A 55,253-nucleotide genomic window follows, 5' to 3' on the forward strand; every position below is an offset into this window, starting at 1 on the left:
CCCCGGGTTGACCGCCCGCCGCTCGCGGATGCCGCAGCGGCTGACGACCCAGTGCTCGTCCACGCCGAAGCGCTCGGCGAGTTCGGCACTGGTGACGATGCGTTCGGGTACGGACATGCCCCACCCGGTGATGTCGAAGCCGGTCACGTCACCCCTCGCTACGCCTGAGCCGGGACGAGATCGACGATCTTCGCGTACACGTCACGCAGCGTGGTCGTGTCGTCGAGGTCGGCGAAGAGCGACTCGTCGGCCGGGATGTGCGGGTACTGGTTCTGGAAGCCGTACAGCCACTCCATCAGGTCCAGCGAGTCGACGTCCGCGATGTGCTGGAGCGGGGCGTCGGGGCTGACCTCCGCGGCACCCGAGACGGCCTCGAGCTGGCTCGCCAGTTCTTCGATGGTGGGCAGCGACATGGGGTCGGTCCTCTCTCGGCAATGCAACTCGGCAGTGCGTGTCTTGTTTTCGAGAGCGATGAAAGCCCCGCCCCCGCAAGGAACGCGCAACACGGCGCCGGATCGCGAATCCGGGCCGTCTTGCGCACGCCTTGCGGGGCATCCGCTTTTCTCGACGCGAATTCGGAAAACACGGCCCGCCGGACACGCAGGAAAGAGGATCAGGATGACAACGGTCGCCCCCAAGTCGGTGGACCCCGAGGTCGATGCGATCAGGCACCACTATGAGGTCAGCAACGATTTCTACCGGCTCCTGCTGGGCCCCACGATGATGTACTCCGGCGGCTACTGGGAAGACGGCGAGGACCTGGTCGCCACCCTCGACGAGGCGCAGGAGCGCAAGCTCGACAAGTTCGCCGAGCTCGCGGGCGTCAAGGCCGGCTCCACCAAGCGCGTCCTGGACATCGGCTGCGGCTGGGGCACCATGCTCAACCGCCTCACCACCGTGCACGGCGCGGAGCAGGCCGTCGGCCTGACCCTGTCCCGCACCCAGGAAGCGTTCATCGACGGGCTCAACAACCCGAAGATCACCACGCTGGTGCAGAGCTGGGCGGACTACAAGGTCGCCGACGACAGCGAGAAGTACGACGCGGCGTTCTGCATCAACGCGCTGGAGCACTTCGTCTCCTCCAACCTGCCGCCGAAGGAGCGCACCAAGCGCTACCGGTACTTCTTCCAGCAGGTCGCGAACGCCCTGAACCCCGGCGCGAAGTTCGTGCTGCACACCATGACCGCCGAGGCGCTGCCGATGAACCGCGCGCTCCTCGACGACCTGAAGTTCCTGCAGCGCTCCGAGTTCGAGGGGTGCCACATCCCGCACCTGCACGAGCTGAGCTCCGCCGCCGAGGGCCTCTTCGAGATCGACGAGATCGTCAACGAACGCGAGTCCTTCGCGATGGCCTGCCGCGCCTGGCTGGTCCTGCTGGCCGAGCGCCGGGACGAGGCCGTGGCCATGGAGGGTGAAGAGGTCGTCTCCCGCTTCGAGCGCTACCTCGACATCTTCGCGTACACGCTCGAGGACAAGTTCTTCAACAACTTCCGCGTCACCATCACGCGCCGTTAAGGAGGCCGACGTGACGAGCATTCTCGAACCGGCCAAGGACGGCGGCGCCCGCACGGGCACCGAGACGCGTCCCGGTGGCCACGGCCCGACCCGCCACCTGCGGGTCGCGGTCATCGGCACCGGCTTCTCGGGCCTGGGCACCGCCATCCGACTGCTGCAGTCGGGCATCGACGACTTCCTGGTGTTCGAGCGGGCCGACGAGGTCGGCGGCACCTGGCGCGACAACAGCTATCCGGGTTGTGCGTGCGACGTCATGTCCCACCTCTACTCGTTCTCCTTCGCCCAGAACCCGAACTGGAAGTCCACCTTCGGCAAGCGCGACGAGCTGTACGCGTACCTGCGCGACACGGCCGACCGCTTCGGGGTGCGCCCGCACATCCGGTTCGGGCACGAGCTGGTCGCCGCCCGCTGGGACGACGGCGAGCGGCACTGGAAGATCGAGACCTCGCAGGGCGACTACACCGCTCAGGTCCTGGTCACCGGCACCGGCTACCTCAGCGAGGCGGCCGTGCCGGACATCAAGGGCCTGGGCGATTTCGAGGGGAAGGTCTTCCACTCCTCGAACTGGGACCACGACCACGACCTGGCCGGCCGTCGCGTCGCCGTCATCGGTACGGGCGCCTCGGCCATCCAGTTCGTCCCGCAGATCCAGCCCGAGGTCGGGCACATGGACCTCTACCAGCGCACGCCCCCGTGGGTCGGCCCGAAGAACGACAAGCCGACCAGCCCGCTCCAGGCCAAGCTGCTGCGCTCGCTGCCCGGATACCAGAACTTCCGGCGGAACTTCAACATGTGGGGCCGGGAGATCCTGGCCTTCGTGATGGCCCGCCCGAAGGTCGCCGGGAAGATGCAGAAGATGGCCAGCGACCACCTGAAGAAGTCGGTCCCGGACGAGGCGCTGCGCGCCAAGCTCACGCCCGACTACGTGATGGCCTGCAAGCGGCTGCTCTTCTCCAACACCTGGTACCCGGCGATCCAGCAGCCCAACGTGGACCTGGTCACCGACGGGATCGCCGAGGTCCGCGCCAAGTCGATCGTCGGCAAGGACGGGGTCGAGCGCGAGGTCGACACCATCATCCTGGGCACCGGCTTCCAGGCCACCGACCGCCCGGTCGCGAAGCGGATCTGGGGCCGGGGCGGCGTGCAGCTGCGCGAGGCGTGGAAGGACGGCATGTCCGCCCACCGCGGCACCACCATCGCCGGCTTCCCCAACCTCTTCATGCTCCTGGGCCCGAACACGACGCTGGGGCACTCCTCCCAGGTCGTGATGATCGAGGCGCAGATCGCCTACGTCCTCGACGCGCTGAAGCAGATCGAGAAGCGGGGCCTGGCCAGCGTCGAGGTCCGCCAGGAGGCGCAGGACGCCTACAACAACGCGCTCGACGCCAAGCTCGACGGCACCGTGTGGAACGCGGGCAACTGCCAGAGCTGGTACCTGGACGCCAGCGGCCGCAACCCGTCGATCTGGCCCACCTACACCTGGCGCTTCCGCGGCGCCACCAAGCGCTTCGACCTGAGCGAGTACCAGCTCGCCTCGCAGGTGCGCACCGGCAAGCCGGCAACTCACCAGTAGTACGCCACGCCATGGGAATCGGGAGACGTACCCAGATGAGCACTACCCCAAGAACCACCGCCGGCGCCTCCACGGGCGAAGTCGCGCAGCCGTCGCGGCGCCGGATCCTCGGCGGCATCGCCGCCACCGCCGTCGCGGTCGTCGGCTGGAACACGGTCGACCAGAGCTGGGCGACGGCCGCCGAGGCCGCGGGCAACGCCAACGTCGTCCCGGTTCCGGGACTGGCCGGCACCCTGACGACGGACCCGGCCACGCTCGACTCCTTCAGCCACGACTTCGGCCACATGTGGGACGGCGCGAAGCCGTGGGCGGTCCTGCGGCCGGGCAACATCGACGACATCGTCAAGATCGTCAACTACGCCCGGGCCAACAACATCAAGGTCGCCGTCAACGGCCAGGGCGGCACCGGCGCCGACATCGAGTCGCACTCGGTCTACGGCCAGGCCCGGGTCCCGGGCGGCATCTCCATCGACGCCAAGGGCATGTCGAAGATCCTCTCCATCGGCGAGAACTACGCCGTGGTCGAGGCCGGTGTGACGTGGGGCCAGCTGACCGACGCCACCCTGGCCCTGGGCAAGACCCCGCCGGCGCTGCCGGACTACCTGTACATCTCGGTCGGCGGCACCATCAGCATCGGCGGTATCGGCGGCACCGTGCAGAAGTACGGCCTGCTGTGCGACACCGTGCAGGCCATCGACATCATCACGGGCGACGGCAAGCTGGTCACGGCCACCCCGTGGCTGCGCCCGGACCTGTTCAACGCGGCCCTGTCGGGCGGCGGCCAGGTCGGCATCATCGTCCGGGTCAACGTCAAGCTGATCCCGGCGCCGAAGCGCTCGGTCATCTTCAGCCTCTTCTACAACGACCTGTCGACGTACCTCGCCGACTCGGAGAAGGTGATGGCCGAGGGCCGGTTCCAGGTCCACGCGGGCGAGATGCTGCAGAAGCCCGACGGCTCGGGCTGGCGCTACAAGATGGAGGTCGGCGCCACCTACGACACGACCCCGCCGAACCGCGACACGCTGATCGGCGACCTGAAGGACGTGCGGGCCGACGCGGTCATCGAGGACGTGTCGTACCGGGAGTACATGTTCCGGCTCGACGCGTACGAGGCGTACCTGAAGGAGTCCGGCCACTGGTACCAGCCCAAGCCGTGGCTGAGCATGTTCCTGCCCGCGTCGAAGACGAAGGCCTTCATGCAGCAGGTCGAGCAGGAGCTGACCGCCGAGTCCCTGGGCGGCGGATTCCTGCTCTTCTACCCGTACTTCACCTCGAAGATCAAGCGGCCGCTGGCGGTCCAGCCGAACGAGTCGGTCGGCTACCTCTTCGACCTGCTGCGCTTCCCCAACCCGGGCGCGGACACCCAGGCCATGCTCGCCCAGAACCGCCGCCTGTACGAGATCGCGCGCGCCATGGGCGCCAAGCGCTACCTGGTCGGTTCGATCCCGAACATGACCCGGGACGACTGGAAGGCCCACTTCGGCAACCGCTGGTCGGGCTTCCTGAACGCCAAGGCGAAGTACGACCCCAAGAACCTCTTCACGCCCGGCCAGGGCTTCTTCGCCTGACGGCAGGAGCCCTACCGAGCGTGACGAGTCCCGGCGGGGGCGGGGAGAGGGACCCCGTCCCCGCCGCTCTTTTTTCCTGGACGTTTCCCCGTATCCCACTGGAGGCTTCGGCATGACGACGTACGACCTGATCGACGAGGCGGTGATCGACGCCCCGGCGGACGCCGTCTGGGACGCGCTCGTCGCGGAGTTCCGCGGCGGCGAGAAGTGGTGGGTCCCGGCCAACACGTTCAAGACGGTCTCCGGCGCCCCCGACGAGGTCGGCGGCCTGGTGGGCGTGACGGTCCACACCAAGGGCTCCGACAAGGGCGGGCTGAAGCTGCGCTTCACCTCGCGCACGGTGGCGGTGGAGCCGGGCCGCCGCCTCGACATCGAGTACGTGGACGGCGTCTTCCGCGGCCCCAGCACCTTCCGCCTCGAACCCCTGGCGGACGGCCGCACCCGGATCTCCATGCACTTCGTCGGCACCCCCCACGGCTGGCTGAAGCTCCTGTCCAAGGTCGCCGACCTCGGCGCGGAGCACTCCAAGGGCACCCTGGCGGCCTTCGAGTCCCTGGACCGCCAGCTCTCGGCGGTGCGGCGGTGACGACGGCCCCCGACCTCACGCACGAGCTGACGGTCCGTACGGACGACGGCGCCGACCTCGCGGTCACCGTCCTCGCCCCGCTGGCGGGCACGCCCGCGGCCGCCGACGTGGTCCTGGTGCACGGCTGGGCGCACACCCGCCGTGTCTGGGGCACCGTCGCGGACCGGCTGATCCGGGCCGGCCACCGGGTGGTCCTGTACGACCAGCGCGGTCACGGCGCGTCCACGCTGGGCCGTACTCCGGTCTCGGTGGAACGGCTGAGCGGGGACCTGGCGGCCGTCCTCGGCGAGACGGACGCGCGCGAGGCGGTGATCGTCGGCCACTCGGGCGGCGGTTTCGCGGCCTTGTCCTACGCGGCCACCTCGCCGTCGGCGTCCCGGCTGCGCGGGCTGGTGCTGCTGGGCACCGCCGCGCACGGCCAGGACACCCCGGACAGCGAGGTGAAGATGATGGGCAGCGCCGTCTTCTCCAAGGCCCTGCGCCGTCCGTGGCTCGGCCGCAAGCTGCTCGGCTCCACCATGGGCAAAGGGGTGGATCCCGTCGTACGGGACGTCAACCGGCAGCTGTTCGCCGCGGCGGTCCCCCACGTCCGGGCGGAGTTCTTCCGCTGCACCCGCGGCTGGGACGTCCGCGAGGCGCTGAAGTCCGTCAAGGTCCCGGCGGTGGTCCTGCACGGCGAGCTCGACAAGGTGATCGACATCGCGCTGGCCCAGACCCTCGCGGAGGTCGTCCCCGGCGCCCGTTTCGAACGGATCCCGGACGCGGGCCACATGCTCCCGCTGGAACGCCCGCTCCTCGCGGTCTCGGCGGTGTCGGAGCTCGCCTCGCGATGATCGAGGAACTCCTCCCCCCGGGCGTCACGTCATCGGAGGCTTTCGACGACGCGGCGCCCGCTCCTCTCTTCCCCGCCGAGGCGGCCCTGATGGAGGGCCGCCGGGAGCGGCGGCGCCGTCAGTTCGCGACCGCCCGCGCCTGCGCCCGCCGCTGCCTCGCCGACCTCGGCCGCCACCCCGTCGCCCTGCTCCCGGGCCCGGGCGGCGCGCCCCAGTGGCCGGCGGGCGTGGTCGGCAGCATCACCCACTGCGAGGGCTACCGCGCGGCGGTCGCTGCCCCGGCCTCGTCGATGTCGGCCGTAGGCATCGACGCGGAACCGGCGGGCCCCCTCCCGCCGGGCGTCCTGGCCCTAATCACCTCAGAGGCGGAACGCACCCACCTGACGGCCCTCACCACAGCCGACCCGGCCCTCCCCTGGGACCGCATCTTCTTCTCCGCGAAGGAGGCGGCGTACAAGGCCTGGTACCCGGCCACCGGCATCTGGCTCGGCTTCCGCGACGCCACCCTCACCCTCTCCCCCGAGGGCACCTTCACCACCACCCTGCACCCGCCGGTCCCCCCGCCCGTCCACCCGGTGTACGAGGGCCGCTGGCTGGCCGGCCGCGACCTGATCCTGACGGCGGTGACCCGCCCGGCCCGCGCCGTCCCCGGCACCCGCGATGATCTACGCCCGCGCCCCCTCGTAAAGTCCGCCCCATGAGCACCACATCTCCATCACCGCGCCTCATCCCCATCACCGCCGACACCATCGACGCGGCCTGCGCCATATCCGTCCGCCCCGACCAGCAGCACCTGGTCTCACCGGTGGTCAAGTCCCTGGCCGAGGCGTACGTCCACCCCGGCGTCGCCTGGCCCCGGCTCATCGTCGACGGCGACGAGCCGGTCGGCTTCGTGATGGCCTTCCTCGACATCGCCTGGAACCCCTCGAAGGACCCGACCGACATCCGCTCGGGCATCTGGCGCCTGAACATCTCCGCCGACCACCAGGGCAAGGGCTACGGCCGCTTCGCCGTCCAGGCCGTCATCGACGAACTCCGCCGCCGCGGCGCCACCCGCGCCTACGTCACGTACGACACGGGCCCCGGCACCCCGGCCCCCTTCTACGCCGGCCTCGGCTTCCACCCGACGGGCGAACTGAGCGGCGACCAGCCCGTCGCGGAACTCACGCTGTAGGCCCTGCACAACCGCAGCTCCTTCACCTCATCGGGCTCGATCCACGAAACCGAGCCCGATGCCACGTCAGGAGCAGCCCCCTGGGCGGTGAACTGAAGCGTGCGAACGCGCGACGCCGCTCAGACTCCCGGCGCCGGCCACACCACCGCCGTCTCCGCGGGCCGCTCGTAGTCGACCCCCTCAACACCCCACCCGTACAGCTCGCGGATCTGTCCCATGAACCAGTCCGCTCCGCCCCGCGCGCGCTCCAGTCCAGCCTCCGGGTCCGCCCACAGCTCGCGGACCCGGTCCTGGACCTCGTCGTCCAGCTCCCAGCCGTCCAGCCGGATCCGGCCCTGCTCGTCGAGGACCAGCGGTGTCGCCCCCGTCAGCTGCTCCCACAGCTCCCCGGCCTGCTCGGCCGTCGTCCGGAACCCGTCTCCGAGGACGGTCCGGAGGAACGCCGTGTACAGGGCGATCGACGGGATCGCGCTCGACGCCTGAGTGACGGCCGCACCCGCGACCGCGGTGAACGCCCGGCCTGCGTCTCCCAACTCGGCGTCCAGGTGACCGGCGGTCCGCTCCAGGTCCTCCTTCGCCGCGCCGATGGTGCCCTGCCGGTAGATCGGCGCCGTCAGCTCCGAGCCGATGTAGGTGAGCGCCACGGTTGTGAACCCGTCGGCCAGCAGGCCGCGCCCGGACAGGGCCTCCACCCACAGCCGCCAGTCCGCACCGCCCATCACCTGCTCCGTCGCGTACCGCTCCTCCTCGCCGGCCGCCTCCAGGGTCACCTGTCCGACCTTCGGGGTGTCACCGGAGAAGTCCAGCGCCGGGGCCTCGTACGGCCCGCCGAGCGGCTTGATCACCGAGTGGTAGACCATGCCGGTCGCCGGATCCGTACGGCGCGGAGCCGCCAGGCTGTAGATCAGGTAGTCGACCTTCCCGTACCGCTCCTCCACCAGGGCCAGCACCTGCTCCTTGCCCGCCTCGGAGAACGCGTCGGTGTTGACGAACACGAAGTCGCGTCCGGCGGCCCGGGCCAGGGCGTCGACGGCCGCGGTCCGGTACCAGCCCGCCGTGGCCGTGCGCCGTTCGGTCTCCGCTCCCTCGAAGGCGACACCCACGCCCCGGATTCCGTGCTGCCGTAGCCCCGTCAGCAGCGTGGCCAGCCCATACCCGGCGCTGTGCCCGAGGAGCAGCACCACCGGACTGCTGCCGTCGGTGCGGGGCGGGATCTGCTCCCACATCCGGTGCACGGTCTCAGCGGCCCCGTCCGGGTGGGAGTTGACGATGAGGAAACCGCGCTGCTTCGGGTCGATGTGGCGAAGGCTCACAGTGCGTCCATTCCGTTCGGTACGAGCCGGCCGAGGAGGGCACGTACGTCCGTCACCGTCCTGAGGCGGCCGGTTTCCTCGTCCGGGATGACGACGGTCAGGCGCTGTTCGAGATCGGTCACGAGCTCGGCCAGGGCCAGGCTGTCGATACCGAGGTCCTGCTCCAAATGTCCGTCTTCGGGGAGCGTATCGACGCCCTTGCCCGCGACCCGTGCCAGCGCGGCACGGAGAACGTGCTCGGTCGTTGTCACCTTCGGCATTGACGAGGTTCCTTCCTCAGTGGGCGTAGGCCGGACATCAGCGCGTCCTGCCCGATGATCGGCAGCGGCCGGGCCGCAGGCAGGCCGTTGGTCTCGCGGTATTTGTCGCTCAGCAGGGAGCACGAGGCGCAGAACCCACCGCACGTCGTCGCGGTGATGAACTCCTCCGGGACCGCGCCGTGCAGGCCCTTGAGGCCGCCGCCTTCCGCGATCCTCCGTAGGTAAGCGTCGTCGTTCGCACGCTCGACGATCGCGCGCAGCCCGTCGGTGAAGATGTTCCCGAAGCCGAGCGACTCGGGGACGTCGAAGGAGGCACACGCGTAGACGCGGCCGTCCTGCTTCACCAGGCCGGACGGCAGGATGTAAGTGCCCACCGTCGGCGCGAAGCAGTCGAAGCAGCGGTCCATCCACCGCTTCACCGTCGTCTCGCCGGGCCGGTGCGCCTTCTGCTGCTCGGGTAGTCGTTCGTTGTCCAGGTAGACGCGCATCGTGGAGTGCACCCGGTCGTGCGGAAACTCCCCGTACTCCTTCTCGTACGTCTTCATCAGCTCGTACACCTTGTGCTCGCGGCTGTCCGGGCTTGCCAGCGAGGAAACAGCGACGTTCAGTTCACGGTCGCCGTAGTGGGTGACGGCATGGTGCAGAATCCGGGCGACCCACTCCAGGGGCATGGTCTGCTCGCCGACGGACAGCATGATCAGAGGCACAAACAGCCGGTTGTCGAACAGTCCGGCCTTCTCCAGCTTGTCGAAGGTCCGTTCACAGCGGGGCCGGGCACCCTACACGCCATTGGTGGTCAGCTTCGAGATGTCGATGCCACGCCCGGTCAATGCCTTGATCAGAGGCATCAGCGCGTGGACGGCCACGAACGGCTCCCCACCGGTCACAGCGGCCGACGGCAGGCCGACGGCATCGAACTCATCGACCAGACGGGCCCGCTGCTGCGGGCTCATGGTGATCCCGGAGGCGAGCGACAGCGCTCCCATCCCGCACGACGGGCAGCTGTCATTGCACTTCGTAGTGATCTCCAGCTCCAGGCGCAGCGGCCGGTACCGCATCCCACCGAGCCCGGCCGCCATGAACCGGCGCTCGATCACTTCAAAGACGTCCGCGTGTTTCGCCGCGTATTTCCCCAGAAACGGTCGTACCTCGTCCCGGCCGGAGATGAACGTGTACTGGCCCTCTTTGATCACCGTCCGCTCCCCTCGTACCGGACGGGCGTCACCTGGCGCTCGACAACGTCCAGGCCCTCCCGGTACCAGGTGCCGCAGATGCCGTCCTCGGCGGTGCCGTAGAAGTTGTGCAGGCTCGTGTAGAAGCCGAGACGGGCGAGGTGCTCGCGGCTGACCGGGGTCTTGTGGGTCGGGTCCATGGCCAGGACGTCGACCACGGCCGGATTCGGGGTGGTGATCACCACGCCCAGGTCGGCGCTGTCCAGCAGCACGGACAGCAGCCGGTCCGGGTCCTGAAGGTGCTCGATGACCTCCAGGCAGGCCAGCCAGTCGAATCGCATCGGCGGCTTCCACCACTCCAGGTCCACATCGCCGGTCCACCTGTCCACGGCCACATAGCGGCCGCGCCAACCGTGTTGGGTCCGCAGGCACACGTCCAGCTCGGTGTGTCCGGCGCCGATGTCGGCGACGCTGTGGCGGTCGTTCAGACCGCCGGTCGCCATCCGGTCCGAGGCGACTTGGTAACGGGCGGCCCGCTCCCGGTAGGGCCGTCGAACGAACCTTTCGACGGGTGCCCGTTCCGGCCCGGGACGGTCGGCGGCAATGTCGTGATCCGGCACCTGGTCTGGGTCGTCTTGCCACCCGGCCATGAAGCGGGCGAAGCCGTCCGCCGCGCGGTCTGCGAGGTCGGCACTCGGCGCACCGGGCGAGGCGGGGAACGGGTGCTTGGGGGTTTCGTGGGCGCGGCTCATCGGCTGGTTTCTTCCGGGTCGGAGTGGTTGGGGGTGCCGTCCGGGAGGCGGAGAGGCCGGTAGGCTCCGGCTGCCCTGCGTCGCTGGCGGCTGACAGACAGTCAACGCGTCGGGCTCCGGGTGGGACCATGCTCCATGCGCAGGCTGCATACGGATATGCGGGAAGCGGGTACGGGCGCCCGGTGTTGCGTAGCCAAACCCGTAGCGTGGGGGGGGGGGGGAGTAGGCCGGTGTACTGGAAGGCTCCGGAGGTGCGGGCGGCAGCGCGCGGTGGGGACTACGGCCGGGTAATCGAGCTCGTCAGGAAGACTGGGCGGCTCACTCAGAAGCAGCTCGGGGAGGCCTGCGGCCTGTCACAGTCGGCGGTGTCGCGCCTTGAGAAGTGCGGGGCGGGCACATACCGCATCGATGTCCTCGCACGGGTGGCGGCGTATCTTCAGATCCCGCCTTCCCTTGTCGGTCTCGCCGACCACCAGCAATACGCGCTACGGGATGGGTCTGAGCACGTGGAACGCCGCGAATTCTTCGGTGCTGCCGCTGCGGTGGCGGTGACACCCCTCGTTGCCGCTACGGCTGCCGCCGACACTGACGGCGGGCAGACCGCCGCCCTCCGCCTGACCACGACCGCGCTCCGCCGACTGGACGGCTCCACCCCGTCGCGGGAGCTCTCCAGCAGCGTCCAATCCCACATCCAGCTCATCCAGTCGGTGACCCGCGAGGCCCGGTCGGATGCTCGGCGGACACGGCTGGCCGCGGTCGGCAGCGAGACGGCGAGCCTGGCCGGTTGGCTTGCGTGGGACATGGGAGACCACGGGTCCGCACGCACCTGGTACGGATCGGCGATCCGGGCGGCCCGGTCGGCGGGCGATCCGCTGCTCACTGCGTACCAGGCGGGGAGCCTCGCTCAGTTCGAGGCGCACGCCGGGAACGGGGCCCAGGCGTTGAGCCTCGCGAGCCGGGCTCGGAAGGTGCTCGGGCCGGAGCGCCCGGCCGTCGCAGACGCGTGGCTGTCGTCGGTCGAGGCCCTCGCGCACGCCGCTGGCGGAGACGAGCGAGGCGCGGACCGGGCGCTGACCCGCAGCAGGGCGGCCGCCGAAGCACTGCCGGACACCCCTCCCCCGTGGCCGTGGGTGTTCGCGTTCGGGCCGGCGAAAGTAGCCGCTGTACGGGTCGCCTGTGGTGCCAAGCTGGGGTTGGCGGACTGGGTTCTGTCCGCCGACACCGAGGCACTCGGCGGCGGGCATGAGAAGCAACGCGCCTTGATCGTGCTGGACCTCGCGGCGGGGCACCTCGCCGCCGGACGGGTCGAAGCCGCGTTCGCGCTCGCTGGGCGAGCGGTGGAGACGGGGCTCACGTACCGGTCGGGGCGGATCGTGGACCGCGCGCGGGCGGTCCGCCGCTCTCTCGTGCTCACCTCTCCGCCGAAGGTGGTGCGGGAGTTCGATGCGCGGTTGCACGACGTATACCTGTGAGGCAGAGAAGGGATTGTGGGACATGCGGGTGGGAATCACCGGACACCGGGGACTGAGCACCGAAGTGGAACAGCGGGTGCGGGCAATACTCACCGCGGCCGTAGCCGAGTACGAAGCGGGCGAGCTGATCGCGGTGTCGTGCATCGCGGACGGCCCTGACGCGTGGTGGGCTGAAACCGTCCTCGCCCATGGCGGCCGCGTCGAAGTCGTCGTGCCCGCGGAAAGGTACCGCGAGAGCCTGCCCGAATCCCATTGGCCGGTCTACGACCGGCTGTACCGAGCGGCTGCCGAGGTCCACCACACCGGCATGGGCACGTCGGACTCGGCTGCGCACATGGCCGGCAGCGAGATCCTGGTGGGGCTGTCGGACGTCCTGCTCGCCGTGTGGGACGGGAAGCCCGCGTGGGGGTTCGGCGGCACCGCCGACGTCGTCGCGTACGCCGAGCGCACCGGCGTCCCCGTGCGCGTGGTGTGGCCCGACGGCGCGTCGCGCTAACTGGGTCAGTCGTCGTCCACTGGCCGGATGGTTCGGCGGCGACGGGCCGCGACATTGCCGGTCTTCCGGGGCGCCCGAGCGCGGTCGTCCGGGACGACCTCCGGGGCGGTGAGCGCGGCCGTGATCATCTCCCGCATCTCCGGGTGCAGCGTGAAGAAGTACCGGGCGTTGATCCGGGCTGCGCCCCCCGGCTCCCTCAGAACGAGGCTGAGGGTTTCGAGGCGGGCCAGCGCCTCGTAGACGGTGGAGATGCTGAGCTCGCAGTCGGCGGCCACCTCTTCGACAGGGGCCGGGACGTGCGCGAACAAGGCGCCGTGGTCTTCCATCCAGGCGAGAACGCTGCGCTGCCCGGCGGAGAGATTGAGGGTGTAGAGCGGCGGGCAGGTGAGATCGCGGTCCGGGTCGAAGGCGGGAGTGCTCATCGGTTCTCTCCGGTGGCGGATCTGGGGCTGCTCGGGGCGGCCTCGTCGGCAGTCTTCGTCTTGGCCATCTTGACGTTGGCCTTCGCGTCAGGCGCGATGCGGGGCGGGTCAATCCTGCGGCAGGCGGCAAGCTGCGCGGAACCGCCCCCTTCCCAGTAACGGATGGGGTTGAGCTGGTAGGCGCCGGCGCGGGGGCTGGCCTTGACCAGCAGGCCGATCCTGACGAGGCGGGTGAGGGACCGCTTGGCGGTGCTCTCGTTGGAGCCGATGTCCTCGCCCAGTTCCCCGGGCTTGACCGCGACCATGCCGGCCGCGCCGCCGTTCTCTTTGAACCAGTCCAGGATCGCCCACTCGGCTGCGGTGAGGCCGAGCCGGTAGAGGGGGACTTCGGCTCCCTTGCTCTGCATGGTGTAGCCCTTCCCCTCGAACTGGTGGGGCGTGCGTGGCGTTGGGATGACGACCTCGCCGGTGGCCTGGTCCACGAGGACGAGGCCCCTGCTCTTGCCTGCGGCCATCGCTGCTCCTGTTCCGTGCGACCAAGGGGCTGTTTCTAGCCCCTCAGCTCCGAAGAACCGCCCCTTACACCCCAAACACTACAGTTTCAATTCCGAAGAACAGCACCTTATGCGAGTCCCCCTCAACTGCTCCGGACGTTAACGGGCGGTTTTCCGCCCACTTACGGGCCATTTTCCGCCCCTTAGCTGCACGCTTCCGCAGGTCAGAGGCACGGTCCCCTTCTTACCCAAACGCGCGCCCTCGCGTCGGCCTCAGCCCCCACCGTCCAGTCGGCCGTCTCCACGGTGCGGCCCATCAGGGGCTCGGCCCGGTCTGGCCGGCGGCGGAAGCGGACCGGTTCGTCGGCCTCGGCCTGGTGGTGGGGTGCGCGGCAGGGTGTGGTCCCGCCGGGCCCGAGGGGCCCGGCGCGCCCCCACTGGGTTCGCGTCCGCCATCGGCGGCTGCGGGCCCGTGGCGGGCTTCAAAACCGGCTACGTGGCTGATCAGGGTGGTGGGCTGAGCGAGCCCCGAACGCCCGGACTGCGGCCTGCGGGCTTCGTGTGGGCGCACCTTCTGTGGCTGAGGTCGACAAGGTGGTGGAGGGGTTGCGGAGTCGTCGAGTGGACGGCTTCGCCGACGTCCGGTGTTCAAGCCGGTACACACGCGCCGCCTGCCGTCACGGGGCAGCCCTCGGGTAGGTGGCACAGGGCCGGCCGCGAAGACCCGAACCGCCTCAGGGAACCGGGGCAAGCACTGCTCGTCTTTTGACGTTCCGGCGCACCGAAGGGCCCCCGGTGACGACCTTGTTCGAAGACTGCGCGAAAAGTACACGGTGCGTGAAGTTTTTGCGCCACCGAGAGCCGGAAGTACACACCTGCTTGATTTCGGTTGTCGCGATGGCGGCACATTCATGTATGCACCATGTGTGCGCGCGGGCCCTTCGACCTCCTCGACCCAACGATCCGACCTGCGGTGTTGCCAAGTGGGTTGCCCAGTGAGGGCGCCCAGCGCCCGAGGGGTGCACCGGCGACCGTCAGGGAGCCGGGGCAGGGCGTGAGGGTGAGCGGGTCCAGGGCGCCTGAGCGCCTGGCGAGGGGGTCTGGGGGGCGAGTAGCCCCCCATGCCACGGCCGGTCCAGCGCGGCCAGGCGCTGGCGGGGTCCAGGCGCTGGCGGGGTCCAGGGGCTGGCCCCTGGGATTCACGGTCCGCCGGTGGCCGGGAACAAGAGCCCCGCTGCCGACACCCCGCTCAGGGAACCGGCAGCACCACCGTGCGCGGCGGTTGGGCGGCCTGCGGGGCCGTCGCAGGGCCCGCGCCCGTGCGGAACTCCTGGGGGCTGATGCCCCGGACCCGCTTGAAGGCCGTCGACAGGGCGAAGGCCGAGCTGTAGCCCACGCGCCGGGCCACCGTGGCGACGGTGGCGTCCGGTTCGCGCAGCAGGTCGGCGGCGAGCGCGAGCCGCCAGCCCGTCAGATAGGCCACCGGGGGCTCCCCCACGACCTCGGCGAACCGGCGGGCCAGGGAGGCCCGCGAGACGCCGACCTTCAGGGCGAGCTCCTCCACGGTCCAGCCGTGCGCCGGGTTCTCGTGGAGCAGCCGCAGCGCGGGGCCGACCACCGGGTCGCTCTGCGCGCGGTACCAGGAGGGGGCGCCGCTGCCGGGCGCCGCCAGCCAGGTGCGCAGGACCCCGATCAGCAGCAGGTCGAGGAGCCGGTCAAGGACGATCTCCTGGCCCGGTTCGTCCCGGGAGATCTCCGAAGTCAGCAGGGTGACCAGGGTGTTGTCGGCGGCCTCGGCCGGGCGGACCAGGATGGTCGGCAGCGCGCTCAGCAGCCGGCGGCCGATCTCGCTCGGCGCCTGGTAGGTGCCGCTCAGCATCACCGCCGAGCCGGCGTCCTGGAAGGAGTCCCCCCAGGTCCGTACGCCGAGCGCCATCGTGTCGGTGACGTCCTCCCCCGCCTCCGTGCTGCACCGCTGCTCCGGGCCGACGGTGATCTGGACGGGGGTGTCGGGGGCGTCCGCGACCGTGTACGGATCGGGGCCCCGTACGACGGCCACGTCTCCCGGCCGGATCAGTACGGGGGCGGCGTGGTCGGGCAGCAGCCAGGCGTCTCCGCGCACCATCGTGACGACGGAGAGCGGGGCCCGGTCCTCGACGCGCAGCGACCAGGGCGGGTTGAAGACGGACTTGAGGAGGAAGGCCCCACGGGCCTTGGGCCCCTCCAGCAGACCGGTCAGCGTGTCCATGCCCTCATCCTCTCCGACACCGGGGACGATCGAAATCCCGCGAAGCGCCCGCTCTCCCGCGGGGGACGGAAAGAGAGCGGGCGCCGTTCGCGGGGGTCTAGGCCGTCTCTTCCGGATCTTGCCTGACCCGCGCCGCCCGGCACCGCACCTCGCCGCGTTGTCGAGGCACCCAAGTACGTCCAGTAATCGGGCGCCTCTCCGCCTTGCGATGCACGGCACCGGACGACGCGGGCTTAACCGGCAAGATCCAAAAGAGACGACCTAGGCGGCCGACCCGCGGCCGTGCAGGGTCAGCGCGCGGCCGAGGGCGGCCAGGGCCGCCGTACAGGCCACCGTGCGGACGATGTTGCCGGAGGTCCAGCGGCCGCCGAAGCGGGAGCGGGCCGCGGCGGCGTCGGCGCCGGCCTTGGCGAGCTGGTTGTTGAGGGGGATGTTCACGACCGCGGTCACGGCCAGCGACAGCCCGTAGAGGGCGAAGGCCAGCCAGCCCCAGCGCGCCGCGTCCGGGCGGCCGCCGCGCTGCTGCTGCGCGGCCGCGACCCCGGTCGCCAGGAAGGCGCCCAGGAAGAGCAGGCCGAACAGGCCGTTGTCGATGGCCTCGTTGATGTTCCGCATGGCGGTCACGTACGTCTGGTCGTCGCCGCGGCCCAGACCCGGCATCACCGATATGTCGAAGGCGAAGTAGAGCCCGGCCATCAGGCCGGTGCCCACCGTCGCGGCCACCAGGGTCACGGATTGCGTCGTCGTGCCGGTCACTTCAGGATTCCCTTCAGCGTGCGTGCGTAGCGCCTCTGCAACAGCGTCGCACCGATCAGCCGGACGGGCGGCGGAATGGTGGCGGAGACGTGCGCGACCGACTGCCGGGACGCGCCGTCGAACATCCACGGCTGGAGGTACGTCATCACGCGCATCGGCGCGCTGGAGACGACCTTGCGCTCCTCGGCCAGGTAGGCCCGCTCGCCGAGGCGGTCGAAGACGGGGAAGACGATCCGCTCCTCGTCGCGGAGGTGGTCGCGCAGCACGCCCTCGAAGGTCTGCGCCGCCCGGACCAGGTCGTCGCCGCCGCGGGCGATCGCCGTGGACACGGCGGCCATCGCGGCGTCCAGTTCCTCGTGGTCGTCGTGCAGTTCACGTGCCTGTGCGTCGAAGTCGGCGTCGTTGTGGCGCAGCCCCGGCCACAGGACGTCGTCCTCGCTGGTGTGGTGCCATTCGATGACCTCGCGCAGTCGCTGCCACCACTCGGCTCCGGCTCCGTTCCATGCCGGGGCCGCGGCGCGCAGGCGGGCCGCGTCGCGTCGCATCGCGATGTGCATCAGGGCGAATCCGTGGAAGTACGGGGGGAGCGAGTCCAGTCCGTGTTCGCTGGAGTACGTCCGGGGCGTGGGCATCGGAACCTCCTGTGCCCCGAGTACCGGGCGGCGGCCGTACCAGAGTCGCCGCCCGGTCAAGGAGCGAAAGGGATGGAGCGGATGGAGCGGGTGGTGGGCAAATCGCGCGGTCAGACGTTCCAGACGCCGGTGGCCGCCGCCTCGCGGGCGTAGTCCGCGAAGTCCCGGGGCTTGCGTCCCAGGGCCTCCTCGACACCGTTCACGAGGTGCGCGTTGCGGCCGTCGAGGATCATGGTGAACAGGTCGGCGAAGTCCTCCGGGAGGCCGTGCTCGCGCAGCACCGCGCGGTACTCCTCGTTGGTGACGGAGACGTACTTGATCTCGCGCCCGGTGGCCTTCGACAGCTCGGTGGCCACGTCGCTGAAGCTCAGCAGGCGCGGGCCGGACAGCTCGTAGGTCTTGCCGATGTGCTTGTCGTCGGTCAGCGCGGCGACCACGACGTCGGCGATGTCCTCGGCGTCGACGAAGGCCTCCACGGCATCCCCGGTCGGCAGGGTGATCTCGCCGGCCAGTACGGGGTCCAGGAAGAAGCTCTCGGAGAAGTTCTGGGCGAAGAAGCTGGAGCGGACGATGGTCCAGTCCGCGCCGGAGGCCTTCAGGTTGTCCTCGGCGACCCCCGCGGCCTCCTCGCCGCGGCCGGACAGCAGCAGCAGGCGACGGGCGCCCTTCGCCACGGCCACCTTGGCGAAGTCGCCGACCTGCTCGGCGGCACCGGGGAAGGCGAGGTCGGGGTAGTAGGTCACGTACACCCGGTCGACGCCCTCCAGCGCCGGCTCCCAGGTGGCGGGCTCGTTCCAGTCGAAGGCGGGCTCGCCGCTGCGGGAGCCGATCCGCACCTGGCGGCCGAGGGCCGTGAGCCGCTCGGCGACGCGCCGGCCGGTCTTGCCGGTGCCGCCGATGACGAGGGTGATCTGCGTGTTCTGCGCGTTCTGAGTCATGAGTACAGTCAAGTCCAGTCTCGCGAGACGGGCCATAGCCACAAAGCTCAGTTCCATATGCGTGCGTCTACGAGTGGTCGCTCGGAGCGCGATGAGGAGTGTGTGGCTTCGGCATGAGCCCGAGAATCGTAGGCATGCCTCCAGAGGGCGGGCCAGGGCGTCCCGAGCGGTCCTCGACGGCTCGTGCACCGACCTTCGAGCGGGTCTTGAGCGGCCCCTGACCGACCCCCGATCCGCCCCCGACTCCGCCCCGACCGGTCCTCTACGGCAGGACTTGAGCGGTTCTCATGTCTCCCCCGGCACCATCGGCCCTGGAGTAACGACCCGCCGCTGGGAGGCCGCATGAACGCCACTCCGGATCATCCGGAGCTCGACCAGTTGTCCGCCGACCTGGCAGGTCTGCTCGGACGGATCGGGCTCGACCCGGCCGGCGAGTGGCCCGCGCGCCGGGACCGCATCGACATCCGTTTCGCGGCCTCGGCCGCCCGCCATGCGGGCCGGGTCGCCGCCCGGGACGCGGAGGGAGAGGCGACCTACCTCGAACTGGAGTGGCTGGCCGACGACATCGCGCGGCGCCTGTCCGGCCGGACCGGCCCCGGCTCGGCCGTCGCCGTCCGCGCGGAGCGCTCCCGCATGGCCGCCGGCGCCGTGGTCGGCGCGCTGCGCGCCGGGGCGGCGGTACTGCCGCTGGAGCCCGGACACAACGCGGGGCTCCAGGAGTTCCTGATGCGCGACGCCGGCGCCGAGATGGTCGTCTCGGACGGCGGACTGCTGCGCGACGAGATCCCGGTGGCCAAGGCCGGCCGGTTCGTCATCGCGGTACGCCCCGAAATGGCGATGCGCCGCGAGATCCCCCCGAAGACGGCCTTCCTGGCGCTCCCTTCGGGCGGCGACCCCGGACGGGCCCTGGCCGTGCGGCCGGTGACCCACATGGACGTGCTGTCGTGGGTGGACGGCTGCCTGCCGATGCTGGAGTCGGGCCCGGACGACGTGTGGACGTACTTCCACTCCATGAGCCTGGACCTGGGCATGCGGGAGATGTGGGGTCCGCTGCTGTCGGGCGGACGCGCCGTCGTCGTGGACCGCGACACCGCCTCCGACGCGCGGGCCTTCGCCCGGCTGCTCGCGGACCAGCAGGTGACGGTGGTGACGCAGCTGCCGTCCGCGTTCGCGCGGCTGAACGCGGCGGCGCGCGGCACCGGGACCGGCCTGCCGGCCCTGCGGCACGTCCTGCTGTCGGACGAGCCCGTGGACGGCGCGGTGCTGGCCGACTGGCGCTCCGCCGGGATCGCCCCGCAGGCCCTCACCTGGGACGTGTCGGGGTCGCCGGCCGTGCTGTGAACGGCATGGCACGAGCGCCCGAGAGGGCCCCGGACGATCGATCGTCCGGGGCCCTCTCGGGCGTCCGTCCCCGCACGGGGCGGCGGACGGAATCAGTAGTTGCCCAGCCCGCCGCAGACGTTGAGCGCCTGGGCGGTGATGGAGGCGGCCAGGTCGGTGGTCAGGTAGCCCACCAGGCCGGCCACCTCCTGGGGCGTGGAGTAGCGGCCCAGCGGGATCTTCGACGCGAGCTGTTCCTGGACGTAGTCCTCGGTGGTGTCCCACACCTGCGCGTACCCGCTGCGCACGCGCGCGGCCATCGGCGTCTCCACGTAGCCGGGGCAGACCGCGTTGACGGTGGTGCCGGTCGGCGCGAGCTCCTTGCCGAGGGCCTTGGTGAAGCCGACGACGGCGTGCTTGGAGGCCGAGTACGGGGCGCCGAGCAGCACGCCCTGCTTGCCCGCGGTCGAGGCGATGTTGATGATGCGGCCCCAGGGCTCGGCGCCGAGGCCGCCGCTGTTGAGCACCTCGCGGGTCAGCAGGAAGACGCTGTTGAGGTTGGTGTCGATGACGTCGTGCCACAGCTCGTCGGTGATGCCGGCGGTGGCACCGCCGCCGCTGCGGCCCGCGTTGTTGACCAGGATGCTGACGGGCGCGCCGTAGGTCGCCACGGCCGCGGCGACCAGGCCCTCCACGGCGGTCCGGTCGCGTACGTCGGCGGCCGCGCCCTCCACGGTCAGCCCCTCGGACTGGAGGTCCGCGACGGTCTCCTTGACCTTGGCCTCGGTGCGGGCGCAGAGGAACACCCGGTGCCCGCGGGCCCCCAGGTCCCGGGCGATGGCCAGTCCGATGCCGCTGGTGGCTCCGGTGACCAGGGCCACGGGCCGCTCGGGGGCCTTGTCCATCGCCTTCACCGTCATCCTCATCCCTCCGTCGCTCGCCTCTGCTTCCGAAGCGTCTCGCAGGGAACTCGTGGCACGGCTGAAGTGGGATGGAGGCGGCCCCCGGGCACCGGCCTAGCGCTGCCGCCAGCTGCCGGCGTGGCGGAACGCGCCGGTCGGGGCGCGGTCCCAGCCGGCGGACACCGTGCGCGGTGGCTCCGGCGCGGAATCGCCGGACCGGTTCAGCAGCAGGGCCGTCAGGACCGCGAGGACGGCGGCCGTCTCGGTCGCGTCGGGGTCCCCGCCGACGATCCGCCAGGTCTGCGGCGCGTCCGGCGCAGCGGGGACCTTCGCCGCGTTCCCGCCCGTCATACCGGCGGGTTGCCGTGCTTGCGCGACGGCAGGTCGGCGTACTTGGTACGCAGCATGGCCAGCGCCCCGACGAGCACCGAGCGGGTCTCGCCCGGATCGATGACGTCGTCGACGAGCCCGCGTTCGGCGGCGTAGTAGGGGTGCATGAGCTCGGTCGTGTACTCCTTGATCTTCTGCGCGCGCATCGCGTCGGGGTCGGCCGCGGCGGCGATCTCCCGGCGGAAGATGACGTTCGCCGCGCCCTCGGCGCCCATGACGGCGATCTCGTTGGTGGGCCAGGCCAGCGCCAGGTCCGCGCCGATGGAGCGGGAGTCCATGACGATGTACGCGCCGCCGTACGCCTTGCGCAGCACGAGCGAGATCCGCGGGACGGTCGCGTTGCAGTAGGCGTAGAGCAGTTTGGCGCCGTGCCGGATGATCCCGCCGTGCTCCTGGTCCACGCCGGGCAGGAAGCCGGGCACGTCGACGAGGGTGACCAGCGGGATGTTGAAGGCGTCGCAGAACTGCACGAAGCGGGCCGCCTTCTCGCTGGCGTGGATGTCGAGCACCCCGGCGAGGCTGGCGGGCTGGTTGGCGACGAAGCCGGTGACGTGCCCGTCCATCCGGGCGAGCGCGCACACCACGTTGGTCGCCCAGGCCGGCTGGACCTCGAAGTACTCGCCGTCGTCGACGACCTCCTCGATGACCTTGCGGATGTCGTACGCCTGCTGCGGGTTGGCCGGGACGAGGGAGGACAGCGCGTCGGTGCGCCGGTCGGCCGGGTCGCCCGTGAACTCGCGCGGCGGTGTCTCGCGGTTGTTGGCGGGCAGCAGCGACAGCAGGTGCCGCACGTCCTCCAGGCAGCTCGGCTCGTCCTCGTAGGCGAAGGCGGCCACTCCGGAGACCGCGGCGTGCACGTCGGCGCCGCCGAGCCCGTTCTGGGTGATCTCCTCGCCGGTCACCGCGCGGACCACGTCCGGGCCGGTGATGAACATCTGCGAGGTGTCCCGCACCATGAACACGAAGTCCGTCAAGGCGGGGCTGTAGGCGGCGCCGCCGGCGCACGGCCCCAGCATCACGCTGATCTGCGGGATCACTCCCGAGGCCTTGGTGTTGCGCTGGAAGATGCCGCCGTATCCGGCCAGCGCCGAGACGCCCTCCTGGATACGGGCACCCGCGCCGTCGTTCAGCGACACCAGCGGGGCGCCGGCCGCGAGGGCCATGTCCATGATCTTGTGGATCTTCTCGGCGTGCGCCTCGCCGAGCGCGCCGCCGAAGATGCGGAAGTCGTGCGCGAACACGAAGACGGTACGGCCGTCCACGGTGCCCCAGCCGGTGACGACGCCGTCGGTGTAGGGCTTCTTGGCCTCCAGTCCGAAACCGCTGGCGCGGTGCCGTCGCAGGGTCTCGATCTCGTGGAACGAGCCCTCGTCGAGCAGCAGGCCGATCCGCTCGCGGGCGGTGAGCTTGCCCTTGGCGTGCTGCCGTTCGGTGGCCCGCTCGTCCGGGCCGGCCACCGCGTGGGCCTTGATGGCGGCCAGTTCCGCGGCCGGGTCGAGGACCGGCAGGGGTGGCGCGTCGCTGATGGTCATCTGGCTCCTCCAGGTCTGAAGATGGCGGGTCTCAGTTCGCCCGGTGCAGCGTGAGGTGGCCGCGCCGCCTGGCCGGTCGTGCGCGGTGCGGGGACGGCGTGCGGTGGGGGGACGGCGCTGCGCAGGCGGTGGCTCCGGCGGCCGCGAGGACCCCTTCGGCGGGGGCGGCGGCGTTCCGCTGCTCCCGCAGGACCTCCGCGAGCGCCTGCCCGAAGCGGTCGATGTCCTCCGCGGTGTTGTCGTGGTGGACGGAGGCGCGCAGGGCGGGGACTCCGTCCTGCCCGGCCGGGTGCAGCGGGTTCTCGTGCGCGACGGTCTTCGACAGGACGACCCCGCGCCGGGCCAGTCCCCGGCGGATGGCCGCGGCCGGGATCTCGGCGTGCCGGAAGGCGAGGATGCCGGCCTGTTCCCGTCCCGAGGCGAGCAGTTCCATCCCGGGCGTCCGCTCGACGACGGCGCGCAGCCGGGGCAGGAGGTCCTCATACGGGAGGGACGTGGCGGCGGTGTGGTGGGCCAGGGCGGTGTACAGCGCGGCGACGGCGGCCGGGGCGGGCGGCCGCGGGGCGCCGTCCCCCGCGCCGGGGGCGACGTACGCGAAGCCGACGCCCTCCGGACCGCGCAGGAACCTCCAGCCGTCCGCGGTGAGCAGGTGGCAGCCGACGCGCGCGGCGTCGACGGGGAGCCGGCCGACGGACTGGGAGGCGTCGACGGCGTAGCGGGCGCGGTGGGCGGCGAGCAGCCGGCCGATCTCCTCGACGGGGTTGACGGTCCCGCAGGCCGAGGAGACGTGGACGACGGAGACGAGGGCGACGTCCTCGTCGAGGTGGGCCCGCATCCAGTCCAGGTCGAGGTCCCCGTCCGCGCGCAGCGGGACCACCTCCAGCCGGCACCGGGTGCGGCCCTGCAGGGCGCGCAGGGCGGCCAGGTGGGCCACGCCCTCGTGCGGGGTGGTCCAGATCCGGTCGTCCGGGCCCAGGGCGAGGCCGGAGAGGAAGGCCTCGAAGGCCTCGGCCGCGCCGGCCGCGAGGACCGTGTCGCCGGCGGGGACGCCGAGCAGGGCGCCGAGGCGTTCGTGGATCCCCGTGTGCAGGACGGCGCCGAGGCGCTCCTCGAGCGCGGCCGCACCGAAGCGGTCGTCGAGGGCCGTGCAGTCGGCGAGTACGGCGCGCACCTCGTCCGGCATGCGGCCCGTACCGGCGGTGTCCAGGTGGGCCGTTCGTTCCCCGTGGTACGTCGGCGCGTTCATTTCAGGGGCCTCCCCCCGCTGTCGGGGCCGCCCGCTTTCACGACCCTCATGTACCAAGCTTTGCCAACAGGCTTGGCAATATATTGCCCAGCACTTGGCAGCTTTGGCAATATCGGGCAACGCCCGCTCCGGCGAGACTCGAGTTCCCGACCCCTTGGCAACCTTTGGCAACGCCCCGCCCGCTCCCTTTCCCGTCATTTTCCTTGCAGGTCAGAGCAGTTCTGGCAGCCTTCTCCAGCTCACCTCAAGCGATTGACGAGCGAATTCCAAGCGGGTGTTGCCAATCTTCTTGGCAGAGGACTTGCCAAGAAGAATCAAACAGTTGCCACGGAGGAGTCACCATGAAGAACATCGCCCGCCTCGTCGCCACCGCCGCTCTCGCCGCCGCCGCCGTCCTGACCGCGGGCGGCGTCGCCCAGGCCGACGGCGGGAACATCGACTGGCCCGTCGCCCCGGCCTCGACCGCCGCCCCGGCCGCCGGCGCCCCGGCCACCGCTCAGATCGACTGGCCGTAACCGAAGGTGGCTTGAACTCCACTAAAGAAAAGGGATGGAAAACGTCTACCCCGGCTAGCGTGCGCGGCACGGGGGCGGTTCCTTTCGCCACCGGTGGCAGAAATGCCTGGTAACTCGACGAGTGCGGAGGGGAGACCGTGAGGATTCAGGTTCTGGGTCCGTTGAGTGCCGAGGTCAACGGGGGTTCCATCGTTCCGACCGCGGGAAAGCCGCGGCAGGTTCTTTCGCTTCTCGCGCTGTATCCCGGACGTGTCATACCCGTTCCCACCCTCATGGAGGAAATCTGGGGAACGCAGCCGCCGCAGAGCGCGCTGACCACCCTCCAGACGTACATCCTCCAATTGCGCCGGCGGCTGGGCACCGCCATGGGCCCCGACGCCCCGGGCAGCGCCAAGGACGTACTGGCCACCCGGCACGGCGGCTATCTGCTGCAGATCCCCGAGGACAGCGTCGACGTACACGACTACGAGCACCTCACCCGCGAGGGCCAGGCCGCCTTCGAGACGGGTGACGACCAGGTCTCCGCCGCCCGCCTGCGGGCCGCGCTGGAACTGTGGCGGGGCCCGGCGCTGGTCGACGTACGGGTCGGGCCGATCCTCGACATCGAGGTGATGCGCCTGGAGGAGAGCCGCCTGGTCACCGTGGAGCGGCGGATCGACGCCGACCTGCGGCTCGGCCGGCACGCCGAACTGATCGCGGAGCTCACCGAGCTGACCGCGCGCCACCCCCAGCACGAGGGGCTCCACTCGCAGGTCATGGTCGCGCTGTACCGGTCGGGACGGCAGGCGACGGCCCTGGACGTGTACCGCAGGCTGCGGGCCCGGCTGATCGAGGACCTCGGCGTGGAGCCGTCACCCCAGCTGCAGCGCCTGCACCAGGCCATGCTGGCCGTGGACCCGCAACTCGACGTGCTCGCCGGACCGCGGCACACCTCGACGTTCGACCTCTTCGCCGCCTAGCGCTCTGGCCGGAAAGGTTTGCCGGCTCGCGGCGTCCGGTGCGGTGCATCGCAAGGCGGAGGGCCGCAGCTCGTACTCGGCGTACTCGCGCGGTCCGACAACGCAGCGAGGTGCCGAGCCGGACGCCGTGAGGCGGTGAACCCTTCCGGTCAGAGCACTAGCGGCGCGCCCGGTGCGCCTCGCTGACCAGGTAGCGGTCCTGGACGAGATGGGTGGCGAAGCTCCACTCCCCGGCCACCGGCTCCGCGGCCCGCGCGTCCGCCGCCTCGGTCAGGGCCACCCGGCCCTCGCCGTCGAGGCCGAAGCCGAAGGTGGAGAAGCGCCGTCGCCCCCCGTGCCCGAGCGCCTTGGTGTAGGCCTCCTTCAGGGTCCACAGCCACAGCAGCCGCGCGCGGCGTTCGTCCTCGGGCAGCGCGTCGAGTACGGCGTTCTCCTCCGCCGTGCACACGTGCCCGCGCAGCAGCCCTACGGAGACCTCCCGGTCGGCGGGCTCCGCGTCCACGCCGATGGGCCCGGTGCGGCTGACGCCGACCACGACCAGCTCGTCGGTGTGCGCCAGGCTCACCTCCACCCCGCTGCCGAGCCCCCGCAGTTCGGGCCGCCCGCCCGGCCCGTAGCCCAGTTCCAGGGTGTGCACGGGCACGTCCAGGGCGGTGGCGGCGGTGTACTTCATGACGAACCGCGATACGGCGAACCGCATCCGCCCGGCCGCGGCCGGCGTCTGCCGGAAGCGCGGCCAGTCCTCCCCGAGCAGCGGGCGCAGCGCCGGGTCGAGCAGCACGGCGGTCAGCCACTGCCCCCAGGTGGTGCAGACGACCGCCCGTCCCACGTCGTCAAGCCGATCGGCCACCTCCTCCCAGGGCCCTTCGGGACCGGGGACGTACAGGGGCGCGTCCTCCCCAGCCCCGCCGGCGTTCGAGGCGCGGGGTCCGGGGCGGAGCCCCGGCAGCGGCGCCGCGCCCTGGACCAGTGCCATCCGCGGACTCCTCCTCGTACTCATCGCAGCCGCCGCACAGCGGTCTGCGCCCGCCACCTGGCCAAGCGCAGCGTCTCGGTACTCGCCCGCCCCAGCCACGTCCGCACGTACCGCCGCGCCTCGACGAGGCCGGTCCCCGGACCCGGCACCAGCCCGGCGGCGTCCTCGCTCAGCATCACCTGCCGGGCGCAGACGACCCGTACGCCGTCCCCGTCCGGTATCAGGGACCATTCCCCGGTGTGCGCGGCGATCGGCCCGGGCGTCACCAGCTCCTTGAAGACGATCCGCGCGGCCGAGGGGAAGCACAGCCGCACCGCCCGGCTGGCGACGGTCCGGCCGTCGGGGGTGGCGCAGGTGTCCACGTCGGCGATCTGCACACCGGGCACGTCCTCGACCACGCGCGCCGCGTCCACGTGCGGGACCCGCTGCGGCCACTCCTCGATGCGGTGGAGGAAGTCGTAGACCAGCTCGGCGGGGCCGTCGACGTGCACGCTGTCCTCGAAGGACAGCAGCAGTTCGTCCAGGCGCTCCCAGCGCTCGGCGACCGCCTTGAGGTGGGCGAGCCATTCGGCCGGCTCCGCCTCCCACTCCTGCCTGCTGCGCGCGGTCCCGGCGGCCGGCAGGCCCTCCAGGGTCCGCTCCTCGCGCAGCGTCACCCGGCATTCCGCCTCGCCGCTCGCCTCGACCGTCCAGGTGCCGGTCGTGGGCACGCCCGGGCGGGCGGTGTCCTCCTGCTCGAACTCGACGGTCCTCGACTCCGGGTGCAGGACCCGGCGTACGTGGAAGGAGCGGACCCGCTCGCCGCCCGCCACGTCCCACAGCCGCAGCCGTTCCCGTACTCCGTCGAAGTCGATGCGCTCGACGTGGACGGGCGAGGGCAGCAGGAGGGGCCAGCGCACCGCGTCGGCCAGCAGTCCGTAGACCACACCGGCCGGGGCGGCGATCCACGCCGTCTGCTCGCTCGCGTGCACGCGCTGCGACGACATGAGAGGCACCTCCCCTGATCGTTTGTGCGGGTGCGCCCAAGCCTGCACCAGGGGACTCGAGCTTTCCTCAACCCCCGACGGCCGAGACCTGCCCCGCCTCCGTCAGCGCGTCGGCCAGCACCCGCCAGATCTCGGCGGCGAGGTCGATGTTGGCGTCCTCCTGCGCCTGCTGGGCCAGGGCGCGCAGCCCCTGGATGCCGGAGGGGTCGCCGCCGAGGATCAGCAGCTGGTGGCGCAGGATCTCCAGCCGCACCTGCCCCCGGTACGTCATCCTCGGCTGGTCGGCGGCCAGTTCGCCGAGCAGGGCCCGCGCGTCGTCGTAGCGGCCGGTGGCGAAGGCCAGATCGGCCTTGAGGGCGGTCAGGTCCTGCCGCAGGGCCGGTGTGCCGACGAAGGCGAGGGCGGCCTCGGCCTCCTCCGCGCGGCGCTGTGCCTGCACGGGGTCGACCGGCATCTTCTGGAGGTGCAGCCGGCCCGTGGCCAGCCGCAGCCGGATCCACAGGATCAGGTCCTCCTGGCTGCTGAACCGGTCGAGGGCGGCGTCCAGGCAGGCCTGCGCGCCGGGGTAGTCGCCCTGGCGCATGCGGACGGCGGCGGCGGTCCACATGGCCTCGGCCCACAGCGCGTCGGAGCGGCCCTCGACGAGCGCGGTCAGCTCGTCCGCGTGCACCCGGGCATCGCCCACCCGGCCCGCCTCGGCCTGTACGGAGACGAGCGCCAGCAGGGCGGTGGCCCGGTCCTCCACGCCCAGCTTCTCGCGCAGCGCGATCCGGTGGGCCTCGACGGCCGCGTCCACGGCCGGGGTGATCTCACCGATGGAGCGCAGACAGCGGGCGAGCCGGGTCAGGCCGCGTACGCGCAGCTCGCTGACGCCCACTTCCTCGCCGAGCGCGACCAGTTGGGCCAGCCGCTCCCGCTCGACCGCGTGGTCGCCCTGGACGCGGGCGGCCTGGGCGAGCAGCCACAGCGCCTGCCAGCGCAGTACCGGGCTCTCGTGCCCCTCGGCGGCCAGGGCCTGGCGCAGCGCCTCGATGGCGTCGGGGGAGCCGGTCGACGCGGCGAGGGTGAGGGCGTGGGCCAGGGAGCCGGTGGCCGGCTCCTCGAAGTCGGCGGCCTCCAGGCCCAGCCGGCCGGCCAGGTAGCCCACGGCCCGGTCGGTGGGCTGCCGTGCCCCGGACTCCAGGCGGGAGAGGTAGCCGGTGGACATGCCCTCGCCGGCCAGCGCCGTCTGCGACAGGCCCTGGGCGAGCCGCAGCTTCTTCAGGCGGTGTCCGAACGCGGGCTGTCGCAGCATGAGCATCCCTCGGGTCGCGGGCAAGGAATCTGTCGGGAACGGGCACCGAGCGTAGGGTCCCCGGCAACAGCCGGGCAAACCTTTGCCACGGATTCCCGGCCCGTCTCGTCCGGACCTCGTCCGCACCTCATGCCGTCGTCGAGCGATCCTCGACCCCGGCCAGGCAAACTCTCCAAAATCCGGCCTTCGTACCGGCCGGCGCCCCGCTCTTCCCGCAATCAGCGCCTTGGAGTCGACGATGAGGCCATCGGTGTGCGCGTCCCGCGCGTCCTGCCCGTCCCGGACGCCCGCAGCACACACCGCGGCCCCCGCCGCCACCGTCCGGTCGTCCGGCCCGGCCCAGGAGGACAAGCCGGACGACGACATCGGGTGGCCGAAGAGGTGATCCCCGGCCCCGGCTACGCGCCGCCCGCGGCCACCACCTGGGTGTTCTGGCAGGCCGTCAGCAGCCAGCGCCCGTCCTCGGCCCGGGTCATCACGTACAGCGGCGCGCCCTCGCTGCCGTCCCCGTCCGCTGCGTGGTAGCGCTGGCGCACCTTCACCGCGGCCACGTCCGGCCGCAGGAACTGCGTGTGGACCACCTCGTAGGTGACCTTCCCGTCCCAGCTCGCGGCCGGCAGCACCTCCCGCGTGAACTCGGCTATCGCGTCGAATCCGATGAGGACCTTCCCGTGCGCGGTGGTCCACAGCGCGTCCGGGTGGAAGAGGGCGAGGAAGCCCTCGGCGTCCTTGGCCTGCTGCGTGCGCTCGACGGTGGCGACGACCTCCGCGATCGCCTCGACGGCTGCGGCTTCCCCTGTGGCTTCGTGGTTCCGGCTCATGAATCCGATCATGCTCCCTCAAGCATGGTTGAGGTCAAGCAATATGATCATATTGCCGTATGACCACGAGGACCCTGTACCTGTTCTGCTCCGCCGCCCCGCCCGTCTTCGACGTGGCCCACGTGATCGAGGACGCCCAGGCCCGCGGCTGGGACGTGTGCCTCGGCCTCACCCCCACGGCGGCGCACTGGCTGGCCGGAAGCCTCGACGGACTGGCCGCCCTGACCGGCCACCCGGTGCGCTGGCAGTACAAGCTGCCCGGGGAGGACGACGTATGGCCGCCGGCCGACGCCCTGCTCTTCGCGCCCGCCACCTTCAACACGGTCAACGCCTGGGCCCTCGGCCTCACCGACCGCTTCACCGTCGGCGTCGCCGCCGAGGCCATCGGCAAGGGCACCCCCGCCGTCGCCGTGCCCTGCACGAACACGGCCCTCGCCGCGCACCCCCAGTTCGACCAGTCCCTCTCGGTCCTGCGGGCCGCCGGCGTCGAGGTCCTGTTCGGCGAGAACGGCTTCACCCCCGGCCCGCCCGGCCAGGACGCCCCGCCCCACTTCCCTTGGCCGGTCGCCCTGGACGCCGTCTCCCGCGCCGGCAGGGCCCATACCTGACCGGACCGGACCGGGCCTCCGGTCAGGGCCGGAGCAGCCGGAAGAATTCCCGAACGTCCCCCACCAGCAGCTCCGGCACCTCCATCGCGGGAAAGTGCCCGCCCCTCTCGTACGAGGTCCAGCGCACGATGCGGTTGGTCCGCTCGGCGACATGCCGCAGCGGGACGAAATTGTCCCGGGGGAAGTCGGCGAGGGCGGTCGGCGTCCGCGACACCTCGGGCGGCCGCCCGGCGTAGTCGGCGTGCGCCCGCTCGTAGTAGATCCGGGCGGCGGAACCGGCCGTCCCGGTCAGCCAGTACAGCATCACGTTGGTGAGCAGCTGGTCCCGGTCGATCGGGCACCGCGGATCGCTCCACTCGGCGAACTTCTCCCCGATCCAGGCCAGCAGCCCGACGGGCGAATCGTTCAGCCCGTACGCGAGGGTCTGCGGCCGGGTCGCCTGGATGTCGGCGTACCCCTGCCGCTCGCGCGTCCAGCTCCGGTACCGCTCCCAGCTGGCCACCGTCCGCTCCCGCTCGCCCGGGCTCAGCGCGGCCAGCTCGTCAGCACTCGGCTCCTCGGTGACCCCGCCCCCCGGCAGCAGGTTCAGATGCACTCCGACCACGCACTCGGGCCGGATCCGCCCCAGCTCCCGCGATACGGCGGCCCCCCAGTCACCGCCCTGGACCCCGTAGGCCTCGTACCCGAGCCGCTCCATCAGCACCCCGAAGGCCCGCGCGACCCGCTTGAACTCCCAGCCCGCCTCGACGGTGGGCCCGGACAGCGCGAACCCCGGAATGTGCGGCAGCACCAGATGAAAGGCATCGGCGGGATCCCCACCATGGGCCCGCGGATCGCTCAACGGCCCGGCGACGCGCAGAAACTCGACGAACGACCCGGGCCACCCATGGGTCATCAACAACGGCGTGGCATCCGGCTCGGGCGACCTCACGTGCGCGAAGTGCACGTTGGCCCCGTCGATCAGAGTGGTGAACTGCGGCCAGGCGTTCAACCGCTCCTCGGCCGCCCGCCAGTCGTAACGCAGGCGCCAGTAGTCCACCAACCCCCTCACCTCGTCGAGCGGGATGCCGTACGCCCACCCCACCCCGGGCAGCTGGTCGGGCCACCGCACCCGCCCCAGCCGCCCGGACAGGTCATCCAGCTCCGCCTGCGCCACATCGAGCCGAAACTCCCGCAGCCCGCCCTCAAGATCGCTCACGCCCCGAGCATGCCAGAGGAAAGCCGAAGGTCAGACGGCGTACAGATCAAAGGTGGACCCTCTCTTGGGCCCGGCCTGCACGTCGAGCGCCGGGTCCACCGCCAGCATCGCCTGGTGCAGCCGCTGCAACTGCGGCGAGGGCTCCACACCCAGGTCCTCGATGAGCCGCCCGCGCAGCCTGCGGTACACATCGAGGGCCGTCGCCTGCCGCCCGGACCGGTACAGCGCGACCATCGCCTGCGAGTGCAGCCCCTCGTGCTGCGGATGCCGCGCGATCAGTTCGGTCAGCTCGGCCAACAACTCGGTATGCCGCCCCAGCCTCAGATCGACATCGATCCGCCGCTCAACAGCAACGAGCCGACTCTCTTCGAGCCTCATCACTTCGATCTCAAGAATCGGCCCCGCCCGTACGTCGACCAGCGCGGGCCCCTGCCACAACGCGAGCGCCGCCCGGAGCAGGGCCGCCGCGCTCTCGTCATCGCCCTGCTCGAAGTCGCTCTGCCCCCGGGCGACGAGACTCTCGTACTCGTGCACGTCCACCGACTCGGGCGGTATCTGCAGCAAGTACCCACCGTGCCGCGTGACGAGCACGTCCTTCACGCCACCCGGCCCACCGGGCCCCATGGCGGTCCCAAGCCTCCGCCGCAACTGCAGGATGTAGGTCTGCAGCGTCGTCAGGGCGCTCTGCGGCAGCGCGGTCCCCCAGATCTCCTCCATGAGGGTGGGTACCGGCATCACCCGCCCCGGGTACAGGGCGAGGAGCGCCAGAATCTGCCTGGGCTTCCGGGCGGTCGGCACAATGGACCCCCCGTTGACCTCGGCACTCAACGGACCCAGAACCTGAATCCTCACGGTGTCCTCCCCCCCAAGTCGTCGAGTACGGGGGCACGCTAACCCCACCCCACCCCGACCCCCCGATTCCTCAAGCCCCTCTCAAGCCCCTCTCCAACCCCACCCCACCCAGCCCCGCAGGCACTTGAGGCACGGGGTTCCGGGGCAGAGCCCAAGAACAGCCCCTCACCTGATTTCTCCCAGGAGGCCCCGGCCTTCAGGCCGGGGAGGAATGGGCCTTGGACCGGAGCCGCGAAGCGGCGGAGTTCTCTGCACATCTGCTCTGACCTGGACTCTCTTCCGTTGTCAGTAGGGGCTGTTAGGTTCCGAATCATGACGACGACACCGAAAGCCGAGACAGGGGCCGGGCATGCCCGGTATACCTTCCGGCTGCGCGTGTCGTCCGGCGCCCTTTCGCTGATGGAAGCCGAGTGGGCGCGATGCAGGTGGGTGTGGAACGAGTGCGTCGCGATGTCCCGCAAGGTCCACGCCCTCAACCAGGCGACCGGCGAGAAGACGACGTGCGGGCCTGCGCAGCTCGACAAGATGCTCACCGGGGCCCGGCAGACGATGACGTGGCTTAGGGAAGGCAGCTCGGTTCCACAGCAGCAGGTCATCCGGGACTTCGCGAAGTCCCGGGCGAAGGCGGTCAAGGACATCAAGGCGAAGCTGCCGATGCGGCAGCGGGCAGGGCTGCCCCGCATCAAGCGCAAGCGCGAGGCGACCTTGACGCTGAACTACACCACCCGCGGCTTCCGCCTCAAGGACAGCCGCCTGCACCTGGCGGGCGGGATCGTCCTGACGGTGGTGTGGTCCCTTGACCTTCCGTCCGCGCCGTCGTCGGTGCGGGTGTACCGCGACAGTCTCGGGCACTGGTACGCGTCGTTCGTCGTGGCCGCGGCCGCCGCTCCGCTGCCGGAGACCGGCCGCGTGATCGGTGTGGACTGGGGTGTGAAGGAGACCGCCACCACCACCTCCGACGCCCACGACCTGCCCCACGCCCAGCACGGCAAGACAGCTGCGCAGAGGCTGGCCCGGTATCAGCGGATGATGGCCCGGCGCCGTACGCCGAAGAACCGGCCCGACACCGCCGGCTACCGCAAGGCCCGCAAAGCGGCGGCCAAGGTGTCGAAGAAGATCGCCCGGAAGCGGACCGACACCGGCCGCAAGTGGGCCAAAACCGTCGTCCGCGACTTCGACGCGATCGCCGTGGAGGACTTCCGGCCGAAGTTCCTCGCGAAGACCACCATGGCCCGCAAGGCCGCCGACGCCGCGATCGGCGCCGTCAAGGCGGCGCTGGTCGAGATGGCCCGCAAGCACGGACGCACCGTGCATCTGGTCCACCCCGCGCACACCACGATGGACTGCGCACAGTGCGGAGCGAGAGCCAAGCACGCACTACCTCTTTCCGAACGAACGTATGCGTGCACCGCGTGCGGATTTGTGTCCCCCAGGGACAAGAACTCCGCCCGCGTGATGCTCGTCCGGGCTGGTCTCAACCCGGCTAGTGCTGATCTTGTAAGCCCTGCCACCTGCTAGGTGACAGGCAAAGTGAGCTAGGAATCCCCTCCCTTCAGGGAGGGGAGGTTTCAAAACCCGATCCGCACCGGCTCCGCGAGGAACTCCGCCTCGGTCCGATACGCCCGCTCCCGCCCGTCGGCCAAGAGACTCGGCAGCAGGAGCGCCCACAGCGCCCCCACCTTCCCCCGTAACTCCCCGTACGACATCCCGGTCCCCGACATGACCTCGATCCCGCACGCCGCAGCCGCGACCAACGCCTCCGCGCTCTCCCACCGGCGGCCCTCCACCGGCAGTTCCCCCGCATCCCGCGCCAGCCGCAGCAGCGAGCACACCGCGGAGATCCACGCCCCGTGGAAGTCCACGACCACCGGCCGCGCCCCGCCAGGGGCCCGCACCCCGCCAGGGACCCGCGCCCCGACAGGACCCCGCGGCCCCGCCCCACCCCACTCCTTGGTGATCCGGAAGCTCGCCGGAATCGCCGGCTCCTCGTGCAGCGAGCGCGCAAGCCAGTGCGTGATGTCGATCAGTGCCTGCAACGGCGAGACCCCGGACTCACGCAACGCCCGCACCTGCTCGTACAACAGCGCGCACCCCCGCTGCTGCACGGCCTCCGCGAGCTCGTCCTTGGAGGCGAAGTGGAAGTACAGCGCCCCCTTCGTCACCCCGGCCGCGGCCGCGATCTCGCCCAGCGTCGCGTTGGCGTAGCCGTTCCGGTGGAACATCTCGGCCCCGGCGCAGACCAGCCGCCTCCGTGTCCGCTCCGACCTCTCCTGCACCGAGCCGTCCCCTCTCGCCGCCGACAAAGCCCGAACCAGCCCCCGGTCCCGAGCCCTCACAACCCGGAACCGGACCCCAGCACGGACCCCGGAACCGGGCCTCAAAACCGGACTCCAGAACCGGCTCCCGGAACCAGCCCCAGCCCCAGCCCCCAGCCCTCAGACCCGTACGAGCCTCTCGCCCCCCGGCTCCACATTGGCCTCGGCCAGACTCTCCGGCCCCGCCATCAGAATCGACCGCTGCAAGCGCCGCAGCGCCACGGACGGCTCCAGCCCCAGCTCACGCACCAGCGTCCCGCGCAGCCGCTGGTACACGTCCAGCGCCTCACCCCGCCGCCCCGACCGGTGCAGGGCGAGCATGAACTGCCCGTGCAGGTTCTCGTGCGTCCGGTACCGCGTCACCAGCACCGTCAGCTCGGCCAGCAGCTCCCGGTGCCGCCCCAGCCGCAGATCCGCCTCGATCCGCTGGTCCAGAGCGCACAGCCGCGTCTCCTCCAGCCGCCGGGTCTCCATGTCCAGCTGGACCCCGCCCTGTACGTCGGCGAAGGCCGGCCCGGACCACAGCGCCAGCGCCTCCCGCAGCAGCCGCGCCGCACCGGGGAAGTCCCCGGCGTCCATCGCGCGGTAGCCGGTCCCCGCGAGCCGGTCGAACTCCCGCACGTCGAGGGTTCCGCCGCCGCTGTTGAGCAGATAGCCGCCGGGCAGCGTGACCAGGATGTCCTTGGCGGTCCGCACCACCTGCTCACCCTCGCCGTCACCGGCGCCCGCACCCCGCTCCAACGCGGTGGCTATCAGCGCACGTAACTGCAGCACGTAGGTCTGAAGCGTCGTACGCGCACTGCGCGGCGGCTCCCCCGCCCACAGCTCCTCGATCAGTGCCGATACGGGCACCACCTGATCGGCATGGAGGGCCAGGAGCGCCAGGACCTGCCGGGGCTTGGGGGCGGTCGGCGTGATGGAGATTCCGTTCTCCCGCACCGCCAACGGGCCCAGTACATCGATGTTCACGCCGTACTCCCCTGTCCTTGGATGAGTCGCATGGCCAGTAGAAAACAGGACCGACGGTTTGTCAATATCAAACCGGTCGCGCTGTTTTGGAAACCAGCCATACCCCACCGTCACTCAAGAACCCACTCTGACCAGGGCTTTCATGCGGCAATCAGGCCTACGGAACCACCCCAGGGGACCTCAACCGCCCCTCAACAAGGGTCACAGGAGCACACCCCACCCCACCACAACCAGACCAACCAGTCTGATCTTCAGTCACCAGGCAACGCCACAAAGCCCTAAACGGACCCCGCCGACCCCTCCGGCATCAACCCGCCCAGCACCCCGACCGCCGCGAGCCGCGGCAGCATCAGCGTCCAGAACCGGGTGAGCGTGTGCGGCGCGACCCACTCCGGCTCGTGCGCGCCCAGGACCTCCAGCCCGACCGTCGCGGCCACCACCCCACGCGCCGCGTCCCGCGGGGAGAGCCCCTCGGCGAGCGACCCTTCGCGCGCCGCCTCCGCCATGACCTCCTCGACCCACAGGCGCCACTGCCGGCGCAGGTCGACCCCGCCGCTCCAGGAGGCGTCCGCGCACAGCCCGAAGCCGGCCCGCACCACCACGTCGTCCGCGAGCAGGCCCATCAGCGCGTGCGTGGAGTCGACGAGCACCTGCAGGGCGCTCCCACCCGCAGAGGCCCCCACCCCACCGACCGTGACCCCCCGCAGCGCCCGCGCCGCCTGGTCCTCAACGGCCTGCGCCAGCGCGGTCTTGCTGCCGAAGTGGAAGTGCAGACCCCCGGCGCTCACCCCGGCCCTGCGGCTGATCACCGCGATCGACGCGGTGACGAACCCCTGCTCGGCGAACACCTCCGCGGCCGCACGAACCAGAGCTTCCCGCGTGCGAGCGGCACGCTCCTGCTTTGCCATGGAGTCTCCACAAACCGCCATCGCGGTTTGCCCAAGGGGGTACATGGGGGGTACTTGGGGGGTACAAGATCTTGACGAGTCACAGTCCGCGCCCCCACCGGAGCCCGACTCGAGTCCCGCTGGAGCGGACCGCCCCGTCCGCCCGGCTCCCGCCGCGGCGAAGGCGCCTCAGCCTGCTGCCTGCTGCCTGCTGCCTGCTGCCTGCTGCCTGCTGCCTCAGGACAACGCCGGCTCGGGTTCCTGCACCGTCCCCGGACCCGGCCCGGCCTCCATCTCGGCGGTCACCCGCTCCCCCCGGTCGGGGGCCATGTCCAGCCTGCCGAGCATCGCCGGCGTCGCGATGCTCGGGCAGATGTGCTGGTAGACGCCGGCCACCCGCTCCTCGATGTCCTCGCGGTCGCTCAGGGTCTGCGAGTAGATCTGCGCGCCCGTCCAGCAGGCGGAGAGGATCCAGGCCGTCTCGGCGGGATCCACGTGCGGCAGCAGTTCGCCCTGCTCCTTCGCCTGCGCCAGCAGGGTCCGCGTGAACTCGATCCACCCCGGCACCGAGCCCCCGCCGAAGATCTCGCGCATGCCCGGCCCCAAAGAGAGCCGGGCACCCGCGCTGAGCATGGGCTCCCGTTTCATCCGGTACGCCAGGACCATGGCGACGTCGACGAGTTCCTGCAGCTTGCTCTCCCGGTGGGGCACCCCGCCCTCGGCGAACTGCTCGTCGAGCACGCCCTGGGCCAGCTCCTGCTTGGAGGAGAAGTGGAAGTAGAGCGCGCCCTTGGTGACGCCCGCCCGGGAGAGGATGTCCGCGATGGTGGCCGCGTCGTAGCCGCGCTCGTCGAAGACCGCCGCCGCCGCTTCCAAGATCGCGCGACGCGTACGTACCGCACGCTCCTGCCGTGCCACGGGTGCCTCCGTTGTCCGTGGGTCGTTCCGATGGGATCCACATGCAGGATCCCACCACCCCACTAAAACCAACCAGAAGGTCCGATTTTTTTCAAGCAGTCCAGAGGCAACCCTCCCGTGATCAATCAGTCACTATCACTCGGTCGCTTTTGCCTCCGCCCCCAGCACCACCGGCAACTCCCGCAGCCCGTTGGAGATGAACGACTCCACCCGCGGCAGCTCCCCCGATTCCGGAGCCGCCACGGCCGTCTCCGGGAACCTCTCGAAGTACCGCCGCACCGCGATCCCGCACTCCAGCCGCGCCAGGCTCGCCCCCAGGCAGTAGTGGGTCCCGAAGCCGAAGGACAGATGCTGCCCGCGCGTCTCCCGGGTGACGTCGAACCGCTCCGCGTCCGCCCCGTGCACGGCCGGGTCCCGTCCGGCCGACCCGAAGGACACGATGATCGGCTCGCCCTGCGGGATCACCACCCCCTCGCCCATGTCGATGTCCTCCACCGCGAACCGCATGAGCCCGTACGAGGCCGGCGACTCGATCCGCAGCGCCTCCTCGACCACGTCCTCCCAGGAGGCGAGCCCCTCCCGTACGAGCGCCAACTGGTCGGGGTTGCGGAGCAGTTCGTACAGGGCCGTGCAGATGAGGTTGACGGAGGTCTCGTATCCGGCGGTGAAGAGCAGGATCAGGTTGTCGACCAGCTCCTTCTCCCCGAGCCGGGCCCGCTCCTCGTCCTCGCCCGCCCGCACCTCGGCGTCCCGGGCCGCGATCAGCGCGCTGGTCATGTCGTCGCCGGGGTGCGCCCGCCGGTAGGCGACCAGGTCGGCCATGGTGACGTCCAGGTCGAGCGCGTTCTGCTGCGCGTCCTCGGCCGTGATCGTCGTGTCGAAGAACCCCTTGATGATCTTGTGCAGGGGCGCCCACGAGCGCTCCGGGATCCCGAACAGGTCGAAGACGATCCGCGTCGGCAGCTCGTGCGCGAACTCCGTCCGCAGATCCACCACCTGCCCCGGCGGCAGCGCGGCCAGCCGGTCGAGCAGCCCGTCCACCACCTCCTCGATCCTCGGCCGCATGCCGGCGACCCGCCGCGAGGTGAAGGCGTTGGCGACCGGCTTGCGCAGCCGCGTGTGCTCGGCTCCGTAAGCGGTGATCATGTTCTGCACGGAGACCCAGATGGCCAGCGGCCACTCGGCGCCGACCTCCCCGTTGATCCACGCGGGCCAGTGGCGGTAGGCGTCCTTCGACACCCGCGGGTCCACGAGCAGCCTGCGTATGTCGGCGTGCCGGTTGACGGCCCAGGCGGTCACACCGCCGGGCAGCAGCACCTGCGTCGCCGGCGCCTGTTCACGGATGAGGGCTGCCTCGGCGTGCACGTCCGCACCGGAGACGTCGATGGCTATCGGGCACTGACGGTTCATCTCAAAGCTCTCCAGGTTGGGCGGTTGCGTGTCGGCGACAGGGCGCAGCGGAGTGTCCACGCCCTGCATTTCAAAACCGCCCATCCGGTTCTTAACTCACCGACGGCGGCCCCGAGTCTGGCACGACCGGCCCCGCCTGCCAATGGTTTCGGGGACGTGGTCGATCCCACGCCGACCGCCCGGGGTTGGCTTGAATCCCCTTGGCTGAACGGCGGGTGCCGACACCCTGTCGGACCGGCGCATATGACCGGAAGACCGGCTCTCACTTGGGACGGGACCGACCGCGCCCCGGCCGGCACCCCCCACCCGGATATCCGCTGGTAGGCGTCATGCCGACGGCACGTAATCGTCGTTTCCCACCTGTTGAGACCGGTGCGCGAGCAACACCCGCCCCCTCGTGGCACCTTGCAAACAAAACCGGAGAGTACGTATCTTGCGTCGCGTACCACCCCGTCCTATCCGTCAAACGGCACCGCGGGAGAAGTCCATGACCACGCTGACAATCCGCAACGACGCGCCTGTCCTCCCCCTGCCGGGGGCGGTGGCGGGGGCGGGGGAACCATGGATGCGCTGCAACGACGCCCGCGGACTGACCACGACGGTGCCCAGGGAGTACGTCCACCGCAGCTCTCTCGCCGAGGTCTTCCTGACCGGCTGCGACCGCATCGGCGCGGACGCCTTCGCCCTCGCCGGGCAGTGGCCCCGCGCCCACACCTTCTTCACCAGCGCCGACGGCACCAGCCACGACCCGGTGCAGGCCGGCGAGACCATCCGCCAGGTGGGGCTCTACCTCTGCCACGCCGTCTACGGGGTCCCCCTCGGCCACAACGTCCTGCTCTGGAGCCTCGACTTCACGTCCCGGCCCGAGCGGCTGCGCATAGGCCGCGGCCCGAGCGACCTCGACATCACCGCCGTGTGCACGGACTTCGGCTGGAAGGGGAACCGTTTCTCCGGCTTCCTCGAGGTGGACATCCGCCGCAACGGCGAGGTCGCCGGCTCCGGCACCGCCCGCTTCAGCTGCGTCGCCCCCGCCACCTACCGCCGACTGCGCGGCGACCGCGGCCTCCTGGGATTAACCCGACCGCTGGCCCGCCGTACGCCGATGGCCGCCGCCTCCGTCGGCCGGATGCTGCCCTTCGACGTGGTCCTCGCCCCCACCGACCGGCCCGACCGCTGGCAGCTGAGCCCCGACCTCGACCACCCGATCCTCTTCGAGCACGCCAACGACCACCACCCCGGCATGGTCCTCGTCGAGGCCGCCCGCCAGGCCGCCTGCGCACTCCACGTCCCCGGCGGCTTCACCCCCTCGGGCATCGCCACCGAGTTCCACCACTACGCCGAACTGGACGCCCCCTGCTGGGTCGACGCAGCCCTCGTCGCCCCCGGCCGCGTCGTGGTCACCGGCCACCAGGAGGGCCGCACCGTCTTCCACTCCACGGTGACCGGCGCCTCCTGACCCCCGCCGGCGGTCTCACACCCGCAGCTCACCCCGATACCACTCGGCGTACTGCCCGAACCCCTCCGAGAACCGCGGCCCGGGGGAGGCCTCCAGCCGTCCCCACAACCGCCCGCTGTCGTACCAGTGGTCCACCGCGAGCAGCGAGACCCGTCGCCGCAGCACCGGATCCGGCTCACCCGGGCCCCCCAGCAACTCCAGCGCCCCGGGCACGTCCACGTCCCCCTCCGGCAGCGGCAGCCCGAGCTCCCGTACGACCGTCTCCACCAGCTCCCGCGCGGTCACCGGCTCGGGATGTCCGGCGTGCAGCACACCACCCGCACCCTCCCCCCGTACGGCCAGCTCCGCCAGCGCCCCGGCCAGCGCATCCACCGACACCATGGACATCCGGGCCCGCCCGCCGTCCACCCAGTGCGGCAGCCGCGCGAGCAACTGCACCAGCGACGGCACCACCCACCGGTCGCCCCGCCCGTACACCAGATGGGGCCGCAGCACCGTCCCCCCGGCCGCCAGTACCAGCCGCTCCCCGTCGAGCCGCGTCACACTGGTCACCGACCCGGGCTCCTCGGGAAGTTCCCCCTCCGCCGCACCCCGGTGCGCCCCGTCCCGGTACACGGCCGCCGTCCCCAACTGCACGATCCGCCGCACCCCGGCCCGCTCCGCCTCCGCCAGCAGCGCCCGCGTCCCCTCCACGTTCACGGCCCGGCACTCCTGCGGTGTCCCCCCGATCCGCGAGGCCAGATGCAGCACCGTTCCGACGCCCTCGCACAGCCCTCGTAACGACTCGCCCCGCGCCAGGTCTCCCCGTACGCCCTCGACCCCCGGCGGCACATCGGCCCGATGGACCAACGCCCGCACCGGCACCCCTTCCTCCACGAGCCTCTCGACCACGAGCGACCCCACGAAGCCCGCACCCCCGGTCACCAGCACACTTTGCACGTCACTGTTCATCACAAGCCCCATTCCACCGTGTTACGTTCACGCAGTGACGCTGGGATCGAACAAAAATGCTCTGCTGGCGGGCAAATCAGCCCTCATAACGGGCGCGAGCGCCGGCATCGGGGCGGCCGCCGCCCGCGTGTTCTGCCGTGAGGGCGCCTCGGTGACCCTCGTGGCCCGCCGCGAACCCCAACTCGCCGAACTCACCGAGGAACTGCGCGCCGCCGGCCACCAGGCCCAGTACGTGGTCGCCGACGTCTCCCGCACCGAGGACGTGGCCCGCGCGGTCGACGCGGCCGTCGCCGCCTACGGCCGCCTCGACGCCGCCTTCAACAACGCGGGCGTCGGCGCGACCCCCAAGCCCATGCACCTGCTGGACGAGGACGCGTACGACACCGTCATGGACACGAACGTCCGCGGCGTCTGGAACTGCATGCGCCACGAGATCCGCGCCATGCTCACCACCGGCGGCGGCTCGATCGTGAACAACAGCAGCACCGCCGGCCTGGTCGCCACCCCGGTGACGGCGACCTACATCGCGTCGAAGCACGCGGTCCTCGGCCTCACCAAGGCCGCCGCCTGCGAGTACGCCGCCCAGGGCATCCGCGTGAACGCCATCGCCCCCGGCGCCACACGCAGCGAGATGATCGACGCCTGGATCAAGGAGAACCCGGAGGTGGAGGAGATCCTCCTCCAGTCGGCCCCCCTCCCCCGCATCGCCGACCCCACCGAAATCGCCGAGTCGGCGGCCTGGCTGTGCAGCGACCGCGCCTCCTTCGTCCTGGGCACGACCCTCTCGGTGGACGGCGGCTGGACCACCCGTTAACGGCGTTAACGCCGTTAACGCCGCCGCGAGGGGCATCGACCCCACCCGAAACCGGATGCCGACTTCGCGGTCGAGGACCTGGACGAGGCCAAGGCCCGGCTACTGGAGCTGGGGTGCGGGCAATCCGGATCAGACCTCCAGTCGCCCCTCAACGCTGCCGCACACTCACGACACCACCGCATTGAATGCCCATGTCTGAGGCGTCCATGACAGGGCGATAGTTGAGACCGCTTGACTGGCATGCTCGTTGACGTGTTTGTGGTGGACGCTTCGACGCCGTGACCATGGAGATGCACTGCGGCTTCAGCCGATGAACTACGAGGCCATGCGTGCAGTGTTCCGCCGAATCAACGCTGCCCTCGGCACCAACCACACGATGCACGATCTCCGACACGTCGCCGCCCTGCGCATCAGCCGGGACAAGGATCTGACGCTGCTCGCGACGTGCAGACCATCCTCGGTCACGCCCACCTGAGCACCACCGGGGACGTCCATCTCCTCGAAGACGAAGTGCGGGTGATCCGCCGCGTCGCCGAACACCTCGCCGGGCGTGAGCTCCGCGCTCAGCAGGTCTCGCCACCGGTTGCCGTCGGCTATGAGGCTGACGACCTGGCCGTGCCACCCGGCCTCCCGTTAACGGCGTTAACGCCGTTAACGCCCCACCCCGCCCGGCCCACCACCGTCGGCCCACAACTCCATCCCGGCACCCCGAGGCGCTGCCAGCCCACCGTTAACGCCGTTAACCCTACCCACCACCCGGCCGACCATCCGTCGCCCTTTCAACGCCGACAGCGTGCCCAGCACCCTGACTCCGCCGAGCCCACCGTTAACGCCCCCACCGCCCGGCGCCCACGCCCGCCGTCTACTCAGCGCCGTCGTCCAGGAGCCCCTGGCACCCCAAGGCACCGCCAGACCACCGTTAACGCCGTTAACGCACGGCACGGCCCGGCCCACCACCGTCGGCACAACTCCAACCCGGCGCCCCCGACACCCCAAAAGCTCTGCCAGCCCACCGTTAACGCCGTTAACACCGTTAACGCCCCACCGCCCACACCCGCCACCTACTCAGCGCCATCATCCAGGTGCCCCCTGGCACCCCAAGGCTTCGCCAGCTCACCATCAACGCCGTTAGCACCCCCACTCCGCAGGCGGCCACCGTTAACGCCGTTAATGCCCAGCCCGCCCGGCCCACCACCGTCGACCCTCAACGCCGCCAACTCGCCCTCCCCCCGCGGCTCCGCTGGGCCCACCTCAACGCAGTCAACGGGCCCCCACCCCGAGCCCACGCCTTAACGCCGTTAACGCCACCCACGGAGACGCGCCCACCATTAACGGCGTTAACGCCGTTAACGTGCCGCCCGCCCCCACCCCTCGGCCCGCCCGCCCCCTTCACCGCGTTAACGCCGTTAACGCCGTTAACGCCGTTAACGCCGAGCGCCTCACCCACCCGTCCGCCGGGCCACCAGCAGACCGAGCCCGTCCAAGATCCGCTCCAGCCCGAACTCCAAGGCCTGGTCCTGCCCCCCGTGCTCCGCCACCGAGGCCAACGCCGCCCCGAGCGCAGGGAACCGCTCCCCGTGCACCCGCATCACCTCACCCAGCATCGCCGCAAGCTGCGCATCCGGCCCCGCCCCCGCAGCCCCACCCGCCGCCCGCTCCTGCTCCGCAATCCCCCGTACATGCCCGGCCACGAGCACCACCGCATCCATCGCCTCGGCCCCGCTCAACCGGCACCCCTCCAGCGCCGCGAGCGCCCGCTCCATCCACCCCAGCTCCCGCGGCCCCATCACCCGCACCCCGACCGTCGCCTCCAACAACCACGGGTGCCGCCGAAACCCCGCATACAACTCCCGCGCCCACACCTCGATCCGCTCCCGCCACCCACCCAGCGCCGCAGGCCCCGGCACCGGCAACGCCGCCTCCACCATCAGCGCCACCAACTCCGCCTTCCCCGGCACGTACCGGTACAGCGCCATCTTCGTGACCGCCAACTCCCCGGCCACCCGCTGCATCGACACCGCGCCCAAGCCCTCCGCATCGGCGATCCCGACCCCCGCCAGCGCGATCCCCTCCAGCGTCAGCCCCCGCTTCGGCCCCCGCGCCGGCGGTCCCGGCGGCGGCCCCCACAACAACCGCACCGCCGCCGCCCCGGCCCCCGCATCCCACTGCTCATCCGCCATCGGCTCGATCCCCTTGCGCTCGCCCAAAAACTGCGTCTACCGTGCACAGTATCGCTTTAGTATCCACCGGACACAGTTATCCGAGGGAACCCCCATGCGCCAGAACCAGCAGAACCAGCACCACCCGCAGAGCCACCCGCACAACCACCCGCCCCAAACAATCCTGATCTCCGGCGCCAGCATCGCCGGCCCCGCCCTCGCCCACTGGCTGGGCCGCCACGGCTTCCGCCCCACCGTCGTCGAACTCGCCCCCGCCCTCCGCCCCGGCGGCCAGGCCGTCGACTTCCGCGGCGAAACCCACCTCACCGTCCTCGACCGCATGGGCATCCTCGACGAGCTCCGCCGCATCCAGACCGGCGGCAGCCCCATGACCTTCGTCGACGCCGAAGACAACCCGCTGCTCCACCTCCCCGCCGAGTTCGCCGGCGGCGACATCGAAGTCCCGCGCGGCGACCTCTCCCGCGTCCTCTACGAGTCCTCCCTCCCCACCACCGAGTACCTCTTCGGAGACTCGATCACCTCCCTCACCGAGACCGCCACCGGCGTGGACGTCACCTTCCGCCACGCCCCGCCCCGCACCTTCGACCTCGTCATCGGCGCCGACGGCCTCCACTCCAACGTCCGCCGCCTCGCCTTCGGCCCGGAGTCGGACCACGTCACCCACCTGGGCCACTACGCCGCCACCTGGACCCTCCCCAACCACCCGACCCTCCGCCCCACCACCACCCCACCCAGCGCACCCAGCGGACCCATCCCAACCCACCCCACCGGCTCCACCGCCTACAACGCCCCCGGCCGCCTGGCCAGCGTCAGCACCTCCCGCACCGACCCCACCCGTGCCGCCGCCTTCCTCGTCTTCGCCTCCCCCGAGCTCACGTACGACCGCCACGACCTCGAAGCCCAGAAGGCGATCCTCAAGCAGGCCTTCGCAGGCCTCCCCTGGAAGGTCGGCCACCTCCTCAGCTCCCTGCCCGAAGCCGACGACCTCTACTTCGACTCCATCAGCCGAGCCGACGTCCCCACCTGGTCCGCCGGCCGGATCGCCCTCGTCGGCGACGCCGCCTGCGGCGCGACCATCGGCGGCATGGGCACGGGCACCGGGATCGTCTCGGCGTACGTCCTGGCCGGCGAACTCTCCCGCTCGCCCGACGACCACCAGGCCGCCTTCGCCCGCTACGAGTCCCTCCTCCGCCCCTACGCCCAGGACTGCCAGAAGGGCGGCGACCGTACGGGCCCCTTCCTCGCACCCGGCACCAAGCTCGGCCTGCGCCTGCGCAACGGCCTTCTCAGCCGGCGCCGCATCCTCAACTGGATGCTGAAGGCAGGGAAAGACGCCACCGCACTCCCCCTCCCCACCTACACGGAAGAAGCCAGTCCACTGACGCCGAAGCCGTCACCCGCATGACGAGGAGCGCAACGCCAACGACCAGCAGCCCACCGTTAACGGCGTTAACGCCGTTAACGCCAACGCCCCCTCCCCACCCTCACCCCAAAAAGTACTGGGCGACTGGTTTTCTTCCCCCCGACCTGCCTAGATTGACCCCGGCACAAAACACAGAGCCAAATCCCCAGTCAGCGGCAGCGACACCCGCAGCCCAACACCCCAGGAGACACGCACGTGGCAAGGGTCAGGCAGGAACGTGCGGAGATCACCCGCCAGGCCATCCTGGACGGCGCGGCCACCGCCTTCGACCACGCCGGCTTCGAGGGCACCAGCCTCAGCGACGTCGTCCGCCACGCCGGAGTCACCAAGGGCGCCCTGTACTTCCACTTCCCCTCCAAGGAAGCCCTCGCCCGCACCCTGATGGACGAGCAGTTCCAGATCTCCGCGGACGTCCCCGCCATCGAGAACCCGGGCCTCCAGACGGTCATCGACCTCTCCCACCAGATGGCGTACGGCCTACGCACCAACGTCCGCGTCCGCGCCAGCATCCGCCTGGTCATCGAGTTCGGCTCCTTCACCAACCCGGACCCGACCCCGTACAACACCTGGATCGACACCGCCCACGGCTGTCTGACTCCGGCCCAGGAACACGGCGACGTACTCCCCTCCCTCGACGTGCACGCCCTCTCGACCTTCCTCGTCGGCTCGTTCACCGGCATCCAGGTCACCTCCCACGTCCGCACGGACCGCGAGGACCTGCACACCCGGATCACCGACCTCTGGAACTTCCTCCTCCCCGGGATCGTGCCGGCACCCCGCATCCCCCACTTCGACCCGACGGGCTCGCCCGAGTGCCGGGCGGAGCTCGGCCTGCCGGTCCCGACCGCCGGCTGACGACGCTTCCAAAGCGACAGGGCGGCCTCGCACACGCCGTGGCGAACCACGGGGGTGCTCGCTACGGCGTGTGCGAGGCCGCCCTGTGGCGTACCCGGCAAAACCACCCGGAAGCACACCCGGCGACACACTGAGCGGCACACCCAGAAGCAGCACCACCCACTTCGTTAGCAAAACTCAAGCGTGGCGCCCACGAACACCCAAGAACGTTAGTAAAGTCCCTCTCATGACTTCGCCCTCGTCTCAGAGCGACCGAGAGAAGGTCGTCTCCAAGCTCCCCCCGTGGCTGCGCCAGGAGTTGAAAATCCGCACCGCCCAACTGCGGGTGGACATCCAGGACGCCGTCCACCAGGGCATCGCCCAGTGGAGCGCCCTCGCCTCGGCCCCCTCCCCCGTCGACACCTCCGGCGCCGAATCCTTCTCCACCTGGCTCCCCGCGGGCCAGTGGGAGTCCTTCCGTACGGACTCCCGCCACCGCGGCGTCTCCCTCATCCAGGGGCTCGCCCAGTCCGTAGTGCTCTGGCTGGAGCTCAACCCGGCCCCCTCCGTCGTACGGCCCTCCGTGGTCCGCCGCATCATCGTGTGCAACCAGAAGGGCGGCGTCGGCAAGACCGCCATCACCGCGGGCACGGCCGAGGCCCTCGCCGAGGACCCCGCGACCCTCCACCCGGTCCGCATCGCCCGCCAACTGGCCCGCCTCACCACCGAGGACGACCAGCCGGACCCCGCGGCCACCACCCCCCTGGACCTGGAGGACCTCCCGGGCCTGGGCATGCGCGTGCTCCTCATCGACTTCGACCCCCAGGGCCACCTCACCAAGCAGCTCGGCCAGCAGCCGCTCCCCATCGGCGGCGACAGCCTCACCTGCCACATGGCCGGCGAGGCCAAGGGCCCCCTCAAGGACCTCATCGCGCCCATCGAGCACGACCGGTTCGGAGACCGCCTCCACCTCCTCCCCGCATGCACGGACGCCTTCCTCCTCGACGTCCGCCTCTCCACCGTCCGCGCCCGCGAGGCCGCCCTCGAACGCGCCCTGGCCCCCGTCGAGTCCGACTACGACGTCATCCTCGTCGACTGCCCCCCGAGCCTCGGCCTGAGCATGGACGCGGCCATCTACTACGGCCGCCGCCGCGACACCGAACAGCCCGGCGCCTCCGGCGCGCTGATCGTCGTACAGGCGGAGGACTCGTCGGCCGACGCCTACGACCTCCTCACCTCCCAGATCAACGATCTCCGCGACGACCTCAGCCTGGACATCGACTACCTGGGCCTCGTGGTCAACCTCTACGACGGCCGCCGCGGCTACATCGCGACCTCCTCCCTCCAGGCCTGGATGGACATAAAGGATCCGCGCGTCGTCGCCGTCGTCCCCGACCTGAAGGAACAGCGCGAAGCGGTCCGCGTGAAGCAGCCCCTCTTCGTCTACGCCCCCAAGGGCGACCAAGCGGTCGCCCTGCGCGCCCTCGCCCGGGAGATCTCATGAGCAGCAAGGCCGACAAGCTCGGCGTCTCGGCATCCTTCGCCCGCGCCCAGCCCGCCGGCGTCAGCTCCCGCCGCGCGGCCATCGCCGAGGCTACGGGCGCTCCCACCTCCGGGGTGATCCCCCCGTCCGAGGTCCCCATCGAGGCCCTCGCCCACAACCCCTTCAACCTCCGCGAAGACCTCACGGAACTCGACGAACTGGCGGCCTCCCTCACCGCCAGGGGCCAGCTCCAACCCCTGGCGGTCGCCACCCGCATGGCCTTCATGGAGGCCCACCCGGGCGCGACCGACGGCCTGGGCCGCGCCCCGTACGTCGTCATCGACGGCAACCGCCGCCTGGCAGCAGCCCACCTGGCAGGCCTCAAAACGATCCAGATCCACGTCAACGACGCCCTGGCAGCCTCCTCCTCCGACATCCTCGAATCGGCCCTGATCGCCAACATCCACCGGGTCGACGTGGCCCCCATGGACCAGGCCCGCGCCCTCCAGGAACTCGTCGACGTACACGGCTCCCAGGCCCAGGTCGCCAAGCGCCTCGGCAAGACACCGGCGTGGGTCTCCCAGCGCCTGACCCTCCTCAACCTGACCCCCACTCTCCAGGACAAGGTGGAATCGGGCGAACTCAAGGTGGAACCGGCCCGCCGCATCGGCCGCCTCCCCCAGGAGGCCCAGCAGGCGGCAGCGGAGGAGACCATCAACGCGGTAAATCCCCCCCGCCAACGCACCCACCCCACCCCACCCCAACCACAGGACGGGGACCGGAACCGGGACCGGGACCGCGACCGGGAGCAAGAACGCCCCACCCCCCGCATCACCATCTCCACGATCTCCCCGGAAACGATCGCGGACGCCCTCACGGCCCACCTCACCCCGGACGACCTCAAGGCCGTCACGGAACTCCTCATGCTGCGCATCTGAGGCACACCCACGCCGGGGGCGCTGACGGCATTAACGCCGTTAACGCCCCCACGTGTGTTTCAGGTGCGTTCCAGGGTGCGTTTCACATAAGCTCGGCACGGAGGTACCAATGCCGAACACCAGCAACACCGGAAACACCCACGAGCAGGAACAGGAGAGCCTCTTCGCAGCGGTCGACGCCCTGCTGGAAGAAGCCGCCCAGGACCCGCTCCCGCACCCGGACGAGCGCAAACGCCTCCGCGAGGCCGCCGGCCTGAGCCAGGACCAGATCGCCAAGGCCCTCGCCGTACGCCGCGAAACGGTCACCTCCTGGGAAACCGGCCGTACCTCCCCCCGCCCCCCCAAGCGCGCCGCCTACGCCCGCCTCCTGGAAGGCCTCACAGCCCTCCACCCCGTTAACGGCGTTAACGCCGTTAACGCCGCCCCGATCCCTGCCACAGCGCCCGAGGCCCACGCCCCGCAGCCCAAGACGGAACCCCAGCACGGGGAAGGCACGCCCAGGCAACCCACCCCCCACCCGACGGCCGAGGCACACACGGCCCACCCCGTCGCCCCCGTTAACGGCGTTAACGCCACTCCCCCGCTGGCGGCAGCCACAGCGGCCACCACCCTCAACGCCATTGCCGCCCCGACCGCACCCCGCGCCAACACCCCGGAGCCCGAGCCAAACCCCCAGCTCCCGGAAGGCACGCGCACGGACAGTGCCGTCAACCCCCCCGAGCCCGGAGCGAAGCCCCAGCGTCAGGCAGACACGGGTACGGCCACTCCGCAGCCCCCCACCCACACCACCGCCCCCCGCCAACACCCGGCGCCCGCCACAACTCCCCCCCCTCCCCAGCCCACGACCACCCCCACCACCCCCCAGCCAGGACCCGCCACCCCCCAGGCAGAAACCGGCACCCCCCAGACCGGGCCCCACACCCCCCAGGCAGGGCCCCGCACCCCCCAGACCGAGCCCCACACCTCCCAGGCAGGGCCCCGCACCCCCCTGGAGGGAACCGGCACCCCCCAGACCGAGCCCCACACCTTCCAGGCAGGGCCCCGCACCCCCCTGGAAGGAACCGGCACCCCCCAGACCGAGCCCCACACCTCCCAGGCCGGACCCCGCACCCCCCTGGAGGGAACCGGCACCCCCCTGGAAGGAACCGGCACCCCCCAGGCCGGAACCGGCACTTCCCAGGCCGGACCCCGCACCCCCCAGACCGGACCCCACACCCCCCTGCAAGGCAACGGCCCCCTAGCCGTCCTAACCGGCACCGGCCAAGCCCACACCACCGCCGGCCTCATCCTCGACCACCCCACCACCGGCGGCCTCCCCGCCCTCCTCACCTGGGCCCTCACCGAGGCGAACCTCCGCTCCCCCCGCCTCCACCGCAACGGCAAGGACGGCGACCCCCTCCTCGTCCTCACCGCCCCCGCCGTGGAAAGCCTCGGCCTCCCCCTCACCCTCGAAGACCGCCGCGCCCTCCGCCTCCCCGACAACCACCCCACCCTCAAGCAGCTCGCCAAAAACAAATGGCAGCTCACCCGCCGCGGCTTCGGCCCCTGGCCCCGCATCTACCGCCCCGCCACCCCCACCACCGGCCGGCAGTGCGTCCAGCTCGCGATCCTCCCCTGGGGCGCCCTCGACCCCCGCGCCTGGGGCGAGGACACCGCCACCCTCCCCGCCCCCGAACTCGCCGAGCTCCTCACCACCTACGCCGCCCGCGTCCTCACCCCCCGCGGCTCCACGGCAGTCACCGGCCTCGAACTCATGACGGCCCTCCGTCCCCCCACCCGCGCCGCCCGCGACGAGGCGACCAACACCTGGGTATCGGCCCCCGTCCCCGGCTCCCTCACCCGCCCCGTCGACCCCGCCCCCCCGGAGGCCCCCGACGAACACCCCGTCGTCGCCTCCCTCTACCCCCGCTCCCACCAGCGCACCCCGGACCAGGTCCTCGACGAGGAGGCCTACGACTGGATCCGCGACCCCCAGCTCCTCACCGACGCCGAGTGCGCCCGCACCCACGCCGTCGGCATCGACGTGAACATGGCCTTCGCCGCCGCCGCGAACCGCCTCGTCGTCGGCCTGGGCCCCGCGACCCACACCACCAGCCCCCGCTTCGACCCCAAGCTCCCCGGCTGCTGGCTGGCGGACCTCTCCTCCCTCGACGTCGAGCTCGACCCCCGCCTCCCCAACCCCTTCACCCCCCACGGCAAGCCCCCCACCGGCCCCGCCTGGTACGCGACCCCGACCCTCGCCTACGCCCAGGAGCTCGGCCACGACGTCCGCCCCACCGAAGCCTGGATCCGCCCGGACAACGGCCCGTACCTCGACGCCTGGTACACCCGCCTCCGCGACGCCTACATGGCCACGATGGCGGACCTCGGCGTCACCCCGTCCCTCACGGAACCCGAGTTCCTGAAGGCCATGTCAACGCACAAACAAGACCCCGAAGCCGCAACCGGCACCCGAACCCAAATCTCCGCATCCGTCCTCTCGGCGATCAAATCAACCGTCAAGGGCGGCATCGGCAAGCTCCGCGAACGCCCCCAGGGCGCCGCCTACCGCCCCGGCGAACCCTGGCCCGCCCTCGAACGCCCCACCTGGCGCCCCGACATCCGCGCGGCCGTCATCTCCACGGCCCGAGTCAACATGCACCGCAAAATGCTCAAACTCGCAAGAACAGCCGACCTCCACCCCATCGCAGTCCTCTCCGACTGCGCGGTCTACCTCTCCGACGGCCCCAGCCCCCTCGACTTCCTCCCGCACACCCCCGACGGAAAACCCCTCCCCGGCGGCTTCCGCCTGGGCGTCAACCCCGGCATGGTCAAGCACGAGGGCACCCAACCCCTCCTCTGGGCCGTCCAGATGCTCGACGAAGGCCTCAACCCCGCCCGCCACATCAAGGGCCACGACGCAGCGGCACACGGAGAGTAATCACCCATGTCAGACATCTCCGACAGCCTCACCCGGGCCGACGAACAGCACTTCACCCGCCCCATCCCGAAGTCGGCAGGCGCCCAGATGCGCTTCCTCGTAAAGCAACTCAAATCAACCAAGGCGGTAGCAGCAACCCTCGCCATCTCCCAACGCACGGTCGAGCGCTACATCAAAAACCAAATCAAACAGCCCAAGCCCGAACTGGCCGCCCGCCTGGAAACCGAGGTACGCCGCCGCTGGCAACCCCTGGTCCGCAAGCGCGCCCGCGACCAGGCCGCCAAGACCACCGGCCTGGTCATCGAGACCCGCGCCCGCTTCGGCTTCACCGCGGCCCCCGGCACCACCGACGACGGCCGCATGCGCCGCATCACCCAACACCTCCCCCCGGAGTACGCGGCCCGCCTCTTCGCCGCCCAGGAGGCCGGCGCCACCGAGGCCCAACTCCAGCAGATCGCCGCCGAAGCCCTCCAGGAGATCTACTTCAAGGACAACGGCGCCCGCGCCACGAGCCTCCTGGTCGAGTTCACGGACATCGACTACGTCGACTTCGCCTTCTAACAGCGGACCCCAACACCACAGCGCCCCCACAAGGCCCCCCAAGGCCCCTCACAGCCCCTCAAACCCCAAAAGGGTCCCGGGGGATACCCCGGGACCCAAACTCCCCCCACAAGCCAACCAGCGGCCAAACCCAACCAGTCCAAACCAACTGGGCGGAACCCACCAGCCAGGCCGAACCAGCCAGGCCGAACCGCTCGGGGCTCACTCACCCCACGGCGTGCAAGGTCCTCCGCCGCTTCGACTCGGCAGCCTTCTTCGCCGCAGCCTGCGCGGCCCGCTTCTTCCGCTGCTCGGCCAGCTGGTCCTGATACGCCGCCACCGCCTGGTGGTAACTGGCGACATACCCCCGCGCGTCGAGCCGCTCATCGGCCGCCATGTCGTTCACAGCGGCGACAGCATCCTCGAACGAGTTGTACCCGGCCAGCATGGGGTTGATCTGGTACACCCCATTACGCACCTTCCGCACCAGCTTCGCGAGCTCCAAGCTCCGCAGCGCGGCATTGACACTGGGCCGGCTGAGCTCCAGCAGCCCACCCACGGTGGCCTGGTCGATGAGGATCCGCCCACCCGGCTCGCTCAGCGAACGCAGCTTCAGCAGCACACGGTAGGCCGCAGGCGGAAGGTCAAGGTCGGAGAGAAGCCCGTCGGCGTTGACCGCAGCGAATCGCAAGGTGCTCACTGAGCTGTCCCTTCTTCCGTGCGCTTCGCCCGGCTCAGCCGACGCGCAGCGCGCTCTTTGGCCCGTTCGGCCCGCAGTTCCTCGATGGCCTGGCGCATGTGGTCCAGCGACGGGAACCGGACCAGGTCCGGCAGGCTCGTGTCGCTGCGAATCTGCGAGATGGTGCTGTGCTGCTCCACCTTCACGAACTCACCCGTCATCTCCGTACCAGGGATGAACTCAGCCACCCGGTAACTGTAGGGCGGGTTGAACTGGTACACGCCCCGCCGCACCTTGAAGACGATCCCATGAGACATGACGGTGTGCAGCGCCTCCGACGTCTTTGTCCGACTGACGTCCAGGATGGTAGCCATCTCCTCCTGGGTAAGAGGAATCCGCCCCCCCGCTCGCTGACACGCGATGAGCAGCAGGATCAGCCTCAGGGGCAAGGCTTCCCTGAAGTACTGGGCGATAACCAGGAAGAACTCCAGGCTGTCCATCGAGAACGCATTCGGCTGATTCTGCGTCCCGTAGAACTCCAGCGGCTTCCGCTCGCCGTCCAGCGTCAGCTTCCGGCTCGGGTACCGCCTCGCCAGGCTGTCCAGGTCCTTGACCGGAGCCAGCGGCTGACTCCACGCCGAGATCGCATCATCAACGGGGAGATCAGGACGCGGCGCACCCGCCGGACTCCGCCGACGCCGTTGAGGCTCTGATGACACGAGGCTGCTCTCCACTTCGTTGATCTGCAGGGAGAGTATGTCAACAAGGGTGACACAAGTGTCACGCTCGTTGACGTTCGGCGTGTCTTGTGTCCCCCCAGGAGGGACACATCTCAGCCACCCCCTCCCCACCGCCTCTCCGCCACCCCCTCCCCCAACCCCACCCCGCCCTCCAGCAGTTCGCCGACACATCCCCCAAAAAACGTCAGCCCAGCCGACGTTTAAGCCCAAATACTGTCAGCACCACTGACATTTTGCAGTCGCTCTGTCCCCCTACCAGCGACACATCCCCCCAGTTATGTCCCTCCTGAGGGGACATAACTTTCCCCCCGCACCCCCCCTGACCTGCTACAACGCATCTCCGTACCTTCTATAGGCCGTCCCCTACCGCGCTGCGCGCACGAAACCCCGCCTCCAACCCGCCCCCAGTCCCCCCAACAGCCCCCTCCAACAACGCAACCCTCCCCACCACCAAGCCAACAACCCCACGGAATCTGACTGATTTCCCATGTCTATCCAAAACCCACTTTGAATCACTCCCCCTTCAACACCGTTAACGCCGTTAATCCCCACCTCAACCCCGTCTTCCTCCCCGAGCCACTCCCCTGAAAACTCACTGAGGGTAGGCTGATCCTGAAGACGAAACCGGAAGGATGCGGGCGAACCTGAGTGAAACAGGGTCACTATGGTTCACGGACCAGGTTGCTCGGGGTGCAACAAACCGGAACCTCGGGAACTCTTCGGAGCCCAGCTCTGGGCTCCGGCCCGAAGGGCCGGCTCTGAGGTCTCACACCGCTCTCTCTGTGTTGCTCTGTGTTTTGTTTGCAGTGGTTGTTCCGCGCTTTGATGTCCGTGAGCCTGGTCGGGTTTGTTCCTGGTCAGAACTACGAGGCCTGCGGTCAGCCCTCCACACTCCCCAGGTTCATCTCGGCTGTTGGCCTGTCGTGTGCACTCCTCTAGCCGGGACCTGAGGTTGTGGAATACGCACTGCGGGGAACAAACCGGATTCGAACCCGCGTCATCCCCTCCTGGCAAGAGGACTCGTGTAACGGGTCCTGGCCCTGGAAGCCGAGCCTAAAGGTCCCAGGCAAGGCAGCGGAGCTAACCCGGCCAAACGAGCCATAGGCCCGACCCCATGGAATGGAGTCATCCTGGTCTGCAGAGCAGGTCGTTCCGGGTGGAGCGAAGTCGAACCCCCAACCTTGCAGAGCTCAGCTCCGGACAACGGTCCGAGGGGCCAACTCTGAGGACACGAAGCACCCTCCCTCTGAACAAAGCGAAGCCGTTCATTTGCACAACACTCAGCGCTGTACCCCTGATAAAAACGGAAGGTCTAAACCCCTAAGACGGCTACCACGAACGAAGTTAAGGACCCGGGCCCTTGACTTGAGCGAAACGCAAGCCTCGGCCCGAAGACCCGGCTTAGGCTTAGCCAAGCCAAGCCTCACCGAGCAAAGCGAGGCATTTCACTTCTCTGGAGCGAAGCAAAGGAGTCGGGTCCCGAAAGGACCTGGCCGAGCACAGCGAGGCCTGTCTCTTCTAAGCGCACAGGGTTTTTGGGCCTGTGAAGTAAGCCCCCTTTGCTGAGCGAAGCAAAGCGGTTCCATTGCTCCCAAGCGAAGCGGAGCACCCCCGGTCATAAGCCGGCCATGGACGAGCGTCGAGGGGGTTCCCTTCCCAGGCGCCCAGCGCCTGGGATCTGGGAAGACCTGGGGTGGGAGCGAAGCGGACACCCCAACGGGCCGAAGCCCCGGACCCCGTGAAACGGGGTCATCTTCGGCACGGAGCAGGGAAGACTTGGGCCCGCGGAGCGGGCCCCTTCGGGTGGAGCACAGCGGAACCCGAACCGTCAGGAGCGCAGCGTAGGACCCCGGCCCGAAGGGCCGACCCTGGCTCGGCGAAGCCGAGCCCCGCCGAGCGAAGCAAGGCGGTTCCTTAGCACAGCGCGCAGCGCTGTGAGACCCGGAGCGAAGCGGAGGGTCCAGCCCCCGGAGGGGGCTAAGCCCGCGAAGCG

The 55,253-nt window shown here is 70.7% G+C and carries 55 protein-coding genes (1 of these 55 running past the window's edge); 23 read left to right on the forward strand and 32 right to left on the reverse strand.

Features of this window, described 5'->3' with window-relative positions; translation table 11 throughout:
- Together ACGFYU_RS21010 and ACGFYU_RS21015 are read right to left on the reverse strand one after the other, a co-directional pair.
- A protein-coding gene (locus ACGFYU_RS21010; RefSeq protein ID WP_393828802.1) for a 3-oxoacyl-ACP synthase III family protein crosses the window boundary here: on the reverse strand, positions 1 to 147 show its start. The gene continues 840 nt to the left of window position 1, outside the view; only the first 147 of its 987 coding nucleotides appear in the window; it begins with the start codon at positions 145 to 147; its stop codon lies beyond the left edge, outside the window.
- Between the two features lie 11 nt (positions 148 to 158).
- Positions 159 to 413, reverse strand: a complete 255-nt coding sequence (locus ACGFYU_RS21015; RefSeq protein ID WP_030390264.1) for a hypothetical protein — start codon at positions 411 to 413, stop codon at positions 159 to 161.
- Positions 414 to 618: 205 nt separating this feature from the next.
- Between ACGFYU_RS21015 and ACGFYU_RS21020 the strand changes: the two genes are divergently transcribed.
- From ACGFYU_RS21020 to ACGFYU_RS21050, 7 genes are all read left to right on the forward strand, one after another.
- Complete coding sequence (locus ACGFYU_RS21020) at positions 619 to 1,515, forward strand: class I SAM-dependent methyltransferase (protein ID WP_393828803.1); 897 nt, start codon at positions 619 to 621, stop codon at positions 1,513 to 1,515.
- Positions 1,516 to 1,525: 10 nt separating this feature from the next.
- Positions 1,526 to 3,088, forward strand: a complete 1,563-nt coding sequence (locus tag ACGFYU_RS21025) for a flavin-containing monooxygenase (RefSeq protein WP_393828804.1) — start codon at positions 1,526 to 1,528, stop codon at positions 3,086 to 3,088.
- Between the two features lie 35 nt (positions 3,089 to 3,123).
- A complete protein-coding gene (locus ACGFYU_RS21030; protein WP_393828805.1) occupies positions 3,124 to 4,656 on the forward strand; it encodes an FAD-binding protein in 1,533 nt (510 codons plus the stop codon).
- 112 nt (positions 4,657 to 4,768) lie between these two features.
- Positions 4,769 to 5,242, forward strand: a complete 474-nt coding sequence (locus tag ACGFYU_RS21035) for an SRPBCC family protein (protein ID WP_393828806.1) — start codon at positions 4,769 to 4,771, stop codon at positions 5,240 to 5,242.
- On the forward strand, positions 5,239 to 6,075 hold the full coding sequence (locus ACGFYU_RS21040; RefSeq protein ID WP_393828807.1) for an alpha/beta fold hydrolase: 837 nt from the start codon (positions 5,239 to 5,241) through the stop codon (positions 6,073 to 6,075). Before ACGFYU_RS21035 ends, ACGFYU_RS21040 begins: the two co-directional genes overlap by 4 nt.
- Entirely contained in the window at positions 6,072 to 6,776 is a 705-nt protein-coding gene (locus tag ACGFYU_RS21045; protein WP_393828808.1) for a 4'-phosphopantetheinyl transferase, read from the forward strand. Before ACGFYU_RS21040 ends, ACGFYU_RS21045 begins: the two co-directional genes overlap by 4 nt.
- Positions 6,773 to 7,249, forward strand: a complete 477-nt coding sequence (locus ACGFYU_RS21050; RefSeq protein ID WP_393828809.1) for a GNAT family N-acetyltransferase — start codon at positions 6,773 to 6,775, stop codon at positions 7,247 to 7,249. The genes ACGFYU_RS21045 and ACGFYU_RS21050 overlap by 4 nt, the downstream gene beginning before the upstream one ends.
- A gap of 119 nt (positions 7,250 to 7,368) precedes the next feature.
- On the opposite strand, the gene ACGFYU_RS21055 is transcribed toward ACGFYU_RS21050, so the two are convergent.
- The 5 genes from ACGFYU_RS21055 to ACGFYU_RS21075 all read right to left on the reverse strand — a co-directional run bounded on the left by ACGFYU_RS21055 (position 7,369) and on the right by ACGFYU_RS21075 (position 10,746).
- Positions 7,369 to 8,562 carry an enoyl-[acyl-carrier-protein] reductase FabV gene (locus ACGFYU_RS21055; protein ID WP_393828810.1) on the reverse strand — a complete coding sequence of 398 codons (1,194 nt, stop codon included), beginning with the start codon at positions 8,560 to 8,562 and terminating at the stop codon, positions 7,369 to 7,371.
- On the reverse strand, positions 8,559 to 8,822 hold the full coding sequence (locus ACGFYU_RS21060; RefSeq protein WP_393828811.1) for an acyl carrier protein: 264 nt from the start codon (positions 8,820 to 8,822) through the stop codon (positions 8,559 to 8,561). Before ACGFYU_RS21060 ends, ACGFYU_RS21055 begins: the two co-directional genes overlap by 4 nt.
- On the reverse strand, positions 8,810 to 9,517 hold the full coding sequence (locus ACGFYU_RS21065; protein WP_393828812.1) for an SPASM domain-containing protein: 708 nt from the start codon (positions 9,515 to 9,517) through the stop codon (positions 8,810 to 8,812). The genes ACGFYU_RS21060 and ACGFYU_RS21065 overlap by 13 nt, the downstream gene beginning before the upstream one ends.
- Positions 9,518 to 9,601: 84 nt before the next feature.
- Positions 9,602 to 10,015 carry a hypothetical protein gene (locus ACGFYU_RS21070; protein WP_393828813.1) on the reverse strand — a complete coding sequence of 138 codons (414 nt, stop codon included), beginning with the start codon at positions 10,013 to 10,015 and terminating at the stop codon, positions 9,602 to 9,604.
- Positions 10,012 to 10,746, reverse strand: coding sequence for a hypothetical protein (locus ACGFYU_RS21075; protein ID WP_393828814.1), 735 nt, complete (start codon positions 10,744 to 10,746; stop codon positions 10,012 to 10,014). Before ACGFYU_RS21075 ends, ACGFYU_RS21070 begins: the two co-directional genes overlap by 4 nt.
- A 230-nt stretch (positions 10,747 to 10,976) precedes the next feature.
- Between ACGFYU_RS21075 and ACGFYU_RS21080 the strand changes: the two genes are divergently transcribed.
- Both ACGFYU_RS21080 and ACGFYU_RS21085 read left to right on the forward strand, forming a co-directional pair.
- Positions 10,977 to 12,218, forward strand: a complete 1,242-nt coding sequence (locus ACGFYU_RS21080) for a helix-turn-helix domain-containing protein (RefSeq protein ID WP_393828815.1) — start codon at positions 10,977 to 10,979, stop codon at positions 12,216 to 12,218.
- A gap of 22 nt (positions 12,219 to 12,240) precedes the next feature.
- Positions 12,241 to 12,714 (forward strand): hypothetical protein, encoded by a 474-nt coding sequence (locus tag ACGFYU_RS21085; protein WP_393828816.1) that lies wholly within the window; start codon positions 12,241 to 12,243, stop codon positions 12,712 to 12,714.
- 5 nt (positions 12,715 to 12,719) lie between these two features.
- On the opposite strand, the gene ACGFYU_RS21090 is transcribed toward ACGFYU_RS21085, so the two are convergent.
- The 6 genes from ACGFYU_RS21090 to ACGFYU_RS21115 form a co-directional block, all read right to left on the reverse strand.
- On the reverse strand, positions 12,720 to 13,136 hold the full coding sequence (locus tag ACGFYU_RS21090) for a MarR family transcriptional regulator (RefSeq protein ID WP_393828817.1): 417 nt from the start codon (positions 13,134 to 13,136) through the stop codon (positions 12,720 to 12,722).
- Entirely contained in the window at positions 13,133 to 13,651 is a 519-nt protein-coding gene (locus ACGFYU_RS21095) for a MarR family transcriptional regulator (RefSeq protein ID WP_393828818.1), read from the reverse strand. The genes ACGFYU_RS21090 and ACGFYU_RS21095 overlap by 4 nt, the downstream gene beginning before the upstream one ends.
- Before the next feature lie 1,228 nt (positions 13,652 to 14,879).
- Complete coding sequence (locus ACGFYU_RS21100) at positions 14,880 to 15,878, reverse strand: AraC family transcriptional regulator (RefSeq protein ID WP_393828819.1); 999 nt, start codon at positions 15,876 to 15,878, stop codon at positions 14,880 to 14,882.
- A 261-nt stretch (positions 15,879 to 16,139) separates the two neighbouring features.
- Positions 16,140 to 16,634: a DUF1772 domain-containing protein gene (locus ACGFYU_RS21105; RefSeq protein ID WP_382643665.1), complete on the reverse strand. Its 495-nt coding sequence runs from the start codon at positions 16,632 to 16,634 to the stop codon at positions 16,140 to 16,142.
- A complete protein-coding gene (locus tag ACGFYU_RS21110) occupies positions 16,631 to 17,266 on the reverse strand; it encodes a hemerythrin domain-containing protein (RefSeq protein WP_393828820.1) in 636 nt (211 codons plus the stop codon). The genes ACGFYU_RS21105 and ACGFYU_RS21110 overlap by 4 nt, the downstream gene beginning before the upstream one ends.
- A 110-nt stretch (positions 17,267 to 17,376) precedes the next feature.
- The gene (locus tag ACGFYU_RS21115) at positions 17,377 to 18,204 is read right to left on the reverse strand and encodes an NAD(P)H-binding protein (RefSeq protein ID WP_393828821.1); all 828 of its coding nucleotides are present in this window, start codon (positions 18,202 to 18,204) and stop codon (positions 17,377 to 17,379) included.
- A gap of 342 nt (positions 18,205 to 18,546) precedes the next feature.
- Between ACGFYU_RS21115 and ACGFYU_RS21120 the strand changes: the two genes are divergently transcribed.
- Entirely contained in the window at positions 18,547 to 19,545 is a 999-nt protein-coding gene (locus ACGFYU_RS21120) for an AMP-binding protein (RefSeq protein ID WP_393828822.1), read from the forward strand.
- Between the two features lie 92 nt (positions 19,546 to 19,637).
- On the opposite strand, the gene ACGFYU_RS21125 is transcribed toward ACGFYU_RS21120, so the two are convergent.
- The 4 genes from ACGFYU_RS21125 to ACGFYU_RS21140 form a co-directional block, all read right to left on the reverse strand.
- Positions 19,638 to 20,444 carry an SDR family NAD(P)-dependent oxidoreductase gene (locus tag ACGFYU_RS21125; protein WP_393828823.1) on the reverse strand — a complete coding sequence of 269 codons (807 nt, stop codon included), beginning with the start codon at positions 20,442 to 20,444 and terminating at the stop codon, positions 19,638 to 19,640.
- 96 nt (positions 20,445 to 20,540) lie between these two features.
- Positions 20,541 to 20,777 (reverse strand): acyl-CoA carboxylase epsilon subunit, encoded by a 237-nt coding sequence (locus ACGFYU_RS21130; RefSeq protein WP_393828824.1) that lies wholly within the window; start codon positions 20,775 to 20,777, stop codon positions 20,541 to 20,543.
- Positions 20,774 to 22,348: an acyl-CoA carboxylase subunit beta gene (locus ACGFYU_RS21135; protein ID WP_393828825.1), complete on the reverse strand. Its 1,575-nt coding sequence runs from the start codon at positions 22,346 to 22,348 to the stop codon at positions 20,774 to 20,776. The genes ACGFYU_RS21130 and ACGFYU_RS21135 overlap by 4 nt, the downstream gene beginning before the upstream one ends.
- A 31-nt stretch (positions 22,349 to 22,379) precedes the next feature.
- A complete protein-coding gene (locus ACGFYU_RS21140) occupies positions 22,380 to 23,594 on the reverse strand; it encodes an aminotransferase class V-fold PLP-dependent enzyme (protein WP_393828826.1) in 1,215 nt (404 codons plus the stop codon).
- 341 nt (positions 23,595 to 23,935) lie between these two features.
- On the opposite strand from ACGFYU_RS21140, the gene ACGFYU_RS21145 reads away from it, so the two are divergent.
- Both ACGFYU_RS21145 and ACGFYU_RS21150 read left to right on the forward strand, forming a co-directional pair.
- Positions 23,936 to 24,109: a hypothetical protein gene (locus ACGFYU_RS21145; protein ID WP_393828827.1), complete on the forward strand. Its 174-nt coding sequence runs from the start codon at positions 23,936 to 23,938 to the stop codon at positions 24,107 to 24,109.
- A gap of 137 nt (positions 24,110 to 24,246) precedes the next feature.
- Positions 24,247 to 25,068 (forward strand): BTAD domain-containing putative transcriptional regulator, encoded by an 822-nt coding sequence (locus tag ACGFYU_RS21150; RefSeq protein ID WP_393828828.1) that lies wholly within the window; start codon positions 24,247 to 24,249, stop codon positions 25,066 to 25,068.
- 157 nt (positions 25,069 to 25,225) lie between these two features.
- On the opposite strand, the gene ACGFYU_RS21155 is transcribed toward ACGFYU_RS21150, so the two are convergent.
- The 4 genes from ACGFYU_RS21155 to ACGFYU_RS21170 all read right to left on the reverse strand — a co-directional run bounded on the left by ACGFYU_RS21155 (position 25,226) and on the right by ACGFYU_RS21170 (position 29,145).
- On the reverse strand, positions 25,226 to 26,044 hold the full coding sequence (locus ACGFYU_RS21155; protein ID WP_393828829.1) for a 4'-phosphopantetheinyl transferase family protein: 819 nt from the start codon (positions 26,042 to 26,044) through the stop codon (positions 25,226 to 25,228).
- A 20-nt stretch (positions 26,045 to 26,064) separates the two neighbouring features.
- On the reverse strand, positions 26,065 to 27,030 hold the full coding sequence (locus ACGFYU_RS21160; protein ID WP_393828830.1) for an aromatase/cyclase: 966 nt from the start codon (positions 27,028 to 27,030) through the stop codon (positions 26,065 to 26,067).
- Positions 27,031 to 27,097: 67 nt separating this feature from the next.
- The gene (locus ACGFYU_RS21165; RefSeq protein ID WP_393828831.1) at positions 27,098 to 28,324 is read right to left on the reverse strand and encodes a helix-turn-helix domain-containing protein; all 1,227 of its coding nucleotides are present in this window, start codon (positions 28,322 to 28,324) and stop codon (positions 27,098 to 27,100) included.
- Between the two features lie 398 nt (positions 28,325 to 28,722).
- Entirely contained in the window at positions 28,723 to 29,145 is a 423-nt protein-coding gene (locus ACGFYU_RS21170; protein WP_393828832.1) for an SgcJ/EcaC family oxidoreductase, read from the reverse strand.
- Between the two features lie 59 nt (positions 29,146 to 29,204).
- Here ACGFYU_RS21170 and ACGFYU_RS21175 point away from each other — a divergent pair, with 59 nt between their 5' ends.
- A complete protein-coding gene (locus ACGFYU_RS21175; protein WP_393828833.1) occupies positions 29,205 to 29,753 on the forward strand; it encodes a flavoprotein in 549 nt (182 codons plus the stop codon).
- Between the two features lie 22 nt (positions 29,754 to 29,775).
- On the opposite strand, the gene ACGFYU_RS21180 is transcribed toward ACGFYU_RS21175, so the two are convergent.
- Positions 29,776 to 30,951: an epoxide hydrolase family protein gene (locus ACGFYU_RS21180; RefSeq protein WP_393828834.1), complete on the reverse strand. Its 1,176-nt coding sequence runs from the start codon at positions 30,949 to 30,951 to the stop codon at positions 29,776 to 29,778.
- Between the two features lie 30 nt (positions 30,952 to 30,981).
- Entirely contained in the window at positions 30,982 to 31,803 is an 822-nt protein-coding gene (locus tag ACGFYU_RS21185; RefSeq protein ID WP_393828835.1) for a BTAD domain-containing putative transcriptional regulator, read from the reverse strand.
- A 312-nt stretch (positions 31,804 to 32,115) separates the two neighbouring features.
- Here ACGFYU_RS21185 and ACGFYU_RS21190 point away from each other — a divergent pair, with 312 nt between their 5' ends.
- Positions 32,116 to 33,321 (forward strand): RNA-guided endonuclease InsQ/TnpB family protein, encoded by a 1,206-nt coding sequence (locus ACGFYU_RS21190; protein ID WP_393828836.1) that lies wholly within the window; start codon positions 32,116 to 32,118, stop codon positions 33,319 to 33,321.
- Positions 33,322 to 33,371: 50 nt separating this feature from the next.
- On the opposite strand, the gene ACGFYU_RS21195 is transcribed toward ACGFYU_RS21190, so the two are convergent.
- The 5 genes from ACGFYU_RS21195 to ACGFYU_RS21215 all read right to left on the reverse strand — a co-directional run bounded on the left by ACGFYU_RS21195 (position 33,372) and on the right by ACGFYU_RS21215 (position 38,302).
- Positions 33,372 to 34,079 (reverse strand): ScbR family autoregulator-binding transcription factor, encoded by a 708-nt coding sequence (locus tag ACGFYU_RS21195; protein ID WP_393828837.1) that lies wholly within the window; start codon positions 34,077 to 34,079, stop codon positions 33,372 to 33,374.
- 159 nt (positions 34,080 to 34,238) lie between these two features.
- Positions 34,239 to 35,087, reverse strand: a complete 849-nt coding sequence (locus ACGFYU_RS21200) for a BTAD domain-containing putative transcriptional regulator (RefSeq protein ID WP_393828838.1) — start codon at positions 35,085 to 35,087, stop codon at positions 34,239 to 34,241.
- Positions 35,088 to 35,365: 278 nt separating this feature from the next.
- Positions 35,366 to 35,995, reverse strand: coding sequence for a ScbR family autoregulator-binding transcription factor (locus ACGFYU_RS21205; RefSeq protein WP_393828839.1), 630 nt, complete (start codon positions 35,993 to 35,995; stop codon positions 35,366 to 35,368).
- A 216-nt stretch (positions 35,996 to 36,211) separates the two neighbouring features.
- Positions 36,212 to 36,892, reverse strand: a complete 681-nt coding sequence (locus ACGFYU_RS21210) for a ScbR family autoregulator-binding transcription factor (RefSeq protein ID WP_393828840.1) — start codon at positions 36,890 to 36,892, stop codon at positions 36,212 to 36,214.
- 135 nt (positions 36,893 to 37,027) lie between these two features.
- The gene (locus ACGFYU_RS21215) at positions 37,028 to 38,302 is read right to left on the reverse strand and encodes a cytochrome P450 (protein ID WP_393828841.1); all 1,275 of its coding nucleotides are present in this window, start codon (positions 38,300 to 38,302) and stop codon (positions 37,028 to 37,030) included.
- 487 nt (positions 38,303 to 38,789) lie between these two features.
- Between ACGFYU_RS21215 and ACGFYU_RS21220 the strand changes: the two genes are divergently transcribed.
- The gene (locus ACGFYU_RS21220) at positions 38,790 to 39,758 is read left to right on the forward strand and encodes a ScbA/BarX family gamma-butyrolactone biosynthesis protein (RefSeq protein WP_393828842.1); all 969 of its coding nucleotides are present in this window, start codon (positions 38,790 to 38,792) and stop codon (positions 39,756 to 39,758) included.
- Positions 39,759 to 39,773: 15 nt separating this feature from the next.
- Here the strand turns inward: ACGFYU_RS21220 and ACGFYU_RS21225 are convergent, their stop codons facing one another.
- Positions 39,774 to 40,709 (reverse strand): NAD-dependent epimerase/dehydratase family protein, encoded by a 936-nt coding sequence (locus ACGFYU_RS21225; RefSeq protein WP_393828843.1) that lies wholly within the window; start codon positions 40,707 to 40,709, stop codon positions 39,774 to 39,776.
- Between the two features lie 34 nt (positions 40,710 to 40,743).
- Between ACGFYU_RS21225 and ACGFYU_RS21230 the strand changes: the two genes are divergently transcribed.
- Together ACGFYU_RS21230 and ACGFYU_RS21235 are read left to right on the forward strand one after the other, a co-directional pair.
- A complete protein-coding gene (locus tag ACGFYU_RS21230; RefSeq protein ID WP_393828844.1) occupies positions 40,744 to 41,523 on the forward strand; it encodes a glucose 1-dehydrogenase in 780 nt (259 codons plus the stop codon).
- Positions 41,524 to 41,833: 310 nt separating this feature from the next.
- The gene (locus ACGFYU_RS21235; RefSeq protein WP_393828845.1) at positions 41,834 to 41,998 is read left to right on the forward strand and encodes a hypothetical protein; all 165 of its coding nucleotides are present in this window, start codon (positions 41,834 to 41,836) and stop codon (positions 41,996 to 41,998) included.
- A gap of 964 nt (positions 41,999 to 42,962) precedes the next feature.
- Here ACGFYU_RS21235 and ACGFYU_RS21240 read toward each other — a convergent pair.
- On the reverse strand, positions 42,963 to 43,730 hold the full coding sequence (locus ACGFYU_RS21240; protein WP_393828846.1) for a TetR/AcrR family transcriptional regulator: 768 nt from the start codon (positions 43,728 to 43,730) through the stop codon (positions 42,963 to 42,965).
- Between the two features lie 67 nt (positions 43,731 to 43,797).
- Here ACGFYU_RS21240 and ACGFYU_RS21245 point away from each other — a divergent pair, with 67 nt between their 5' ends.
- From ACGFYU_RS21245 to tpg, 6 genes are all read left to right on the forward strand, one after another.
- Positions 43,798 to 45,108, forward strand: coding sequence for an FAD-dependent monooxygenase (locus tag ACGFYU_RS21245; RefSeq protein ID WP_393828847.1), 1,311 nt, complete (start codon positions 43,798 to 43,800; stop codon positions 45,106 to 45,108).
- Between the two features lie 213 nt (positions 45,109 to 45,321).
- Complete coding sequence (locus tag ACGFYU_RS21250) at positions 45,322 to 45,981, forward strand: ScbR family autoregulator-binding transcription factor (RefSeq protein ID WP_393828848.1); 660 nt, start codon at positions 45,322 to 45,324, stop codon at positions 45,979 to 45,981.
- 226 nt (positions 45,982 to 46,207) lie between these two features.
- Positions 46,208 to 47,464 (forward strand): ParA family protein, encoded by a 1,257-nt coding sequence (locus ACGFYU_RS21255; RefSeq protein ID WP_393828849.1) that lies wholly within the window; start codon positions 46,208 to 46,210, stop codon positions 47,462 to 47,464.
- Positions 47,461 to 48,381 (forward strand): ParB/RepB/Spo0J family partition protein, encoded by a 921-nt coding sequence (locus tag ACGFYU_RS21260; protein ID WP_393828850.1) that lies wholly within the window; start codon positions 47,461 to 47,463, stop codon positions 48,379 to 48,381. The genes ACGFYU_RS21255 and ACGFYU_RS21260 overlap by 4 nt, the downstream gene beginning before the upstream one ends.
- A gap of 109 nt (positions 48,382 to 48,490) precedes the next feature.
- On the forward strand, positions 48,491 to 51,301 hold the full coding sequence (tap, locus tag ACGFYU_RS21265) for a telomere-associated protein Tap (RefSeq protein ID WP_393828851.1): 2,811 nt from the start codon (positions 48,491 to 48,493) through the stop codon (positions 51,299 to 51,301).
- Positions 51,302 to 51,307: 6 nt separating this feature from the next.
- The gene (gene tpg / locus ACGFYU_RS21270; RefSeq protein ID WP_393828852.1) at positions 51,308 to 51,862 is read left to right on the forward strand and encodes a telomere-protecting terminal protein Tpg; all 555 of its coding nucleotides are present in this window, start codon (positions 51,308 to 51,310) and stop codon (positions 51,860 to 51,862) included.
- A gap of 205 nt (positions 51,863 to 52,067) precedes the next feature.
- Here tpg and ACGFYU_RS21275 read toward each other — a convergent pair whose 3' ends face one another.
- Together ACGFYU_RS21275 and ACGFYU_RS21280 are read right to left on the reverse strand one after the other, a co-directional pair.
- The gene (locus ACGFYU_RS21275; RefSeq protein WP_215016079.1) at positions 52,068 to 52,541 is read right to left on the reverse strand and encodes a MarR family transcriptional regulator; all 474 of its coding nucleotides are present in this window, start codon (positions 52,539 to 52,541) and stop codon (positions 52,068 to 52,070) included.
- On the reverse strand, positions 52,538 to 53,254 hold the full coding sequence (locus ACGFYU_RS21280) for a hypothetical protein (RefSeq protein WP_382643604.1): 717 nt from the start codon (positions 53,252 to 53,254) through the stop codon (positions 52,538 to 52,540). Before ACGFYU_RS21280 ends, ACGFYU_RS21275 begins: the two co-directional genes overlap by 4 nt.
- Positions 53,255 to 55,253: the final 1,999 nt, after the last annotated feature.

Origin of the sequence: Streptomyces sp. NPDC048337, from assembly GCF_043201175.1 — a bacterium.
Taxonomy (GTDB): domain Bacteria; phylum Actinomycetota; class Actinomycetes; order Streptomycetales; family Streptomycetaceae; genus Streptomyces.

Bases quoted from the DNA above. Each gene is read 5' to 3' on its own strand.
- ACGFYU_RS21235 (WP_393828845.1), top strand. From the start codon at position 41,834: ATGAACTACGAGGCCATGCGTGCAGTGTTCCGCCGAATCAACGCTGCC.
- ACGFYU_RS21145 (WP_393828827.1), top strand. From the start codon at position 23,936: ATGAAGAACATCGCCCGCCTCGTCGCCACCGCCGCTCTCGCCGCCGCC.
- ACGFYU_RS21175 (WP_393828833.1), top strand. From the start codon at position 29,205: ATGACCACGAGGACCCTGTACCTGTTCTGCTCCGCCGCCCCGCCCGTC.
- ACGFYU_RS21030 (WP_393828805.1), top strand. From the start codon at position 3,124: ATGAGCACTACCCCAAGAACCACCGCCGGCGCCTCCACGGGCGAAGTC.
- ACGFYU_RS21135 (WP_393828825.1), bottom strand. From the start codon at position 22,348: ATGACCATCAGCGACGCGCCACCCCTGCCGGTCCTCGACCCGGCCGCG.
- ACGFYU_RS21100 (WP_393828819.1), bottom strand. From the start codon at position 15,878: ATGGACACGCTGACCGGTCTGCTGGAGGGGCCCAAGGCCCGTGGGGCC.
- ACGFYU_RS21170 (WP_393828832.1), bottom strand. From the start codon at position 29,145: ATGAGCCGGAACCACGAAGCCACAGGGGAAGCCGCAGCCGTCGAGGCG.
- ACGFYU_RS21120 (WP_393828822.1), top strand. From the start codon at position 18,547: ATGAACGCCACTCCGGATCATCCGGAGCTCGACCAGTTGTCCGCCGAC.
- ACGFYU_RS21015 (WP_030390264.1), bottom strand. From the start codon at position 413: ATGTCGCTGCCCACCATCGAAGAACTGGCGAGCCAGCTCGAGGCCGTC.
- ACGFYU_RS21020 (WP_393828803.1), top strand. From the start codon at position 619: ATGACAACGGTCGCCCCCAAGTCGGTGGACCCCGAGGTCGATGCGATC.
- ACGFYU_RS21125 (WP_393828823.1), bottom strand. From the start codon at position 20,444: ATGACGGTGAAGGCGATGGACAAGGCCCCCGAGCGGCCCGTGGCCCTG.
- ACGFYU_RS21085 (WP_393828816.1), top strand. From the start codon at position 12,241: ATGCGGGTGGGAATCACCGGACACCGGGGACTGAGCACCGAAGTGGAA.
- ACGFYU_RS21215 (WP_393828841.1), bottom strand. From the start codon at position 38,302: ATGAACCGTCAGTGCCCGATAGCCATCGACGTCTCCGGTGCGGACGTG.
- ACGFYU_RS21155 (WP_393828829.1), bottom strand. From the start codon at position 26,044: ATGGCACTGGTCCAGGGCGCGGCGCCGCTGCCGGGGCTCCGCCCCGGA.
- ACGFYU_RS21110 (WP_393828820.1), bottom strand. From the start codon at position 17,266: ATGCCCACGCCCCGGACGTACTCCAGCGAACACGGACTGGACTCGCTC.
- ACGFYU_RS21260 (WP_393828850.1), top strand. From the start codon at position 47,461: ATGAGCAGCAAGGCCGACAAGCTCGGCGTCTCGGCATCCTTCGCCCGC.
- ACGFYU_RS21190 (WP_393828836.1), top strand. From the start codon at position 32,116: ATGACGACGACACCGAAAGCCGAGACAGGGGCCGGGCATGCCCGGTAT.
- ACGFYU_RS21140 (WP_393828826.1), bottom strand. From the start codon at position 23,594: ATGAACGCGCCGACGTACCACGGGGAACGAACGGCCCACCTGGACACC.
- ACGFYU_RS21220 (WP_393828842.1), top strand. From the start codon at position 38,790: ATGACCACGCTGACAATCCGCAACGACGCGCCTGTCCTCCCCCTGCCG.
- ACGFYU_RS21060 (WP_393828811.1), bottom strand. From the start codon at position 8,822: ATGCCGAAGGTGACAACGACCGAGCACGTTCTCCGTGCCGCGCTGGCA.
- ACGFYU_RS21245 (WP_393828847.1), top strand. From the start codon at position 43,798: ATGCGCCAGAACCAGCAGAACCAGCACCACCCGCAGAGCCACCCGCAC.
- ACGFYU_RS21225 (WP_393828843.1), bottom strand. From the start codon at position 40,709: ATGAACAGTGACGTGCAAAGTGTGCTGGTGACCGGGGGTGCGGGCTTC.
- ACGFYU_RS21115 (WP_393828821.1), bottom strand. From the start codon at position 18,204: ATGACTCAGAACGCGCAGAACACGCAGATCACCCTCGTCATCGGCGGC.
- ACGFYU_RS21165 (WP_393828831.1), bottom strand. From the start codon at position 28,324: ATGCTGCGACAGCCCGCGTTCGGACACCGCCTGAAGAAGCTGCGGCTC.
- ACGFYU_RS21050 (WP_393828809.1), top strand. From the start codon at position 6,773: ATGAGCACCACATCTCCATCACCGCGCCTCATCCCCATCACCGCCGAC.
- ACGFYU_RS21045 (WP_393828808.1), top strand. From the start codon at position 6,072: ATGATCGAGGAACTCCTCCCCCCGGGCGTCACGTCATCGGAGGCTTTC.
- ACGFYU_RS21090 (WP_393828817.1), bottom strand. From the start codon at position 13,136: ATGAGCACTCCCGCCTTCGACCCGGACCGCGATCTCACCTGCCCGCCG.
- ACGFYU_RS21205 (WP_393828839.1), bottom strand. From the start codon at position 35,995: ATGGCAAAGCAGGAGCGTGCCGCTCGCACGCGGGAAGCTCTGGTTCGT.
- ACGFYU_RS21160 (WP_393828830.1), bottom strand. From the start codon at position 27,030: ATGTCGTCGCAGCGCGTGCACGCGAGCGAGCAGACGGCGTGGATCGCC.
- ACGFYU_RS21255 (WP_393828849.1), top strand. From the start codon at position 46,208: ATGACTTCGCCCTCGTCTCAGAGCGACCGAGAGAAGGTCGTCTCCAAG.
- tpg (WP_393828852.1), top strand. From the start codon at position 51,308: ATGTCAGACATCTCCGACAGCCTCACCCGGGCCGACGAACAGCACTTC.
- ACGFYU_RS21095 (WP_393828818.1), bottom strand. From the start codon at position 13,651: ATGGCCGCAGGCAAGAGCAGGGGCCTCGTCCTCGTGGACCAGGCCACC.
- ACGFYU_RS21075 (WP_393828814.1), bottom strand. From the start codon at position 10,746: ATGAGCCGCGCCCACGAAACCCCCAAGCACCCGTTCCCCGCCTCGCCC.
- ACGFYU_RS21035 (WP_393828806.1), top strand. From the start codon at position 4,769: ATGACGACGTACGACCTGATCGACGAGGCGGTGATCGACGCCCCGGCG.
- ACGFYU_RS21065 (WP_393828812.1), bottom strand. From the start codon at position 9,517: ATGCTGTCCGTCGGCGAGCAGACCATGCCCCTGGAGTGGGTCGCCCGG.
- tap (WP_393828851.1), top strand. From the start codon at position 48,491: ATGCCGAACACCAGCAACACCGGAAACACCCACGAGCAGGAACAGGAG.
- ACGFYU_RS21130 (WP_393828824.1), bottom strand. From the start codon at position 20,777: ATGACGGGCGGGAACGCGGCGAAGGTCCCCGCTGCGCCGGACGCGCCG.